44 protein-coding genes and 1 pseudogene are annotated in these 49,548 nt (G+C 30.5%); 42 read left to right on the top strand and 3 right to left on the bottom strand.

All coding sequences use genetic code 11. From position 1 onward, the window contains the following. Positions 1 to 295: 295 nt before the first annotated feature. The 32 genes from KM800_RS10845 (at position 296) to KM800_RS10695 (ending at position 33,604) form a co-directional block, all read left to right on the top strand. Positions 296 to 520, top strand: coding sequence for a hypothetical protein (locus KM800_RS10845; protein WP_217813084.1), 225 nt, complete (start codon positions 296 to 298; stop codon positions 518 to 520). A 544-nt stretch (positions 521 to 1,064) separates the two neighbouring features. Further along, positions 1,065 to 1,394 carry a hypothetical protein gene (locus KM800_RS10840; protein ID WP_217813083.1) on the top strand — a complete coding sequence of 110 codons (330 nt, stop codon included), beginning with the start codon at positions 1,065 to 1,067 and terminating at the stop codon, positions 1,392 to 1,394. A gap of 182 nt (positions 1,395 to 1,576) precedes the next feature. After that, a complete protein-coding gene (locus tag KM800_RS10835; protein ID WP_217813082.1) occupies positions 1,577 to 1,933 on the top strand; it encodes a DUF1643 domain-containing protein in 357 nt (118 codons plus the stop codon). 665 nt (positions 1,934 to 2,598) lie between these two features. Then, positions 2,599 to 2,721 (top strand): hypothetical protein, encoded by a 123-nt coding sequence (locus tag KM800_RS15525; RefSeq protein WP_254906539.1) that lies wholly within the window; start codon positions 2,599 to 2,601, stop codon positions 2,719 to 2,721. Positions 2,722 to 2,728: 7 nt separating this feature from the next. Next, positions 2,729 to 4,534: a cation diffusion facilitator family transporter gene (locus tag KM800_RS10830; RefSeq protein WP_217813081.1), complete on the top strand. Its 1,806-nt coding sequence runs from the start codon at positions 2,729 to 2,731 to the stop codon at positions 4,532 to 4,534. Between the two features lie 2 nt (positions 4,535 to 4,536). After that, positions 4,537 to 4,902, top strand: a complete 366-nt coding sequence (locus KM800_RS10825; RefSeq protein WP_217813080.1) for a hypothetical protein — start codon at positions 4,537 to 4,539, stop codon at positions 4,900 to 4,902. Between the two features lie 2 nt (positions 4,903 to 4,904). Further along, on the top strand, positions 4,905 to 6,200 hold the full coding sequence (locus tag KM800_RS10820) for a hypothetical protein (RefSeq protein WP_217813079.1): 1,296 nt from the start codon (positions 4,905 to 4,907) through the stop codon (positions 6,198 to 6,200). Then, positions 6,200 to 7,300 (top strand): AAA family ATPase, encoded by a 1,101-nt coding sequence (locus tag KM800_RS10815; RefSeq protein ID WP_254906538.1) that lies wholly within the window; start codon positions 6,200 to 6,202, stop codon positions 7,298 to 7,300. Before KM800_RS10820 ends, KM800_RS10815 begins: the two co-directional genes overlap by 1 nt. A 350-nt stretch (positions 7,301 to 7,650) precedes the next feature. Next, positions 7,651 to 8,841, top strand: a complete 1,191-nt coding sequence (locus KM800_RS10810; protein WP_217813077.1) for an IS3 family transposase — start codon at positions 7,651 to 7,653, stop codon at positions 8,839 to 8,841. Positions 8,842 to 9,863: 1,022 nt separating this feature from the next. Further along, entirely contained in the window at positions 9,864 to 10,148 is a 285-nt protein-coding gene (locus KM800_RS10805; RefSeq protein ID WP_217813076.1) for a DUF4351 domain-containing protein, read from the top strand. Positions 10,149 to 10,309: 161 nt separating this feature from the next. After that, positions 10,310 to 10,633, top strand: coding sequence for a nucleotidyltransferase domain-containing protein (locus KM800_RS10800; protein WP_217813075.1), 324 nt, complete (start codon positions 10,310 to 10,312; stop codon positions 10,631 to 10,633). Next, positions 10,614 to 10,811 (top strand): HI0074 family nucleotidyltransferase substrate-binding subunit, encoded by a 198-nt coding sequence (locus tag KM800_RS10795; RefSeq protein ID WP_254906537.1) that lies wholly within the window; start codon positions 10,614 to 10,616, stop codon positions 10,809 to 10,811. Before KM800_RS10800 ends, KM800_RS10795 begins: the two co-directional genes overlap by 20 nt. Before the next feature lie 14 nt (positions 10,812 to 10,825). Beyond that, positions 10,826 to 11,611, top strand: a complete 786-nt coding sequence (locus KM800_RS10790) for a sulfite exporter TauE/SafE family protein (RefSeq protein ID WP_217813074.1) — start codon at positions 10,826 to 10,828, stop codon at positions 11,609 to 11,611. 235 nt (positions 11,612 to 11,846) lie between these two features. Continuing rightward, positions 11,847 to 13,841 carry a methyl-accepting chemotaxis protein gene (locus tag KM800_RS10785; protein WP_217813073.1) on the top strand — a complete coding sequence of 665 codons (1,995 nt, stop codon included), beginning with the start codon at positions 11,847 to 11,849 and terminating at the stop codon, positions 13,839 to 13,841. Positions 13,842 to 13,966: 125 nt separating this feature from the next. After that, a complete protein-coding gene (locus KM800_RS10780; protein ID WP_217813072.1) occupies positions 13,967 to 14,500 on the top strand; it encodes a flavoprotein in 534 nt (177 codons plus the stop codon). A gap of 211 nt (positions 14,501 to 14,711) precedes the next feature. Beyond that, positions 14,712 to 15,119, top strand: coding sequence for a type VII toxin-antitoxin system MntA family adenylyltransferase antitoxin (gene mntA / locus KM800_RS10775; RefSeq protein WP_217813071.1), 408 nt, complete (start codon positions 14,712 to 14,714; stop codon positions 15,117 to 15,119). Further along, entirely contained in the window at positions 15,112 to 15,513 is a 402-nt protein-coding gene (gene hepT / locus KM800_RS10770; protein ID WP_217813070.1) for a type VII toxin-antitoxin system HepT family RNase toxin, read from the top strand. Before mntA ends, hepT begins: the two co-directional genes overlap by 8 nt. 51 nt (positions 15,514 to 15,564) lie before the next feature. Beyond that, positions 15,565 to 15,954 (top strand): secondary thiamine-phosphate synthase enzyme YjbQ, encoded by a 390-nt coding sequence (locus KM800_RS10765; RefSeq protein WP_217813069.1) that lies wholly within the window; start codon positions 15,565 to 15,567, stop codon positions 15,952 to 15,954. 23 nt (positions 15,955 to 15,977) lie between these two features. Beyond that, positions 15,978 to 16,157 (top strand): YjfB family protein, encoded by a 180-nt coding sequence (locus tag KM800_RS10760; protein ID WP_217813068.1) that lies wholly within the window; start codon positions 15,978 to 15,980, stop codon positions 16,155 to 16,157. Between the two features lie 36 nt (positions 16,158 to 16,193). Continuing rightward, positions 16,194 to 17,033 carry a hypothetical protein gene (locus tag KM800_RS10755; RefSeq protein WP_217813067.1) on the top strand — a complete coding sequence of 280 codons (840 nt, stop codon included), beginning with the start codon at positions 16,194 to 16,196 and terminating at the stop codon, positions 17,031 to 17,033. A 66-nt stretch (positions 17,034 to 17,099) separates the two neighbouring features. Next, positions 17,100 to 17,369, top strand: a complete 270-nt coding sequence (locus tag KM800_RS10750; RefSeq protein WP_254906536.1) for a late competence development ComFB family protein — start codon at positions 17,100 to 17,102, stop codon at positions 17,367 to 17,369. A gap of 96 nt (positions 17,370 to 17,465) precedes the next feature. Then, positions 17,466 to 18,797 (top strand): TrkH family potassium uptake protein, encoded by a 1,332-nt coding sequence (locus KM800_RS10745; RefSeq protein ID WP_217813066.1) that lies wholly within the window; start codon positions 17,466 to 17,468, stop codon positions 18,795 to 18,797. Between the two features lie 25 nt (positions 18,798 to 18,822). Further along, the gene (locus tag KM800_RS10740) at positions 18,823 to 19,482 is read left to right on the top strand and encodes a potassium channel family protein (RefSeq protein WP_217813065.1); all 660 of its coding nucleotides are present in this window, start codon (positions 18,823 to 18,825) and stop codon (positions 19,480 to 19,482) included. A gap of 93 nt (positions 19,483 to 19,575) precedes the next feature. Beyond that, positions 19,576 to 21,033 (top strand): hypothetical protein, encoded by a 1,458-nt coding sequence (locus KM800_RS10735; RefSeq protein WP_217813064.1) that lies wholly within the window; start codon positions 19,576 to 19,578, stop codon positions 21,031 to 21,033. Continuing rightward, positions 21,023 to 21,874 (top strand): GGDEF domain-containing protein, encoded by an 852-nt coding sequence (locus KM800_RS10730; RefSeq protein ID WP_217813063.1) that lies wholly within the window; start codon positions 21,023 to 21,025, stop codon positions 21,872 to 21,874. The genes KM800_RS10735 and KM800_RS10730 overlap by 11 nt, the downstream gene beginning before the upstream one ends. After that, complete coding sequence (locus tag KM800_RS10725; RefSeq protein ID WP_217813062.1) at positions 21,867 to 22,772, top strand: DUF2334 domain-containing protein; 906 nt, start codon at positions 21,867 to 21,869, stop codon at positions 22,770 to 22,772. The genes KM800_RS10730 and KM800_RS10725 overlap by 8 nt, the downstream gene beginning before the upstream one ends. Positions 22,773 to 22,784: 12 nt before the next feature. After that, a complete protein-coding gene (locus tag KM800_RS10720; RefSeq protein ID WP_217813061.1) occupies positions 22,785 to 24,035 on the top strand; it encodes a glycosyltransferase in 1,251 nt (416 codons plus the stop codon). An 11-nt stretch (positions 24,036 to 24,046) separates the two neighbouring features. Further along, entirely contained in the window at positions 24,047 to 26,095 is a 2,049-nt protein-coding gene (locus tag KM800_RS10715) for a cellulose biosynthesis cyclic di-GMP-binding regulatory protein BcsB (RefSeq protein WP_217813060.1), read from the top strand. A 110-nt stretch (positions 26,096 to 26,205) separates the two neighbouring features. After that, positions 26,206 to 27,429, top strand: a complete 1,224-nt coding sequence (locus tag KM800_RS10710) for an exonuclease SbcCD subunit D (protein ID WP_217813059.1) — start codon at positions 26,206 to 26,208, stop codon at positions 27,427 to 27,429. Further along, entirely contained in the window at positions 27,416 to 30,907 is a 3,492-nt protein-coding gene (locus KM800_RS10705; RefSeq protein ID WP_217813058.1) for an AAA family ATPase, read from the top strand. Before KM800_RS10710 ends, KM800_RS10705 begins: the two co-directional genes overlap by 14 nt. Before the next feature lie 29 nt (positions 30,908 to 30,936). Then, positions 30,937 to 32,232 (top strand): homoserine dehydrogenase, encoded by a 1,296-nt coding sequence (locus KM800_RS10700; RefSeq protein ID WP_217813057.1) that lies wholly within the window; start codon positions 30,937 to 30,939, stop codon positions 32,230 to 32,232. A gap of 322 nt (positions 32,233 to 32,554) precedes the next feature. Next, the gene (locus KM800_RS10695) at positions 32,555 to 33,604 is read left to right on the top strand and encodes a 3D domain-containing protein (protein WP_217813056.1); all 1,050 of its coding nucleotides are present in this window, start codon (positions 32,555 to 32,557) and stop codon (positions 33,602 to 33,604) included. 137 nt (positions 33,605 to 33,741) lie between these two features. Here the strand turns inward: KM800_RS10695 and KM800_RS10690 are convergent, their stop codons facing one another. Together KM800_RS10690 and KM800_RS10685 are read right to left on the bottom strand one after the other, a co-directional pair. Next, positions 33,742 to 35,763 (bottom strand): PAS domain S-box protein, encoded by a 2,022-nt coding sequence (locus KM800_RS10690; RefSeq protein WP_419195469.1) that lies wholly within the window; start codon positions 35,761 to 35,763, stop codon positions 33,742 to 33,744. Continuing rightward, on the bottom strand, positions 35,756 to 37,450 hold the full coding sequence (locus KM800_RS10685) for a GGDEF domain-containing phosphodiesterase (protein ID WP_217813054.1): 1,695 nt from the start codon (positions 37,448 to 37,450) through the stop codon (positions 35,756 to 35,758). Before KM800_RS10685 ends, KM800_RS10690 begins: the two co-directional genes overlap by 8 nt. Positions 37,451 to 37,608: 158 nt before the next feature. Here KM800_RS10685 and KM800_RS10680 point away from each other — a divergent pair, with 158 nt between their 5' ends. The 10 genes from KM800_RS10680 to KM800_RS10635 all read left to right on the top strand — a co-directional run bounded on the left by KM800_RS10680 (position 37,609) and on the right by KM800_RS10635 (position 47,219). Beyond that, positions 37,609 to 38,358 carry a prepilin peptidase gene (locus KM800_RS10680; RefSeq protein WP_217813053.1) on the top strand — a complete coding sequence of 250 codons (750 nt, stop codon included), beginning with the start codon at positions 37,609 to 37,611 and terminating at the stop codon, positions 38,356 to 38,358. 67 nt (positions 38,359 to 38,425) lie between these two features. After that, on the top strand, positions 38,426 to 38,941 hold the full coding sequence (locus tag KM800_RS10675; RefSeq protein ID WP_217813052.1) for a prepilin-type N-terminal cleavage/methylation domain-containing protein: 516 nt from the start codon (positions 38,426 to 38,428) through the stop codon (positions 38,939 to 38,941). A gap of 62 nt (positions 38,942 to 39,003) precedes the next feature. After that, positions 39,004 to 40,686 carry a GspE/PulE family protein gene (locus KM800_RS10670; RefSeq protein WP_217813051.1) on the top strand — a complete coding sequence of 561 codons (1,683 nt, stop codon included), beginning with the start codon at positions 39,004 to 39,006 and terminating at the stop codon, positions 40,684 to 40,686. A gap of 13 nt (positions 40,687 to 40,699) precedes the next feature. Then, positions 40,700 to 41,887: a type II secretion system F family protein gene (locus tag KM800_RS10665; protein WP_217813050.1), complete on the top strand. Its 1,188-nt coding sequence runs from the start codon at positions 40,700 to 40,702 to the stop codon at positions 41,885 to 41,887. A gap of 18 nt (positions 41,888 to 41,905) precedes the next feature. Beyond that, positions 41,906 to 43,360, top strand: a complete 1,455-nt coding sequence (locus KM800_RS10660) for a hypothetical protein (RefSeq protein ID WP_217813049.1) — start codon at positions 41,906 to 41,908, stop codon at positions 43,358 to 43,360. Beyond that, entirely contained in the window at positions 43,347 to 44,075 is a 729-nt protein-coding gene (locus KM800_RS10655; protein WP_217813048.1) for a hypothetical protein, read from the top strand. The genes KM800_RS10660 and KM800_RS10655 overlap by 14 nt, the downstream gene beginning before the upstream one ends. A gap of 24 nt (positions 44,076 to 44,099) precedes the next feature. Beyond that, positions 44,100 to 45,965: a prepilin-type N-terminal cleavage/methylation domain-containing protein gene (locus tag KM800_RS10650; protein WP_254906535.1), complete on the top strand. Its 1,866-nt coding sequence runs from the start codon at positions 44,100 to 44,102 to the stop codon at positions 45,963 to 45,965. Positions 45,966 to 45,981: 16 nt separating this feature from the next. Beyond that, on the top strand, positions 45,982 to 46,365 hold the full coding sequence (locus tag KM800_RS10645) for a type II secretion system protein (protein WP_058952990.1): 384 nt from the start codon (positions 45,982 to 45,984) through the stop codon (positions 46,363 to 46,365). Between the two features lie 8 nt (positions 46,366 to 46,373). Beyond that, entirely contained in the window at positions 46,374 to 46,859 is a 486-nt protein-coding gene (locus KM800_RS10640) for a PulJ/GspJ family protein (RefSeq protein ID WP_058952991.1), read from the top strand. Positions 46,860 to 46,877: 18 nt separating this feature from the next. After that, positions 46,878 to 47,219 carry a hypothetical protein gene (locus KM800_RS10635; protein WP_217813047.1) on the top strand — a complete coding sequence of 114 codons (342 nt, stop codon included), beginning with the start codon at positions 46,878 to 46,880 and terminating at the stop codon, positions 47,217 to 47,219. A 69-nt stretch (positions 47,220 to 47,288) separates the two neighbouring features. Here the strand turns inward: KM800_RS10635 and KM800_RS10630 are convergent. Then, positions 47,289 to 49,337: pseudogene (locus KM800_RS10630) on the bottom strand (thioredoxin domain-containing protein). Positions 49,338 to 49,548: the final 211 nt, after the last annotated feature.

The following is a 49,548-nucleotide window of genomic DNA, read 5'->3' as shown; positions in this document are numbered from 1 at the left end:
AAAATAGCTACTAAAAGAAATAACAAATCACAAGATCTGACAGAAAAAAGTTTAAACACCTGGGAAGAAATTAGCATAGATAAAAATAATAGGTAATTGCGAATGATTATTAACGCAGTTACCTTTTTTATTGTCCAAAAGAAACTCACCCTGTTCACAACAATCCCCAGCAGACTCTTACAATATGGGTCATCAAGGTAAAAACTGGAACAAAATCAATGATTTAAGTAAAGTTGCTAATTATATTTTGTGGAAGTCATTTTCCATAAAATAATAAACAAGGAAGTTATAAAGTATGAGCGAAATAGAACAATTAAAACAGGAGTTTCAGTGGGTAAAATATAGAATTCATGTTCTAGACATTATTGAGAAAAAGCTTTTACTAATGAGAAGTATGGCAGGAAAAGCTAAAACATCCAAACTCAGTGAAATAGAAATACAGGATCTGAATTATAAGATTAACAATTTGGCAGGACAGGCTAGAGCCTTAGATGAGGAAATTAAGAGTGATTATAAATAATAGATAATTAAATTTTATTTTGAATCTTTAATCTTCTAACTTTATCCACTATACCCCAGCAGTTTCTGGATAGAATAGATGCAATTTCTTTATTGGTATTGCCAATCTGTTTTGACTTTATGATAAGTTATATGTTGAGATGTTTTTGGTAAAGGGCATATTTATTATCCTATTTTTAAATATATAATTATTATCTGTAAAATATAGTGATTTTATATATAAATTAGGTTCTAATGCTAAAGTGTAGATTTAATCTTCCGATAATTGATTAAAATAGTAATTAATTTATTATTTGTAATATATATTTGATAAAATTTAAAAAATTGGATTAGGGGAAATTTTCATGAAAATACTTTTAGAACACTTAAACATAGTATTTTAGTAGTTGTTATAGTAAGTATTATAGTAAGTATAAAAATCTCATGCTTTTGTTGACGGCTGGGTAATAGGAAATTTAATCGCCGCTATACTTAGTTCTCTACTGGTGTATAATTTATCCAATAAATATAGGGTTATTATATATTTTATAGTTGTATATGCAATATTGAGGGTATTTGAAGTAATCATATATCAGATAAATGTATTGTTGTTTCATCATTTAAAAAGAAAGGATTATAAGATTAAATCCGTAACCCGTATGGTTACGGCACTTCTCAATAATTACGTTGAAATTATGTTTTGGTATACTATTATGGTTATTGCTTTAGTTATTCTTAATAATGGAAGTGCCTATAAAGTGAAATGGTCAAGTTATATAATGTCAAATATTTTATGTATAACTACACTTGATGGCAGCTCTATAAAGGATGCTGTACATACATCCTATACATATCTTTCGGATATTATATTTTTGAAAATCATGTCTCCGGAGTAATCATGATCATTATGTCGCTGGCAAGATTTATAGGAATACTTCCGGGAGTAGGTGAAATTGATGCTGATTGATATATTTTAATACATAATGAGAATTTAGATTTTAGAATTATATAATTGTGAAATGTTAAAAAATACAAGAGTGCCTGGGAAAAGTAGCTATATTGGAGGGTCGCAATAATAATGAAAGTATATCCAGAGTTTATAATTGATAAGCCATTCTGTGAAAAGGAGTATTGCTGCAAAAATATCTCTTTAAGATATTTACTAGAAGTAAAAATGTGCAATAATCAAGATGATGTTTTGTGTATAATGATGAATCCAAGTATTGCAGATTCACATCAATCAGATGATACAATAAATAGTATTTTAAGGCTATTAAAAGATAAATACATATTTGGAAAGTTAAAAGTGGTAAATTTATATCCTATTTTTAAGAGTCAATCAAATGAATTATCATCAATTATAAATGAATTGAAAATTACTTTGGGCGAGGATAAATATAATAGTATAATGAAGACAAATTTCTATAAGATCTAAGAGCAAATTGTTAAAACAGATAATATAATACTAGGATGGGGTGACCCACCAAAAGGAATTAGTGAAAAAGAGTATATTGGTAGGGCAACTAAAATAATAGAATTTTTGTCATATCTAGTTGAAAAAAAGATTTTTACTTTTGATACAGATACATGGAATAGTAACTTAACTAATAAGGGGCAGCCGCGACATCCAGGACGAAATAATTTAATAGGGTTAGCAAAATGCAGTATAGGAAAAGAATCAAATAAAATATATTTTATTTGAAAAAGCTATTTTTATATCTATATACTTGTTTGAGGATACTGACCTGTACTCGAATTGATGAACACATATGAGTTAGATATAATAATCATATGGAGGAGATAAAAAATGTTAGGTAATTTTGTTCAAGACAACCGAAGGTAATCTATAAATTTATAAAAAGCCAGCGTGACATACACTCGGTTACAAAGATGTGCAAATTATTCAATGTGCCACGCAGTGGATATTATTTATGGAACAGGCCATCCAAAAGCAGGATAAAAATCGAAAATAAACAGATACAGGAGATAGCACAGGTCGTTATTATCGGAATCATGGAATCTGCGGGCTTGACAAGCTCCTTTGTGGCTTAGAAGTCAAGGAGATTGGATTAAAATATAGATTTATAGGTGGATAATTATGTGCTTAAATTAATAGAAATAAGGTTTTATAGAAATATTATATGGGACAGGCATGTGTCCTATTGTTTGAGCATAATAAAACATAATTATGCAGAAATGAAAAAACTTGTGCTGAAAGGATAGATATATTATGGAAAAGGAAAATGCTTTTCTTGATGAAAACCAATGGCTTAGTGAGGATGTAGCAAACTCTTTTGACTTCGATGAGTTGGAAGAGAAACTCCAAAGTCAATTAGAAGAAGAACTTGCTGATTTGGAATTTTTGGAAAATGAAAAAGAAAAAATAGGAAATCCGGACAATCTTGGAAATGTCATTATGGATGTTGTTTGGGAGCAGTTTATGAATCAAATTGCTGTCACCGCTGGGGAGGATTTTATTAAAGAGAATAATTGCCTCAAACTTGATTTACGAAATGAAGTTCATATTCAAACAACAGAAAATTTTGAACATGGGAAGATTGCAACACACAATACTAAGATTGATTATCAAGAGCGATATAATGAAATGAGAGCTGATTTTCAAACAGATCCAAATATGGAAATCAAAATGAGTAAAAATATGCACTTTGATGAGAAAACAAAGACATATGAGCGTTTTGATAAAAATAAACAAGAGTGGGTTGGTAAAACTAGGTATAACGAAGATACTAAAGTATGGGAAGATTGGGATATTAGAAGTGGCTCGTGGAAGAAAAAGTTAGCGTCTGATGCGAGAGAAAATTTTGACACGAGAACTAAAGATCAAAAGGGTTCAAAAACTGTTGCGAAAGATCATACTATCTCTGCCGCAGAGCAAATAAGAGATATGGATGCAGCAGCACATATGGATAGAAAGTCACGTCAGAATTTTGCAAAAAGTGATGCTAATCTAAATGATTTGGATGCAGCAGCCAATCAGTCCAAAAGTGACCTTACTATGGAGGAATGGTTGGGTAATCCACGTGATGATGGGCAGACGCAGTCAGAATATTTTGGACTTGATGAGGAAGCTCTGCGTAAAAAATACGAAGAGGCTCATGAAGAATATGAAAAGCAGAAAAAAGAAGCTGAGAAGAAATCCATTGAGGCAGGAAAACAGTCCCAAAAGGAAGAAGCGTTTCGTATTGGAGGAAAAGCACTCAGAGCGGTGCTTATGCAGTTACTTGCTGATTTGGTTAAGAAAATTATCGCTAAGTTAGTTAAGTGGTTTAAGTCCGCTAAAAAGGGCCTAGATACCCTTCTAGATAGCTTAAAAGAAGCTATTCATTCATTCATCAGTAAAATGAAAACACACATGATTAATACAGGAAATATTGTGTTTAGTACTGTTGCAACAGCGATTATAGGTCCTATTTTTGGAACCATAAAAAAAGTATGGATGTTGTTAAAGCAAGGTTGGAAATCGCTTAAAGATGCTGTCAATTATATAAAGAGCCCGGAGAACAAAGGTAAACCTATTGGTCGTCTCCTTCTCGAAACAGGTAAAATAATTATTGCAGGATTAACTGGAGCTGGAGCATTAGTGATTGGCGAAGTTATCGAAAAAGGGCTGATGACAATTCCTATATTTGCTGTTGAAATACCTTTAATTGGTAGCCTTGCAAATATTCTAGGCATTTTTTTGGGTGCTGTAGTTGCAGGAATTATAGGTGCTATTATAATAAATCTTATTGAAAAAAGAATTGAAAAGAGTCAAAAATCAGAAAATGTCGAGGCTCAAGTCAATAAGGGTAATGAGGTTTTAAACCTTCAACATCAAATTCGTATTGTAAGCGAAGTAAAGCTTAAACACGATAAAGCAAATGCAGCGAATACGATAAAAGAACGTCATGTAGCAGCGACTGACATGATGAGTGAATCGTTAGAAAATATTGCAGCAAACTGTAAGGAAGATGAGTCTATCCAGACGACACTTGATGATATTGATAGGTTATTAGATGAATTGGAGGATGAGTGATTATGAAAAAAGCATTAGGAATAATTGGAACTGGTTTGATAGCCGGAGCCGTTGTTTATGTACTTTTGAATAAAACAAAGAAACCAAAGGATGATGCTATCGCAGCACCTAAGGAAGATTCTGCTGATATTTCATCGGGTAACAGCGTCTCAATAATAAATCCCAATTATGTTTATGGCGGCAGTGATGAATTTGGCAATGTTAAGTCTTCAACTATAAGTACTATGTTTACTAGACATGAAGAAGTTTCTAAAATTATGAAAGATGCTGGTGAAATTATTTGTAAGAGAAGTAAAATTTATAAAAATAAGAATCGTGATTTGGAGCAAATCTCCGATGAATTATACGAATTACTAGGTGAGGAATAAAGATGAGCGAATTAGTGATAAAAACCTATGATTTTGAGGTCGCAAAGAAAGGCTTAAAAGAATTTTCAGAACAAACAACAACGGATTTGGATTTGAAAAAAGTAGATACATCTAAAGACGTTAGTGAGTGGTTTGGTGAATGGTTAAAAGGTGGTGGCATTGGTACTGACCATAAAGTAACTGGAGCTGAATTAAATGAATTAACTAGTCAAGTTCAAAAACATTTGATAGACATTAATACCATGCACAGAAGATTTATCCAAGAATTTGGGCAGGTATATAGTGCGTTAGAAGCATTAGATAAAGATTATATTCAAGCTATTTTGATATCTATAAAAGCTACTGAGGAAACCGGTAAGCGTATTGAAGCTACACAAGAACAGATAAAAAAGATTGTCGATGACCAAAAGAAAACGCTTGAGCTTCTAAAAAAATTCAAGCAGAAATTGGACAACTATGCCCATCTTGGTGACATCGATAAGATGTGGAATGATTGCCAGAAATGGCATAAGGAGATAACAACGTTATCAAATTCGATTAATAACGCAACATCCACTGGTAATGCAAATGCAAAGAAAATTGATGGGTTAAAAGCGGCATTAAAAACTACAGATGACAAGATTGCAGATTTTGGAAAGTGTCTAAATAAGCAGATTGCCCAGATTGAATCCGTACTTATGTTTACTTGTGAACTAGAAAAAATAATCCATTTATATGACATAGATGAAATGTGGGAGTCTTTATCTAATGACCATAGTTCATTGATGAACATCTGTAATGATTTAAATTCTATTAGGGGTGTTGCAACCAGGCAACAATCTGATATTGAAATTCTTTTGAAGTTTATGTACACTTTGTCTGGTTACGAGCATTTGCAGGATATGGATGAAATTTGGAGCAAGACAGAGGTTCATTCGGATAGATTGGATAGTTTGGCTCAACAAAGTGATAATACGATTGAACTTGTTCGTGCCAATCAAAGTCATATTGATGAGTTGTCGAAGTACAAAGAAGAACTTTGTGACATTGTACATTTGCAGGATATGGATGAACTCTGGGATTCAAATGAGGTACATTCTAATCAAGTATCCAAATTAGAAAAACAGAGCGAAGAAACAAACAATCTTATTCAGAATAATAAGAAACTCATTGATGTGGCCATTGCAGATGTGGTAGAAAAAAACGATACAGCGGTTCAGATGTTGACTAAAAAAATCAAGTATGCTTATTTACTTGCGGGCGGTACGCTTGGTCTTGCTTTAATTGAATTGGTTATTATACTTTTGAAGGTGATATGATGTATAAATATAAGAGTGCGTTAATAAATAGTGCTTCAAAATTAGATGCCATTACGGATTCATGTGGCGAGATTACAAAACTTGCAGCCTCAATTATCGAGGATGATAGCAAGACGGCTACGGTATATCTCCTAAAAAAAATATCTGAAGTGGTTGGTAATCAAAATTATAAGATTGAAATAAAACGTATAGCACAGTTGCTGAATTCAAATTTAATTGAATATTATGGTTATACAGCATTACAAAATGTCTGCAAACCAGATACAGAAACACCAGAGGATACAAGAACATTAGAAGAATTACTGGATGAGCTGAATGCTCTTGTTGGTTTAGAAACTGTCAAAGCAAAGGTCAATGACTTGATTGCTTACCAAAAGGTTCAGAAGTTACGTAGAGAGAATAATCTGCACTCTTCAAAGAACACTTTACATCTGGCTTTCACTGGGAACCCCGGCACAGGAAAGACTACCGTTGCACGTATTGTTGGCTATATATATAAGCAGATAGGATTGCTTTCCAAAGGTCATTTTGTTGAGGTTTCAAGAACAGACTTAATAGCTGGCTATCAAGGGCAAACCGCGCTTAAAGTAAAGAGTGTAATTGAAAAAGCCAAGGGCGGTGTTCTGTTTATTGATGAGGCTTATAGTATTACGGAAAATGACCATAGTGATTCATACGGTCGAGAATGTCTTACTGAATTAACAAAAGCGTTGGAAGATTATCGTGATGATCTGGTTGTCATTGTAGCTGGATACACAGAACCAATGGAAAAATTTTTCAAATCTAATCCGGGGTTGAAATCTCGATTCAACACTTTTATTGAGTTTCCTGATTATGCGGTAGAGGAATTGGAAAAAATACTTATCTCGCTGTGTGATAATAATGATTATGTTCTTGATGAGAATTTACTTATTGTCATTCGTGGTTTTTTGGAAGAAAGCATTTCTAAAAAGGATGAGAACTTTGCCAACGGCCGATTAGTAAGAAATCTTTATGATGATTTGGTGATGAATCATGCAAGGAGAGTTGTCAATATCAAAAATCCAACGAAGGATGATTTGTCTACAATAATCAGTAATGATTTTAAGGCTCTGCAATAAGCATGGATATGTTTCAACGAACGCAAGAAGTAGAAGTGGATATGTTCTCACAAACAGGAGTTCAGAAAAGTTCAGATATGACGTACTTCCTATCCTCTCGCGTCATGTTGAGAGTGTTGTATTGATGTCAATATTTAAGATATTATAACTTCAATTCGTAATATAAAAAATCAGAATATATGGATCTAAGTCAATAAAGTGTACACGAAACTTGAAAGGATAGCAGAAATAGCAAGTAATATTAGCTATATTTTGTAAAATATAATATGAGGAGACTTTCTGACCCCATAATAGTCTTCGACATAACCTAACGAAGATGATAAAATTAGTATTATTCGGAGGTTATAGATATGGGTAGAAAGAAATACACTTTAGAAGAAAAAATTAAAATGGTAGAAGAATTAAACAAAGGGTTAACAAATGCACAAGTATGCAAGAAATATGGAGTTTCATCATCTACACTTAGTACATTCAAAAGGCAAATTGCTGTTATAAATGCAACAGAACCAGAAAACTATAAACCTACAGTTAAAGAAAAAGTATTAGAAGATGAAAATAGGAAACTTAAAGAGCTTTTAGGGAAAAAAGAATTAGAACTTGACATGCTGCATGCTGCAGGATTTATTAAAAAAAAAGAGGTACCTAAAGTAGCTGATAAAATAGAATTAGTAAAAAAGTATATAAGGAAAGGATTAAAATTAGCTAGAGCCTGTAGATTACTTCAAATAGCTAGAAGTTCCTGTTATCCAAATGAAAAAGTTAAACATTGTAAGAATAAGCCTACGGCTAAGGTCGGTAGACCTATACCTGGATACTCCTACAGTATAAATAATTGCATAATAGATGATTCAGTTATTGAGACGCTTTTACATGAGACTTGTGAGAAATACCCATTCTATGGATATAAGAAGATTACTAAAATTCTTAGAAAAAAACATGGATTAAGAATTAATGCAAAAAAAGTGTATAGATTAGTAAAGAAACTAGGACTACTTCTGCCATATGTTAAACACTTAAAACAAGGTCATTTGGCTGTAGCAAGAAAAGTAACCTCGATGAATCAATTATGGCAAATAGATATAAAATATGTTAAAGCATTGAATGGACAATTTATAATGCTAACAGATATAATAGATGTCTATACTAGAAAATTAGTAGGCAGAGAAATAACAAAAACAGCCACTACTAATGATGCCTTAACAGCTGTAGAACGAGCATTAAAAGAAAATAATGTTACCAAAAACTTAATTTTGAGAAGTGACAATGGACCACAATTCACTTTTGTTAAATTTGAACATTTCTGCAAGATTAATAATATATACCATGAGCTTATACCAACCAACTCTCCTAATTATAATGCTCATATAGAATCCTTTCACGCCTTACTTGAAAAGGAATGTATAGCTTGGAATGAAATTAAAAATTTCACACATGGCTATATAATAATTGATGATTACATAAAATTTTATAATGAAGAAAGAATTCATGGTAGCTTATCATACATGAGCCCAAATGAATTTATAAGAAAATCTATGATTTAATTAAAATTCGTTAGAATGTGCCGATAATATGGGGAGCAATCCGGAGACGCATGCGGGAGTGCGACAAAAAGTGGCTTTTTCTTGTAATAATATTAGTGCAGAGGTATCTGCTGTCTTAGTAGTAAAGGTATTCCCGTCCGAAACTGCGTCAGAAGTAATTCTGTGGTGGGTTGCATGAGGAAAAGCTTAATTGATGGTCTAGTATCCGAGATTGTCAAGGGCAAGGGAAAGAATGGTACGGTCTATGATTAAGCGTCGTTAACGGCAGCAATAAATAGGATACGTTTAGATAGTGTATTACAGATAGGAAAATGCAACTTCTGGCGTGCATATGTAACTACCCACATATCTGTCGGAGTATTGATTAGACTTAACCCATTCGCAACTAATGGAAGCTAAACTTGATAAGAACTATAGAGTCCGTGGAAATGGTAGGTCAAACGTAAGGAAGATACAATTCTTTAGATGGTAAAAGAACGTTAGAAAAAGCGAATGCTACCACGGTGCAAACAAACAGGAATAAGAAATAACTGGGTAGATAATGTCAAAAGGCATATTGCATCATTCACATATTGTAAAAATTATTGGACCTTCGTATAGGACAAAAGATGTTTATGAATTAATTCAGCAAGAAAGAACCCATGATTAATTAAAATTTACTATCAAATATTTATGCATTTTCATGTTGGAACTTTTCAACATTTTGAACTTGACATTTACACTGTGTAGACACCCCTTTTCTTTTATTTTATATCGTTCGAATTTTTGTGTCTACATTTTTATACTAGCACCACTATACCATTCTATAGAACCAACTAGTCAATATGAAACTTTTCAAATTCGTCAGTATCACAATTATATATCTTTATTATAACATCTTCAAATCTAGATAATTCACCCACAGTAAACTCATTTTTTAATTCAAATTTAATACTATATAAAAATATATTTTGCTATGGAGTATAATAGAATATTCTGATAAAATTAAATTAGAAAAATCTAGTCAAGGGGAGGTGGATATCATGGTATCCAATTTAGGTAAAAGTATAGACAACATAATAAGGGAAGGCAGAAAGACAGGAATGGAAGAAGGCAGAAATGAAGGCATAAAAGCAGGTAGAGAAGAGGGCAGAAAAGAAGGTAAATCAGAATTGATCATTAAAATGCTTGCTAAGAAATTTATCAAACTGCCTGATAGTTATGTTAACAGGATAACTGATTTATCAGATGAAACTTTGGATAAAATTGCTGTGGGCATATTAGATATGGAAAAAGTAGAAGAACTGGAGAGATATTTTAAAGATTGAATTTAGAGATAGTTATAATATTTGAAATAAGTATAATCAAAAATAGAAAATAAGACTGGATTTGTGTAAAAACTAAAGCCAGTCTTATTTATTATATTTAACTATTTTTTTGTGGAAAGAGATAATTGTATGGATTATAATAATGTCAATGGGGTGATTTTTTGAAACTTGAAGAAAAATTGGGCATAAAAAAGGAATTATTGATACAAATTCAAAAAACATTTTCAAAATTTAAAAACGTAGACTGTGCAGTTGTTTTTGGTTCCAGGGAAAGAGGGGATTACAAATATAACTCTGATATAGATATTGCTATTTTAGGAGATGATATTACATCTAGAGATTTCAATTCTATTTGTGATGGATTAAATCAACTGAATACAGCTTTTACTTTTGATGTATTAAATATGAAGAATATATCCAAAAAAGGTTTGAAAGATAATATTGAGAGGGAAGGAATTGTAATTTATGATGCTGGAGAGAGTTAAAAATAGATACATAGATTTTAAAAAAACTTTTTTTAGATTGAAGGATGCAAGTGAAATAAAAGATAATAGTGATATTTTAGTGGATGCAGTTATTCAAAGATTCGAATTTACTTTTGAACTTAGCTGGAAACTCATGAAATCATATCTGAAATGTTATGATGCGGCTATTATAGCATAAAAGGAGATGTGTTAATGCAAATTTTGTGGAGTCATATATTTATTCTTTTTCCAGCTGGTATTTTGGCAGGAATCGTTGGTTCAATTGCTGGACTGGCATCACTTGTTTCCTATCCGGCATTGTTAGCTGTGGGTATTCCTCCTGTCCTAGCCAATATTACCAATACTGCTGCCTTAGTATTTAGTGGTATTGGATCAACAATATCATCAAAACGTGAGTTGAGTGGTCATAAGAAAGATCTTCTCAGGTTACTGCCACTTACAGTCGGAGGTAGTATTTTCGGTGGTTTACTTTTGTTGATAGCTCCGGTGTCGGCTTTTGAACATGTTGTTCCATTTTTTATTTTAGGATCGGCTATTTTAATATTACGTCCTGAATTACTTCATTTTAATAGAAACAAACAACAGTCTGTTTCTAGCATTACTTACAAGAGAATATTAAAAGTTAGTTTGTATGTGGCAATATTTCTTGTTGGAGCATATACGGGATATTTCGGTGCAGCTGGCGGTGTTATTATGCTTGCACTGCTTGCGGCAACAAGTGATATAAAATTTACAGAGTATAATGCATTAAAAAATGTTTCACTTGGCGCATGCAATCTGGCGGCAACTATATTATTTGTATTTCGTTCACACATTTATTGGTTGGCAGCAGCACCATTAGCTGTCGGATTCTTTATTGGAGGATTTATCGGACCATACATTGTACGATACATTCCTGCTAAGTTACTGCGTATATTAATTGCCTGTGGAGCAATTGGATTAGCTCTCTATCTGTTTATTGAGACGTATTTAGGATGAATAATAAAATTTCATCTACAAGAAATACTGTATATTTAATGAAGCTAACTAATCAGTTTAAGTAAATATTGTATAAGTTAGAATAACTTGAAGAATATCTTGCATATGGTTTTTACTATATAAAGCATAGATTTAATTCCCCGATATTTATAATGTAGAATATTTTGTAATAATATATAAAATGAATTACTATACAGCATATTCTATAAATCTGACATACAAAAGGTGGAAGTCTATGAAAACTATTAAAGGCAAGATAATATTGATAATTTTAATCACGTGCATATTAAGTTTATTGGTATCTTCAGGTGTTAGTTACTTTATATTTTACAATTCCATAATGACGGAATCCAAAAATAAAATTTTGGCGCAATCCGACAAGTATGCAGAGAGTATTAATGGCTGGATTGATGGACAGGCAAAAATATTAAATGAAATTGGAGATGGAATACAACAAATAGGAATCTCGAATGACAAGAAAATTTTAAATTATCTACAACAAAAAACAAAATCTAATCCATATTCCCTGGCTGTATATATGGGATTTAGGAATAAAAAATATTTAGATGGCTCTGGCTGGGTACCTGATAATAAATTCGATTGCACTCAAAGAATATGGTATAAAAGTGCTATTGAAAAAAGAGGTTTAACTTATTCAGAGCCTTATGTAGATGCTCTAACAAAGAAAATGGTAGTATCCATATCAAAACCTATAATAGAAAATAACCAGATAATTGGAGTTGTAAGTTCTGACATTAAACTAGATACAATTATAAATACTGTGGATAAAGCAAAACCCATAAATAATAGCTATGCTTTTTTGCTGGATAGTAAAAATAATTTTATGGTTCATCCAAATAAAAATTTTAAACCTACAGCAGAAACAACTAAAAATATTTATAAAGTAATGAATGGACATTTTTCTCCGGTACTTAAGGGAAACATAATATTATTAGAGGATTATGATTCTAGAAAAAAGTATTTTGTAACTTCTAAAATTAATACTTGCAGTTGGAGAGTGGGGTTATCGGTATCTAAGGATGAATTGGAGAAACCACTGAAAAAATTGGTTATGTGGCTCACACTTATAATAAGTGCTTCATTATTATTTGCAATGATGGTTTCAATGTATTTTGGAAAAAAGATAGGAGATCCAATACTGTTTTTAACAAAAGGAGTAAATAAAACTTCAAATTTTGATTTGACTGAAGATCATAGTTTTGACTATTTATTAAATAGAAAAGATGAGATAGGTCAGCTTGCAAATTCTTTTAGTGTAATGAGGATGGAATTAACTGGATTAATTAAAGATATATTGAAAAATTCTCAGAGTATGAGTAAAGAAAGTGAAAATTTTTTTGATGCTATTAAGAATATATCATCAGAAACTGAAGATATAAATTGTGCTGTAAATGGTATAGCGGATACTGTACAGGAATCGGGAGCTGTATCAGAAGAAATCAGCGCATCTATAGAGGAAGTGGATGCCAGCATAAATGAACTTTCAGGCAAGGCAGATGAAGGAAACAGAAATGCTGATAAATTTAAACAAAGGGCCGATAATATGAGAATTACGGGTAAATCTGCAGTGGAAAATGTCCAAAAATTATATCAGGAGAAAGAAAAAAATATATTGAAAGCAATTGAAGATGGAAAAGTTGTGGAAGATATAATAATGATGGCAGATACTGTTGCAAGTATAGCGGAACAGACAAATTTACTTGCTCTCAATGCTGCAATAGAAGCTGCAAGGGCAGGAGAACAGGGAAAAGGATTTGCAGTTGTGGCTGAAGAAGTTAGAAAACTTGCAGAACAATCTTCACAGGCAGTTTCAAGTATCCAGGATACTATCGTAAAAGTTCAAAAGGCATTTGGCTCACTTTCAAATACTGCTAGCCAAATATTGAGATTTGTAGATGAAGATATAAATACTCAATTTGTTAATTTTCAAAATATTGGTGATTATTATTATAATGACTCAGATTACACGAGTAAAATGTCTAGTCAGATAGCAGTATTTTCAGAGCAACTTAATTCTACTGTAAATCAATTGAGTGAAGCAGTTCAGTCTATGGCGGAAAATATCCAAAGCTCATCTGGAAATGCGGAAATCATAAAGAACAATATTAATGAAAATACAAAGTCAATGGAAAAGGTTGTGCTGACAGCGCAAAATCAAATGGAAATGGCACAAAAACTTGGTAAGATGGTAAAAAAATTTAAAATTTAAATATGTTGAATATAAAGAGCGTATATGCGTTCTTTTTTGATTTTTTGGCAATATGTATGATATTTGATGCTATAATTTAATTATAGTATAAACATTATAAAACTTAAGATAAAGGATGTGTAAATATGCTTGATGGTAAAAAGATAGTAGTTGGTATTACTGGATGCAGTGCGGCTATAAAAACTTTGGATGTGATTTCCAGATTAAAAAAACTTCATGCAGATGTATATGTTGCCATGACAAAAAATTCAACTAATTTTATAACACCGCTGATGGTACAGAGAAGCGTTGATCACCCGATTGAAATTGAAGCCTTCGACTTGCCAAAATCATGGGAAAAAGGTCACAAATCTCTTTCAAAAGACACGGATTTGCTTTTGATTGCACCTGCTTCTGCAAATATTTTGGGAAAAGCAGCTAATGGAATTGCAGACAATTTGTTGTCAACAATTATTATGTCAACACGTACTCCCAAAGTCATGGCTACACATATTAATAACAAGATGTACAATAGCCCAAGTGTGCAGCGTAATGTAAAGACTTTAATAGGTGATGGCTTTACTTTTGTAGACAATGGGAACAAGGAATATCCTTCAATATTTCCATCTGTTGACCAGATAGTGGATACAGTAGTTAGGGTTTTAGATGCCCAAGCTTAGAGTATGGTTTTCATAATTTATAAAGCTGAAAAAGCTGGTGTAATACGATGAATGTATTACACCAGCTTTTTTATAATTAGTTTTGAATAAAAGTCAAGAGCTTATAAAAATTTTAGTATGGTTTATATGTGAATAGTCTGATAAAATAAAGGTAATAAATACATATTATGATGTCATTCAATGATCATAGATTTAAGGAGATGTTGATTAGTTGAATATAGATAAAGATAATGTAGATAAAATAGTAGACTTTTTAAAATATGAAGTTGAACCATATTTGATTTATATTTTTGGATCAAGTGTAAATGGAATTTTTAGAGAAGACAGTGATATAGATATAGCTTTTATGAGTGATAATGAATTTTCATCTTATGAGATATTTATGTTGGCTCAAAGACTTGCAGATATATTGAAAAGAGATGTGGACTTAATTAACTTAAACAAAGCGTCTACTGTATTTAAAGTCCAAATAATAGCTAATGGAAACTGTATATATTGCAGTGATGATAATAAAAAGGCATATTTTGAGATGTATGCTTATAAGGAATATGCTCGTTTAAACGAGGAGAGACAAATAATATTAGACAATATAAAAAAAAGGGGACAAATATATGAATGATGTTGTTCTAAATAAGATATCTGTTATTGAAAGATGTATAAAGAGAATCAAAGAGGAATACTGTAACAATCCTGAAAATCTAAAAAATTATACTAAACAGGATTCAATAGTTTTGAATATTCAAAGAGCATGTGAAGCTTCCATAGATTTAGCAATGCATATAGTTTCAGAAAGAAAACTTGGAATTCCACAAAATAGTAGGGATGCATTTGAAATATTATTTAATAATAAAATAATAGATAAAAAACTTGTGCAAGAATTGAAATCTATGGTTGGATTTAGAAATATAGCTGTTCATGATTATCAAACAGTGAATTTGGATATAGTAAAAGCTGTAATTGAAAATCATATAGATGATTTAAAAAGGTTTTCTAATTTAATGCTTAAAATATAGATATTATAAATTTAGAGTTATACTTAAGTCTAAAAGTTTGGAGGTACTGATTTGAAATACGAAGTAAAAACTAAAAAGGAACAGGAATTTATAAATATAACATCTCTTGTAAAAGAAAAAGTAAAAAAAAGTGGTGTTAAAGATGGAATTGCAATAGTTTTTGTTCCACATACTACAGCAGGAGTAACCATAAATGAAAATGCTGATCCGGATGTAGTAAGGGATATACTCTATGCGTTAAATAAAAAATTTCCAGTGAATGATGCATATCTACATGCAGAGGGAAATTCTCATGCCCATATAAAAGCTTCATTGATGGGTTCATCCTGTAATGTTATTATAGAAAATGGAGAACTTGTACTTGGAATATGGCAGGGTATCTATTTTTGTGAATTTGATGGTCCAAGGGATAGAAAAGTTTGTATAAAAGTTATTGGATAATCAGGATAAAAGGAGGAATTTAGATGGATATAGCATCATTATCAATTGCTATGAACCAATCAAAGGTTCAGCAGAGTGCAGGTATAGCACTAATGAAAATGGCTATGAACAACACCAGCGAAAATGCTGGACAGATCACAGAAATGTTGGAAAATGTTTCTTCAAACCCAAATTTGGGAAATAATTTGGATATAAAGGCATAACTTTAAAGTTTTACACATATAGAGGAGATGAATTGATTGATAAATATTGTTTCAAGTGTAATTACCAAACATAATATAATGAATACACACAGAAAAAACGATAGTGTATTGGATAAATTAAATAAAAATTTAGTTGAAAATGGCAAATTTACTGCAGATGACTTTAAAGTAGATCAATTGAGGACTCAACTTAGAAACAGTCAGATAGCAGAGCAGCATATACAGGAAGGTATGTCTCTTCTTCAGGAAAAGAGAAAAGCCGTGACTTCACTTCAGGAAATGTCAAATCAGCTTAAACAATTGTCCATACAATATAGAAAAGATAATTGTACAAGTCAAGACAAGCAATCTATAGAAAAACAGGCAAAAGAAATAATTGAGAACATGAACAGTATAATGAACAATACTTTTGGAGATAAAAGTGCTTTTTCGGGGAGAACAGTTTCAGCAGAAACAAGTGATGGATCTAATATTATTGTAGATATGAACCTTAGTCTAAGTCTAGATAAATCCGGTGACAAAAAATCTAAAGATAATAATAAAAATTATACAGATGATATACATATAGAAGGAAATTTAAGTATAGATGATATACTTGAAAATACTAATGCAATAGAAAATAATTTGATAAAACCATTGGATAAATATTTAAATGAAATACATAAACAAATGACAGGATTATTCAATGATGTATTGTATCAGGACATGGTTTTGGATATGGCAACTAAAGGGTTGAGCTCTCTGGGAGAGTTAGATGTGTATCAAGCAAGGACTATTATGGAAAATTCTGATATTATAGTTAAAAATGCAGGCAATGCACTGTATTGTCAGAGTGGAAATTTAGATAAAAATACAGTTGGTAAGTTGATCAGATAGCTATTGGATATGAATTACAAGTAACTACTATCTAGGAAAATATACAAATATATTTGAGAAGGTGAAATGTTGGTAAAAAATTATATGGAAGATATTGTAGATGCATTGATGCCAGGCATTCTGGAAAAATATGATGGTATTTGTAAATGCCCTAAATGCTTGGATGATATAAAGGCAATAGTTTTAAATAATCTTCCACCAAAATATATATCTACTGAAAGAGGAATGTTATATACTAAATTAAATGAACTTTCAAGGCAGTTTAATACAAATATAGTAAAAGAAATTGTTCTTGCTATAAATATAGTGTCTAAAAATCCATCTCATTCCCATTAAAGTTTATCAAGGTATAAAAACTTCTATAAGGAGATATGCTAATAATAAAATTAAGATATAGCAACTCATATAAAAAATGAAAAAGGATGCTATTGCATGACACTCAATAAAAAATTATTTAAGATAAATGAACTTCAGATTTTAATACTTGGATTTTTATTCATAATCTTTATAGGTGCGATTTTGCTTTCTCTTCCAGTATCTTCACAAAAGCATACATATACAAGTTTTTTGGATTCAGTATTTATGGCTACCTCTGCAACTTGTGTAACAGGGCTTTCAATTGTGGATACAGGAAATTACTGGACCTATTTTGGAAAGTCTGTAATTTTAGCTTTAATTCAAGTTGGAGGACTGGGATTTATGTCATTTTCAACTTTTCTGGCACTGCTTTCAGGAAGAAGGATAACCCTTAGAGAGAGGCTGCTGATTCAGAAGTCTTTGAATTCTTTTAATATACAGGGGCTTATAAAGCTGTCAAAGTATATATTGATATTTACATTTTCGGTAGAAGCTATAGGGGCAGGTATTCTCTCTATACATTTCATACCGCAATTTGGAATTTGCAGAGGGCTGTTTTATTCTATTTTTCATTCGGTTTCGGCTTTCTGCAATGCTGGAATAGAACTGGTTCCATATCATAATAATACGGATATTGTACTGACTATAAGTGCCTTGATTATTACTGGAAGTTTGGGATTCTATGTATGGAAGGAGATATATGGTTTAAGAAGGGTTAGGGACATAAAGAAAATATCCCTTCACTCAAAAGTATGTATAACTATGACCATAATACTTTTGGTATCTGGAACCATACTATTTTTACTGTTTGAATTTAAAAATCCATATACTATGGAAAAGATGAATTTAGGACATAAATTCCTGTATTCATTTTTTGCATCAACTTCATCTAGAACTGCTGGATTCAATTCCATATCTTTCCATGATATGACGAGAAGCAGTAAGTCTCTTATTGTAATTCTTATGTTTATAGGTGGAGCCCCAGGCTCTACTGCAGGTGGAATAAAAATAACCACTACTGCTATAATTGTAATGACAGTAGTATCTGTAATAAAGGGAAGACAGAATACTGAAATTTATCACAGGACTATAAAAAAAGATCTTGTCTATAAATCTATTGTAATATTGGTAATTGATATATTACTGGTACTAGTTTCTTTTATGATATTAGGTGTGACTGAATCCAGAGAATCTTCCGAAATTATATTCTTTGAATGTGTATCGGCATTTGGAACTGTGGGATTGAGTTCGGGACTTACAGCACAACTTAGTACTGTGGGAAAGATAATAATAATTGTAGTCATGTTTTTTGGAAGATTAGGTGGACTTACAATAATATTGTCCATGACAAACAGAAAAATTCCAAAGTCCATAAAATATCCTGATGATAGAATGCTGATCGGATAAAACTTTTAATTTGGAGGTAAACCTTATGGTGAAGAAACAGTATCTGGTTATAGGTCTCGGAAGATTTGGAAAGTCAATAGCCAGGACTTTGTATGAGCTTGGGAATGATGTACTGGCAGTTGATTCCAATGATGAAAATGTACAGAGTATAAGCAATTATGTGACACAGGCAGTTCAAACAGATGCTACTGAAGAAGAAAATTTAAATGCACTTGGAGTAAACAATTTCGATGTAGCCATAATAGGAATAGGTGACGATATTCAAAGCAGTGTTGTAGTTACACTTCTATTGAAGGAAATGGGAATAAAGCATGTACTGGCTAAGGCAAATACAGAACTCCATGCAAAGATATTATACAAGATAGGTGCTGACAAAGTGGTTTTTCCAGAGAAGGATACTGCTATTAGAGTTGCCCATAATCTGGTATCAAATGGCATATTGGATTTTATACAGCTGTCTTCCGAGTATACAGCTACTGAAATACTGTGTATGAAAGAATGGATAGGAAAAACTCTAAGTCAACTTGATATAAGAACTATATATGGGATAAATATTATAGCTATAAAGAGAAAAAATGATATAAATGTTTCACCCCCATCAGATTTCAAACTCCTTGAAGGAGATATAATTGTAGCTATCGGAAAACAGAGCCAAATTGAAAAGCTGGAAAAAAGTATGAGTTAATTAATAATTTAATGAAAAACAGCACAACCTACCAACAATTAATAATTTAATTGTTGGTTTTTTATATGTCCAAATATTAAAGGTGATTTCATTATGAAAACTTATTTGAAAAAGAAGATGAATTATGGATTACTTGCTGCTGTGATGGTTCTATTTATATGTGCTATCACTCTGTTTGTAAGACCAATAGTTGGAATGGCGGACAATGGAGATTTCTTTCGCATAATGAGTCAGAGTGACCTCTATTATATGTCAAGTAGCAATAAAAATAGATTTTTAGGATATTTTACTAAAGATTATGGAATTTATAGATACAATAATGATAACGCTAAAATTATAGTTTCCACACAACTTATATTTACAAAAGTAGCAGTTTTTATAGCAAAACTTTTAACTGAAGGCTATATATTTGATATAAGGATATTGGCATTTTTATATACAATAGTGTATGCAGCTGCGGCCTATTTAATTGTAAATGTAATGACCGTTAATTTAAAGTCACATAAATACAAATTGTTGATTACAGCTCTGTTTGTGTTCATATTTTGTGATACAGGTTATATTGCATATTTTAATTCCTTCTTTGCCGAAGCTGTAAATCTAAGTTTTTTTCTACTTAGTCTTGGAATACTTCTATATATTTATAAATTCAAAAAATATACAATCATAAATTTAATTTTATTTTCAATAACCTCAATTATTTTTATAGGTTCCAAACAACAGCTTGCACCAATAGGGATATTTGCAGCATTGATTTTAATCAGGATTTTTATAAAACACAATAAGAAGATATTTCGCTATACTGCAATGGTATTATCTTTAATTATACTGGCATCTTCATTTTATTTATATAGATCAATATCTGGAGATTTTGACTATATAAATAGATACCATGCAATGACAAGAGGGGTATTGCTGAATGAGGTAAATCCTGACAATATAATGAAGCAGTTCAATATAAACAGGCAGTATTCAATGCTTCAGGGAACTATATATTTTGATGAATTGCCTATTATAGATCCTGGTGGTGAAAAATTAAAAAAGGAATTTTACAGTAAATATTCTTTCTTTAATGTACTGACGTTCTATTTGAAAAATCCATCAGCAATGAAAAAGATGATAAATCTGGCTGTAATTAACGGTTACTCCATAAGGCCCAGGGTTATAGGAAACTATGAAAAAAATGAAGGAAAACCTTTTGGACGGCAATCCCACTTTTTTTCAATGTGGAGCAGTATAAAGGAAAACTATATACCGCACAGTCTGTTCTTGACTGTAGTTGTTTTTGGAATATATTTTGTATTTGCAGCAAAAAGATATATTGCAACAAGAAAAAATGGCGATATACATAGTCAGCTCTTTGAAGAAGCTTTTTTGTATGTATTTCTCGTTGGAGTATCACAGATATTTATTTCTATAATAGGTGCTGGAGATGCAGATCTTGCAAAACATGTATTTATGTTCAATGTAACTTTTGATTTGATGTTTTTATATTCTGTCTGTTTGATTATTAAAAAATTTACTGTGAAAGGAGATAAAAATGAAAATTGAAGATTATAGAAAAAATATAGACATATTCATGACACTGCTTATAGCATATTTTTTTATTTTATCCATGTCATTTCAATACATTCAGGTTCAGGGACAGTTTGAAAATTATATAATGCTTTCAGTAGTTATGATAGTGGCAGTTATAAGCTATTATACAGGAGTTACATTTTCACTTGTAGTGGTTTTGACGGCAGAATTTATATACTGCAGTTATAAATTCTATATGTATATTGTGAATGCTGTTTCGATAGATCCTTCAGTATACTACTGGGTTGCAGCTATACCTGTTACTGCTCTGCTGATATCTTTCTTATCAAAATATATAGTGGATTTGCAAGTTCAGTCAGCTAAAGTTGATGAAGAAAGTAAATCTCTTGTCATGATAGATCCTCTTACGGGAATAAGAAATTCATCGGCTCTTTTTAATGAATTGCCCATATATATGAGCATGAGCAGAAGATATAATATACCAGTTGCACTTATGGTAGTCAAGTTCAGGTACAACAACAAATTAAAGAGCATTGTGGGTGATAAGTTCTTTAAAAATATAATTGCAGATTGTTCAAATATACTGGAAAATTCACTGAGAATTGAAGATAGAAAATATATTTTAAAAGATAATGACACCTTTGTATTTATACTTATATCAGATGAAAGTGGATGTGAAGTTGTAAAGAAAAGATTTAAGGAAAATATTGAGTCTGTAAATATAGATAAACATGATATATTCAATAATCTGAAATTGGAAATACAGGTTGGATATTGTATTTACAATGAGGATATTGAAGATGCCATGACTTTCCTGTCCACGGCGGAAATGGAAATAGATTATGATGTTTAAGGCATTAAAAAAAACAGTACTAACATCCATGATTTTGTTTTTTACAGTTATTACTTTCCAATGTATTGGAAATTTTGTGCTTGCCGGGGAAATATACAGATTTAACAGCAAAAATTCGGGCAGCGGAAATGTCTATATGTTAATCGATAAGGTATATCCATTTGTAGATTTGAATGATTTTGTAGAAAAGGTGGATTTCTTGCATGACAATGGTATTTCATTCATCTGCAGTGTAATGCCTGTATATGACAACAAGGACTTAGATGCCATGAAACGATTTTGCCAGGTACTCAGATATGCTCAAAGTAAAGGTGGAAGAATTATAATGCATTCTTCTGTAATCCAAGGTGAGGATGTATCCGGAAAGGATTTAAAGGTAAAGATGGATTCTGCTGAAAAGATATATGTTGACTATGGGGTATATCCTATGGCACTTGATGTATCCCAGGAACTTTTCACACGAAAAGATTATAGGGAACTTGTAAATTCAAGCAAGTATATATTTGTAGAAAAAGATGTGGAAAAGGGTTCAAGCGATACTGCATTTAGGATCAATGTAGATTTACCACTAAATGATTTCAAAGTTTCTGTAAATAATATGATCCAATCTGGAGGTCATTTTAGAGATGTTGATTATTTGAATATGGATATTGATATGGGAGGACTAAAGTTGACAAACCTGGGTTCCTACATATTTTTAAATGGAAAATCTGTAAGTGAAGTTAATGTTCCACTTAAATCAAAAGAAATATCAGGGACAGTTAAACCTCATGAAAAAGTTGTTGATATAACTGGAGCAAATAGAAAGATGATAGTAATAACTTCTGGAGTATGTCTTGTTTTTATAGTGATAGTCATTATAAGTAGAAGGATAGATGTTAGAAAATTTTTTAAATAGAGAGGTAGGCCTATGAATATATTTGATTATTTACTTTTATATTCTCTTGGAATCATATGGATAACAATATTTATAAATGTAGTACTGGTTATTGGAGGGTATATTTACTACTTGAAAGTATTGAAAGTCAAAATGAAAGAAGATTTGGTGGATTTTCCCTTTGTATCTATCATGGTTCCTGCGCACAATGAAGAAAAGGTGATAGGCAGAACTGTAAAATCACTTCTTCAATTGGAGTATCCTGAAGATAAATATGAAATCATAATTATAAATGATAATTCCAGCGATAGTTCTTCAGAAATACTGGATGAATTAAAGAGAGATAATCCAGATAGAAATCTTATTGTTATAAATACTGATAGTACTACAGGTGGAAAGGGAAAATCCAATGCACTAAATATAGGATTTGAAAAGAGCAAAGGTGATTTTTTAGTTATTTATGATGCAGACAATACTCCTGAAAAAAAGGCTGTTAAATATTTGCTGGAAACTATTTTGTCGGATGATAGACTAGGTGCTGTTATAGGTAAATTCAGATGCAGAAATAGAAAAAAGAACCTTCTTACAAAGTTTATAAACATTGAAACACTTACTTTTCAATGGATGGCACAGGCAGGAAGATGGCAGTTTATGAAATTGTGTACTATTCCAGGTACTAATTTTGTTATAAGGAGAAGTTTGATTGAAAAAATGGGAGGATGGGATCCCAATGCTGTGACTGAAGATACGGAAATAAGTTTTAGGCTTTACAGAATGGGTTATAGAATAAAATTCATGCCCCTGTCTGTAACCTGGGAACAAGAACCCCAGACACTGCGAGTGTGGTTCAAGCAGCGAAGCAGATGGGCAAAGGGAAATGTATATGTACTTGTGAAAAATTTCAAGTTTTTGTTTTCCAGAAGAAGTGGCGTCAGCAGATTTGATATATTGTACTATACTCTGATATATTTTTTCTTCCTATCTGCAGTACTATTGTCGGATTTTCTATTTGTAATTGGACTAACACAGACTGTCCAATTTCATATAGGAGGCTACAGTATTATACTGTGGATTATGGCATATAGCGTGTTTTCACTTTCCATCATGGTAGCTATTTCTACTGAAACAGGAGAACTTAATTTAAAAAATTTTTTAGTAGTACTGCTCATGTATTTTACATACTGCAAACTGTGGGGAGTAGTGGCCGCATTTGGGTTTTACAGTTATTTGAAGGATGTTATTTTTAAGAGAGAAACAAAGTGGTATAAAACTGAAAGGTTTTAAGGAGGAAGGAAATGAAAAAGTGTAACTGTTTTAAATATATAATATATATGATGATATTTTTTATGATTTCTACAGTATTGAATGTAAGCGTCAAAGCTGCACCCACAGATAATTTGCAATATAAAAATTTTACTTTTGGGAATGATGTTAATCTTAAAGGAGTTTTTTCATCCCATTCAATGTATTTTGATGCAAACAAGTATTTACAAATTAAATCTTTAAATGCAGATATATATTTTAATATAAGCCAACTGGTTAGCAGTGTTAAATATGCAACTATTACATTTTCTTTAAATGGAAGTAATTTTTATTCAGCTCCATTATCATACAAGACCGGACAAGATACGCAAAATCTGAAAATATCCATACCTTTAAGGCTGATTAAAAGTGGAAGCAATCAACTTAAAGTTGAAACATATTGCAGGATATCAGATAAACCATGTATAGATGATGTAAATAATGCAAACTGGATTACTATTTATGGTAATTCAAGTCTGTCCATGGGATTTACTTATAAGTCCGTTACAAATAACATATCCGAATTTCCATACCCTTATAATACAGTAATAGCAGTGCCTGACAACTATACTGAAAGAGAACTGTCAGCAGCATTTATGCTTCAATCCTATTTTGGAAATCAGAGCAAAGATGAAGATTACAATGGTGTAGTCATGAAATATTCTAAAGTGCCTAAAGACGAAAATGCTATATATATAGGTGGAATTAAAAGTTTCCCTTCAAATGTAAAACAGTTGTATTCACGATTGGAAAATCAAAATTATAGCGACAATGCAGTAATAAGAAAAAGTGGAAAAATTATAGCTATAGCAAGTGAAAATGGGGATATGCTTGAAAAATCCGTGAAACTGTTGATGAATAAAAATCTCTTGAGTCAGTTGAACTCAGATACTTTTATCATGGAAAAAAGTATTGATGAAGAGAGAAAGCCTTTTGAGCAGAGCAGCAGATTGACTTTTGAAAATTTGGGATTGGATACTATTCAATTAAAGGGACCTTTTAGGCAGAGTGCATCAGTGCAGTATGCTCTTCCTAAAAATAGAGTGCTTTCGGAAGGCTCAAAAATAAAATTATTTATGAGGTATTCTCAAAATCTGGATTTTAATCGTTCTCTTCTAACTGTATATTTAAATGGAATACCTGTAGGAAGTAAAAAACTCTACAAAGATAAGTGCAATGGAGATGAAGTCGAGTTATCCGTACCTCACGATATAAAAAAGTCGAATTATCTAGACATAAATATTGCCTTTGATCTTGAAATGCCGGGGTCTTTCTGCCAGTTTAGACAGGAAGAGATGCCATGGGCAGTTGTAACAGGAGATTCAAACATATATATTCCAAACAACAAAGTGGATTTTTACAGTTTTGATACCTATCCTCAGCCATTTATATCAGATGGAAAATTTAATGATACAGTTATAGTTGTACCAGATACTTTATCAGAAAATGACATTGAAGTAATAAGCAGAATGTTTTCATATATGGGAAAGGATATGAACTATAATAGTGGAAATTTAAGCGTAGTAAAATCAGTAAATTTTTCAAAAAAGTATTATAGTAAAAATCTTATTATATATGGTACTCCTGGCAACAATACTGTAGTAAAAGATCTGAATTCAAAGTTGTGGTTTAAATACAATAGCAGTTATAGTTCGTTTCAAGGAAATGAAAAACAGTATCTATTGGAACCATATGCTTCAAATATAGCTTCATTTCAATTTGATGTATCACCATATAATAGAGAAAGAGCTATTTTAATGCTTACATCTCCCAAACAGGATATTCTTTCAAAGTCAATCGGGTTCTTGTATTCTTCAAAACAGGTATTGAAGTTGACGGGAGATTCAATTCTTGTAGATAACTTGGGAAACTTGAAAACATTCAAATTCAAAAAAGAGGTCTCCAGACCTATATTTGATAAATTTAATAGTGCAGATACAAGTACAAAGACATTTATAGGTATTATGGCATTGATGTTTATATTTATTGTAATTGCCATAGTTCTTTACTTCTTTAAAAATAGAAAAACTCATATAAAGTGAAAATCGCCTTCAAAATCCCCAACTTTTTGGTGTATAATTTAGATAAAATAGGCAGCTGTTACTTATAAAAAAATTTACAAGTAACAGCTGCCTGGATAAGGAGGTGGAACATGAAAATTTTACATACTTCTGACTGGCATCTTGGAAAGAACCTGGAAGGTTACAGCAGGATGGATGAACAGGAAGCTTTTCTTAAAGATTTCATAGAGATAGTCGAGGAAAACCACATAGATTTGATAATTGTAGCAGGAGATATTTATGACAGCTATAATCCACCGGCAAGGGCAGAAAAGATGTTTTATGAAACACTTAAGAAGCTGTCATCCGGCGGAAAGAGGATGACTTTGGTCATAGCAGGGAACCATGATAATCCAGATAGACTTGTAGCGGCAGGCCCTCTTGCTAAAGAACACGGTATTATTATGATAGGTACTCCCCAAACTATAGTATATCCCGGGAAATATGGTGATCATACAGTAGTTGATTCTGGAAACGGATATGTTGAAATAGAAATAAATGGAGAGAGAGCTGTAATCCTCGCACTGCCATACCCAAGTGAAAAGAGATTAAATGAAGTATTATACAATGAAATGGATGCTGATACTAAAAAGATTCAATCATATAATGACAGAATAAAATCAATTTTTCACAATCTAAGTAAAAATTATAGAGATGATACCATAAATCTAGTTGTTTCCCACCTATTTACAATGGGGAGTCAGGAAGGTGGCTCCGAGAGGAATGTTCAGCTTGGAGGAAGCTTTATAGTAGATGGAAGTTGTTTCCCTGAAAAAGCTCAATATGTTGCACTGGGGCATATTCACAAACCTCAAATAGTACCTGGAACCAATGGTATAGTAAGATACTCCGGATCTCCGCTTCAGTACAATAAAAAGGAAATTAATTTTAAAAAGAAATGTTTTATAGTAGATGTAAAACCCTGTGCACAATGCAGTGTGGAGGAAGTAGAATTTAAAATATACAAGCCTATAGAAATATGGAAGTGCAAAAGTGTAGAAGAGGCTATAGAAAAATGTAAAACCAATAAAGATAGAAATTGTTTTGTATATATGGAAATCATGACAGACACATATATAGGAGAAGAAGCAATAAAATTAATGAAGACAAATAAAAAGGATATAATTGAGATTGTACCAAAGATAATGGGAGAAAATGTGGACACAATAGATATAAGTAGTTTTTCTGAAAAATCATTTGAAGAAATATTCAGAGAATTTTATTTTAAAGAAAGAAAAGTTGAACCTAACCAGGAAGTGGTGGACACATTGCTATCCATTATGAATGGAGGTGAAGAAGAAAATGAGACCAATTAAACTTAAAATAAAAGGATTGAACAGTTTTATAGAAACTCAGGAAATAGATTTTAATAAATTGATGTACAGAGGTCTATTCGGCATATTTGGTCCTACTGGAAGTGGTAAGTCTACAATACTTGATGGTATTACTCTTGCATTATATGGTGAGGTTGCAAGGAAAAGTTCCAATTTTATTAATACGAATTGCAGCAGCTTATATGTTGGATTTGAGTTTCAGATATCCTCTAAGGAAATAAATACCTATAGAGTGGATAGAGAATACAGGAGAGATAAAGATGGAAGAATCAGAACAAAATCTGCTAGGATTTTGGATATAACTTGTGGTGAAAAAATATTAGAAGAGGGCGTAAAAAGTGTAAACAAAAAGTGTGAAGAAATAATAGGTCTTCAGCTTGATGATTTTACCAGAACAGTGGTTTTACCCCAGGGAAAATTCAGTGAATTTTTAACATTGAGTGGAAAAGAAAGAAGAGATATGCTTGAGAGATTGTTTAATCTTCAGAAGTATGGTAATGATCTTTCTTCCAAATTATCCAGAGAAGTAGGACTTCAAAAACAGAAGTTCAATGTACTTCAAGGCGAACTAAAAGGCTATGATAATATTAATGTAGATATTTTTAAAAATAAAACCAAAGAGTTCTCAATAATTAAAGAACAGTGCAGTGAATACGAGAAACAACTTTCAGAAATTGAAGTGAAATTTAACGAAGGAAAACAATTGATGGATCTTCAAAATGATTTAAAAAACAAGCTCGTTGAACAGGATTCACTTGAAAAAAATAAATCCAAAATAGAAAGTTATAAAAATAAGATTTTATTGTGTGAAAGTGCGCTAAAAGCAAAACCCTATGTTGATAATTATGAAAGTACAGTCCAAAAGATTAAAAGTGTGAAAAATGAAATATTGCATTTGGAAGATGAGATGAAAAAGATTGAAGAAAATAGAGCTTTAGTATATAAATTTTTAACTGAAGCCAAGGATGATAATGACAATAAATTGCCTGAGATGAGATTGCAGCATCAAAAAATTGTAGATGCTATACGGGAAAGGGATATTTTAAATAGAGTTATATGTGAAAATAATTCAATAAAAGAAAGCATTATAAAATTAAGTGGTAATATTGATACTTTTAAAGATGAAATAGAAAATAATAGCAAGTACATTGAATCTATATATAATGGTATAAGTATTAGAGAAAAAAAATGTGATGAGCTTGAAATTTCAGAACAATACAAGCAAAAAGTCAATGATGCAATAGTGCTTTTAAATAATTATGAAAATTTAATAAAGCAAAGAGATGTTTTATGTGGTAAGATAAAAAACACAGGAGATATTATTGGAAGTAATGAGGAGAAAAGTAAGACATTATTTGACGATTTAAATGAAAAAAAACATTTGCTTCAGAAAAAAAATAATATGCTGGATGAACTGTTGAAAAACTATCCAGGAGATCAAAATATGCTTCTTGAACTTCAAAAAAAAATATCTTCTACAGATGATAAATGGACTCAATATAATAGCTGTACTTCCAATATTAAGAACAGCAGCAATATTATAGAAGAGTTTAAAGAGCAATTGAACCAATGTAATAAAAAAATTCACGTATTGGAAAAAGAAATAAAGGAAAAAAATGATAAAATCGAGAACATCCATATTGAAAATCTTGCACAGACCTTGAGAAGCAAATTGATACATGGTGAGCCATGTCCTGTATGTGGTTCAGTTCATCATATTGAGCAAAATATAAGGATAGTTGCTCCTGATAATTTAAAGCAGCTGAAATTGGATTTAGATGAAAAACAGAAAGAGCATGACCTTTTGATTGCAAAGATTATAAGAATAAAGACACATATTGATGGAGAAGTAAAAAATATAGAAAAAAACAAGGATGAATTGGAACAATTATGCGAAGATTTTAAGTCGGTTTCTGTAGATAAATTAAAACAGCAATTCAAACTAATGAAAGATAATATTGAAAAATTTAATTCAGGGAAAAATAGTCTGGAAAGCGAAATTAAAATATTAATCGAGGATAAAAACAAATTGGAAATAGGATACGAAAAAATGTTTGCTGTTCAGGAACAGAACAAAAGGCAATTTGTTAATTTGAAAGCAGAACTTGAAAAATTGGAAAATGAATATAAGACTATGCATGATACATTGGAAAACATGAAAAATGAGCTCAAAGTTCATGACTTTAAACAGAAAATCATGGAAATATCTGATAGGGAAAAGAAAAAAATTTCTATAGAAAATCAGTTAAAGGATTTAAGATTGGATTTGAAAAAAAATCAAGATCATAGAGAGATTCTAAAAGAAAAGTTTACAGATTTAAAAGAAAAATCAAATGAAAATAAAGTCAGATTTGTTGAGAATGAAAAGATAATACAGGAGAAAAAAACCAGTATAAAAGATAAGCTTGAAAACAATGAGAACTTAGAACAGCTTGAAAGTATCAAGGAGAATATATTACGCAAGACAGAGGAGATAAAAGATAAATACAGTAAAGCCGAAAATCAAAAAAATAACATAGATGCCACATATAACAAATTTAATTCCAATTTAATGGCATCACAAAAAAATTTGCTAAATTTAAAAGAGAGAAGTACTCAGGACAGAATAAGTCTTGAAAATATATTGAAAGAACAAAATATAAGTAGTATAGATGAAGTTAAAAATAATATTGTAGATGTAGTGGAAATCAAAAAACTAAAAAGTCAAATAGAAGAGTATGATAGATTGTCAACTAAGTTGACAGGTGCTGTGGAAGATCTTAATAAAAAAATAGGCAGTAAAAAGATTACACAGGAACAATGGGATGAAATAAAAAAATTAAGGAATGAAAAAAATAAAATATTTGAAGAGCTCAAAAATACTAGGATAAAATTAGAATCCGAGATAAAATATATAAGTAGCAAATTAAATGAGTTAAATGTACTTTTGAAATCAAAACAAAAACTTAATCATAAATTAAGTATTTTGGATGATCTGGATAAATTATTCAAAGGTAAAAAATTTGTAGAATTTGTAGCTGCAAATCAGTTGAAATACATATCCATTGAGGCTAGTAAAAGATTGAGACACATAACTTGTGGAAATTATGGATTGGAAGTTGATGAAGAGGGAAAATTCCTAATTATAGATTACAAAAATGGGGGGAAAAAGAGAGATGCTTCGACTCTGTCAGGTGGTGAAGTATTTGTAGCATCATTGGCACTTGCACTTGCTTTATCCTCTCAAATTCAATTAAAAGGCACGGCACCTCTTGAATTATTCTTTTTAGATGAAGGATTTGGAACTCTTGATGATAATTTACTTGAAATAGTCATGGATTCATTAGAAAAAATTCATAACAAAAGGTTGTCAATAGGAATAATAAGTCATTTGGAATCAATTAAAGATAGAGTTCCGGTAAAGCTTGTAGTTACTCCGGCAGAATCTGGAATTGGAGGAAGCAGGGTTAAAATAGAATAGAATATAAAAACAGGGAGTGAAATATTTTTATGAAAAAGGTTAGAATAGCACTGTTGGGACTTGGAAATGTAGGAATTGGGGTTTGTATAATTTTGTATTCCAATAGAAAAGAGATAATGAAAAGATCAGGATATGAAGTTGAAATAGCAAAAATTCTTGTAAGAGATAAAAATAAAGATAGGGATGTATATATACCTGATGGTGTACTTACAACAGATTTTAATGATATATTGGAAGATGATTCAATTAAAGTTGTAGTGGAAGTTATGGGAGGAATACAACCTTCAAAAGACTATATTCTAAAATGTATGGACAAGAAAAAGCATATAGTCACTGCAAATAAAATGCTTCTGGCAACTAATGGAGATGAACTATTTCAAAAAGCGGAAAGCAATGGAGTAATGTTGCAATATGAAGCAAGTGTTGCAGGAGGAATTCCAATAATAAATGGAATAGAGGAAAGCTTGACTGCTAATAAAATAAAAGAGCTATATGGTATAGTAAATGGTACTACAAATTATATTCTAACTAAAATGCAGCTTGATAGAATGGGATTTGATACTGCACTTAAGCAAGCACAGGAAAAAGGATATGCTGAAGCAGATCCAACATCGGATATTGAAGGATTTGATGCACAGTATAAGCTCGCAATACTTTCATCATTGGCTTTTGGAACAAAAATAAACATAGATAATGTGTATAGGGAAGGTATTACTGAAATTTCATCCATAGATATAAAATATGCCAAAAAATTCAATATGGTAGTTAAGATGCTTGCTATTGCAAAAGATCATTTTGGAAGGCTTGAACTTAGAGTCCATCCTACAATGATTCCCAATAATCATCCTCTTGCAAATGTATATGATTCTTTTAATGCAATATTTATAAAGGGAAATGCAGTTGGAGATCTTATGTTTTATGGAAGAGGTGCAGGAAGTTTGCCTACTGGAAGTGCAGTAGTAAGTGATATTATTGCCATATTGAGAAAAAATGTAGATTCACAAAGTTTATCTGCAGTTCAAAATAATCTATGGGATAGAAAAATAGATGATATAGGAAAGAGCGCAGGAAAGTTTTATATTAGAATTACTGTAGAAGATCAATCTGGAGCACTTGGAAAAATAACTACGATTTTTGGAAAATACAGCATAAGCATTCGTTCGGTTATACAGAAGGGAGAAAAAAATTCCAAAGGAGGAGTTAATATAGTTTTAATTACACATAATACTTGCAAGGAAAAAGTAGATTGTGCTGTTAAGGAAATTAATAATTTGAAATCCGTAATTGCAATTAATAATATTATAAGAATAGAAGATTTTAAGTAAAAAACCTCTATTTTATAAAAAAACTAAAAAAATTTTTTGAAAAATTTTTTTGAAATATATGGTTATTGATTTATTCAATAGGTTCTCCCCCTCAACACGTTGATATTAAAAAACTTGCTTTGTATAGAAAATTTATTTTTTGAGGCCGAAATTTTCATTGAAAATCACGATAATTACTTTTAATTAATATTTGTTATCACGATTTTAGGGTATATCGGCTTGAAATTTTTCATAATCTAGTGTTATAATAAAAAACATGTTGACAAAACATAATGTTTTTAACCAAAGTTTTATTTAACAAAAGGTTGGGGAGGAGAACAATTTGAGTAAAAAAATGTTATCTTCGATTATAACATCAGTTATAATTAGTGTCATGATAAGTGGTAATGTTTTTGCTGCATCAGATACTTTGAAACAAACTCAAGATAATAAAGCAAAATTCCAGGTAGAAGTTCAAAATTTAAATACGCAAATTGGTAGCGTTATAAATAAAATTGATGAAAATAAGAAGCAGATGAATGATATTGCTGAAAATATGAAAAGTACTCAAGATAAATTAAATCGTATACAAAAGGAAACAGAGGAGAGCAGACAGTTATTTAACAAGAGAGCAAGGGCCATGTATATGTCAGGTACAGATGGATATATAAATGTGCTATTTGGCTCTAGTGATATAGGTGATTTTCTGTCTAGAGTAGATACAATATCTAAAATAATGAAATTTGATAATGGTATTATGAGTAAGTTGAAGAATGACCAGCAGGTCATATCAAATCAAAAACAGAAATTAGTAGCTGAAAATAATAGACTACAGACTTTAAGGCTGAACAGTCAGAATACTCTTGCAAAATTAAATTCAGATGTAAAAGAGCAAAAACAGCTTCTCGCTAATGCTTCTGCCAAGGAAAAGGAATTGATTGCAGCAGATATGAGAGCTAAAGAGGCAGCCAAAGCTAGGGCAGATGCAATTGCACAAGCTTCAGCCCAGAAAACAGTTGCAAGCAGGGTAATGGTAGCTAGCAATTCTAGTAGTTCTAGTAGTTCTAGAAGTTCAGAAAATAGTATTTCTGTATCACGTGGAACGTCAACATCAACACCGTCTGTAGAGGCAAGCACAATTACAGTACAAGCCACTGCTTATACTGGAGGTGGATATACCGCTTCAGGTAGACAGGCAGCTGAAGGTGTTATAGCAGTAGATCCTACAGTTATACCAATGGGATCCAGGGTATATGTAGATGGTTATGGATATGCCATTGCTGCAGATACAGGAGGAGCTATTCAAGGAAACATAATAGATCTGTATTTCTCTTCACAGTCAGCCTGTGAAAACTGGGGCAGAAGAACCGTAACAGTTCATATACTTAAATAATATAAATGAGTTATAAAATATCTTTTCTTAAAAAATATTTTTTATTGAAAAGTCATAATATTATTATGTATCTAAAAGACGATAAATTCAAATGAATTTATCGTCTTTTTTTAATATTAACATATTTATAATATACTTTATCGTAGAAATTTTTCTGTTATAGTTCTTATTGTACGTATTGAAAATGGTTTTGCAATGTAATCATCCATTCCACTTTCAATGCATATTTCCCTGTCACCTGACATGCTGTATGCAGTCATTGCAACTATGGGTATGTGACTTTTGTTATGAATTTCATTTTTCCTTATTATCTTTGTAGTATCCAGACCATTTAATTCAGGCATCTGCACATCCATCAGTATTAGATCTACATTATTGGTTTCCAAAAGCTCTAAGGCCTGTTTTCCGTTATATGCACATATATAGTTATATCCTAGTTTTTTTAACATATCACAAGTTATTTTCATATTAATATCATTGTCTTCTACTATTAAAATTGTCTTGTCCGATTTGCTTAATGAAAAAGTAATATTAGTATTTAAATTATTAGAGGAGTTATAAGCCGATTCGCTAAAATCAAGTAAAAATTGTGAGGTGAAGTAAAAAGTGCTTCCTTTATCTTCGGTACTTTCAAACCATATGTCACCATTCATAATTTTTACAAGTTCCTTTGAAATTGAAAGCCCCAGTCCGGTACCTGCATAGTATTTATTGTAAGATATATCCTGTTGAGTAAATTTTTTGAAAATATTTTTTTGAAATTTATTTTTAATTCCAATACCGGTATCTTTTATACAAAATTTAAGAATTATTTTTTCATTTAGTTGAGACTGTAATTTTACTTTCAACATTATACTGCCTTTGTCAGTAAATTTAATAGCATTATTAAATAAATTTATGAGTACCTGTTTTAGTTTAAGTTCATCCCCAGCTATTTTATGAGGTATAAGAGGATCTATGAAATAAGTAAATTCCAATTGCTTGTTAGTACAGGCAAAAGAAATCTCTTTTATAAGCCTATCCATCATATTTTTAAAATCAAATACCTTTATGGAAACATCAATATTTCCTGATTCTATTTTTGATATATCTAAAATATTATTTATTATATTCAATAGATGTTTTGATGAATTCTTTAATATCTTAATATAGGGCTGTTCATCCTTACTTAAATTCATTAGATTCAGGAGCTCTACTGCACCTATAATTCCATTTAACGGAGTTCTTATTTCATGACTCATGTTTGCTAAAAACTGGCTTTTGGCAGCATTTGCATTTTCAGCTTCAGTTTTGGCTTTGCCAAGTTCTATATAGTTGGTTCTCAGTTCTTCTTCGGTAGCTGTGAGTTCTTCATATATAGAGGTAAGTTCTTCGTACTTATCTCTTAGTTCTCGTTCGCGAGATACCTTACCAGTAATATTTCTAGCTATTGTGTATGCACCTATAACATCTTTATTACTATTATAAATTGGTGAAACACTTATGGATATAAATAATTTTTTACCATCTTTATTTACACGTAAAGTTTCGTAGTGATTTATCTTTATATTATTTTTTACTTTATCTAGTATTAAAAAAATGTCTTCCTTGCTTTCTTCGGGTAAAAGTATGGATATACTTTTACCTATAATTTCATCTTTGTTATATCCATATATAAGTTCAGCTCCTCTATTCCAACTTGTAATTATTCCATCTAAAGTTTTACTTATAATAGCATCATCTGAATTTTCAAGAATTGAAGCCAATAGTTGCATTTCCTCTTCTTTTTCTATTGTATCGGTAATATCTTTTATTATATTTAAAATTAGTATTTCTGAATTATGATTTACTCTAACACAGCTTATTTCAGCAGGAAAACTTGAGCCATCTTTTTTATAGTGAACTGTTTGAAATTCTATTCTTTTATTCTCTGTATTTTTAATATGTTTATCCATATCCGTGGAATTATTATGTATGTTTCTTAACTTACATATATTTATGGATAAAAACTCATCTTTTGAATATCCATAGTATTCCAAAGATTTTTTATTCACATATACAATTTTTCCATATAGGTTTAATAGTATTATTATATCTTGTGAATTCTCAAGTGAACTTTTGTATACTTTAAAGTTGTCATCATTTATATCATCATTTGTTGAAATATCCAATTTAAGCACCTCCGAGGGTATTTCCTTTTATCAATAATTTTTCTACTTCGCCTATAGGCAGTGGTTTACTGAAATAATATCCCTGTATTATAGTACATCCAATTTCTGAAAGTAAGTCTAGTTGTTTTTTTGTTTCCACACCTTCAGCAATTACTTCATAGTTTAGTAACTTTGATAAATTAATTATGCAACTTACTACGGCTTTATTTTTTTTGCTGTAAATATTATCTATGAATGATTTATCTATCTTTATTGTGTTTATAGGAAGATTAGTTAAGTAATTCAATGAAGAATAGCCAGTTCCGAAGTCATCTATTGAAACTCTAATTCCATTTTTTAAAAGTATATCTATCGTTTCAAGTTTTGTTGCAGACAGGTTTATCAATGTACCTTCTGTTATTTCAGCTTCAAGTATAGAAGGTGAAATATTATATTTTTTATATGTATTGGTAAACTTGTATATAAAATCTGGTTTCCTAAGCTGGATAGGTGAAACATTAATTGCCATCTTTTTTATATTGATTCCTTTAATATTCATATCATGTATCACTTTACAAACACAATTTAAAGTCCAGTCACCTATTTCTACTATGAGTCCAGTTTTTTCAGCTATAGGTATAAATTCAGCTGGAGAAACACAACCTAGTTTTTGATTTTCCCATCTCAATAGGGATTCAAATCCTAGTATTTCATTGTTTTTAGAATTAACCTGGGGTTGATATAACATATGAAATTCATTGTCCTTAATAGCAGATTTAAGTTCTTGTTCTATAGTGAGTCTTCTATTATATAAATCAAATATTTGTTTTTCGAAAAAAGTAAAATTGTTTTTACCATTTATTTTTGATTCATATAAAGCAAGATCGGAATATTTGTACAATTCATTTATATCATTACTGTCTTTAGGAAATATAGAGATTCCCATACTTATAGTTATGTATATTTGTTCATATTTAACTTCAAATGGCTTTTTTAAGTAGTTGAGTATAGTATCACATAAGTTTATTAGTTCTTTATAGGAATTGAATTTATCTACAATTATCATAAATTCATCTCCAGCCATACGGTATATTTTTCCACAATCTTTTATAGCCGAGCTCATGAGTTGAGAAAATATTATAAGAAGCAAGTCTCCATAGTCATGTCCAAATGTATCATTGACTAATTTAAGTTCATCAATATCTAAAAATATCAAGGCACCTTTTTTAGAATTTTGCAGCATTATTCTAAGATTGTTTGTAAATAAAAATCTATTTGGAATGCCTGTTAGAGAATCATAATATGCTAAATATTTAATTTGTTCTTCCAATAATTTTTTCTCAGTAATATCCATTAAACATCCAGATAGGAATTTTTTCCCCTCTTTAGATGTCTTTGTAGTTTTTCCTGTAATAAGAAAGTATTTGATTTTGCCATCTTTAGTTAAAATCCTGAAATCACTTCGATATGTAGTAGTATTTCCATTTATGAAAAAAGTCAAATCATTTTTGGCACTTATTCTATCATCACTTACAACAATTTTTTCTATAAAGTCCAATAGATTTATGAAGGAATCTGAGTTATAACCTGTTATATCAACTAAATTGTTTGAAAAAAATATTTTGGGATTTTCTGTGCACCACTCCCAAAGTACTATGTTTGCCCCTTTTAAAGCTCTAATATATGGTTGTTCATTATATGTATAGTTTGTTTGCATATTTCACCTCCTTAAAATATATACAAAAATTTAATTTACAAAATATAAACCCGATTACACCATTATAGTATAAATTAAAACTTAATTCTAGAGTATAAGAGTATTGTATTTAAAAAAAATTAATGATAAAATAAGAAAGAAATTATGGAGAATTTAACATGTATATTTATTTTGGTATAATCGTATTTGTTTTTGGAATTGTGATAGGAAGTTTTTTAAATGTATGTATATATAGAATACCTCAACAACAATCTATAGCATATCCACCTTCACATTGTACTAGTTGCAGCAGTAAACTCAAGTGGTATGATTTAGTTCCTATATTAAGTTATATTATTCTCAAAGGAAAGTGTAGATACTGTAAACATAATATATCAATAAGATATCCAATTTTAGAGTTTATAACAGGTATACTGTATTTTCTTGTATATATAAAGTTTGGTATAAGCATAGCTCTTATAAAATATACAGTATTTATAAGTATTATGATTGTTATAGGGATGATAGACTTTGATACTACTGACGTTTATTTTAAAACTATAGTGGTGGGAATAGCTACTTCAATAATATTTTTATTAATAAGCCATTATAGCGGAGAATTTATAATAGATTATATTTATGGTGGAATAGTTGGCGCAGGAATTTTATCATTTATAATCGTTATAACAAAAGGCGGTATGGGCTGGGGAGATATGGAAATATGTCTTGTATGCGGGTTGTTTTTGGGACTTAAACTTACGCTTGTGATGCTCTTTTTTTCATTTATTATAGGAGCAGCTATAGGAATAATTCTTATTTTGTCAGGTGTGAAATCAAGAAAGGACTATATACCTTTTGGACCATTTGTTGTAATGGCATCTGTTATTACAGTGTTTGTTGGACAAAATATTTTAAATTGGTATTTATAGAGATAATAGAAATGTATTTTGAGTGCTTATTTAAACTTCAATATTATTTTTAGAAGGGAATGATTTTATGGAAATTACACAAAATTTTAGAAATGTAACAAAGAAGAAAAAAGGATTTACTCTTATAGAACTTATGATAGTATTGGCCATTATAGCTATACTTGCCATAGTTCTAATACCGAAGGCAACCATATTCAAGAATCAATCCAAAAATGCAGGAGTAACTACAAATGTGAATACCGTGAGGGGATATCTAGAAACGAAAGTTAATAACAATGAAGGAAGTACAAGTTATTTGAATTCTGGAAATTTACAAACTTCAATCAGATCCTCTTTTGGATTAGGTGAAGATGATAAACCTTCTTCAACTTCAAATGAAGAAAAATTAGTAAACCCTTTTGATAAAGATGGTCAGGCTATTCAAGTTAATGATAAAAGTACAAGCTCAATAGATAGTGCAACAGCTGGTACAAATGGCGCAGATAATAAGGGACAAGTCGTTGTAGATGTGTATAGTAATGGATATGCAGTATATGGTATAGATAATGATGGTTCAGCTACCAAATTACTTAAAGTGAAATAAATCAGTTAAAGAACATGAGAACATGGGATTCTCATGTTCTTTATGAATATAGGGGTGATTTTTTGGCAAAAGTAAGAAAACGTCTTGGAGAGATACTGATAGATGCTGGTATAATAACATCAGAAGTTTTAGATAAGGCTCTTAAAATACAGAAGCTCACAGAAGAAAAACTTGGACAGGTACTGGTAAGCAAAGGATTTACTACTGATGAACAGATAGTAAATGCAGTAAAACAGCAGATGGGCATACCGCTTATAGATTTGGATAATATAAACGTACGTCAGGATATAATAGATATATTGCCATCTAGTATTGCCAGAAAGTATGAGTCAATTCCTATAGACATAATAAATGGCTCATTACTTGTGACTATGAGTGATCCTTTAAATTATTTTGCTGCGGAAGATATAAAAATAGCTACAGGATACAATGTAAAACCTGCAATATCCTTTAGAGAAAGTATACTCCAAAATATTGAAAAGTATTATGGAAGAAGCAGGGCTCAGGAGGCAGCCAGGACTTATAGAAAGAGTAATTCGGCTTTAAGGAAGGATAGAATACCATCTGCACAACCTGTAGATGATACATCTGCACCTATTATAAAGTTTATAAATACTGTGATTGAAAATGCAGTTATGTACAAAGCATCTGATATACATATAGAGCCAAATGATAGAGAGATGCGGGTAAGATTTAGGGTAGATGGTGTACTTAGAGAAATTATGAGAACCGATATAGAAATGCTGGCTCCTGTAATAAGTAGAATAAAGATAATGTCAAACTTGAATATAGCTGAAACTCGAGTCCCTCAGGATGGTAAAATTGGTTATAGAGTTAAAAATAAGGGCATAGATATTAGAGTTTCCATAGTTCCAACTATACTTGGAGAAAAAATTGTAATGAGAATTTTAGATAAAAGTGTTTTTTCAATTGATCTTGGTAAAATCGGTCTTGAAGAAGATGAATTGGTAAAATTGAATAGAATGATTGATAATCCCTATGGTATAATACTCGTATCAGGACCCACAGGAAGTGGAAAAACAACTACCTTGTATTCTATCCTTAATATATTGAATGATGTATCGAAGAATATAATAACAATAGAAGATCCTGTAGAATATAATCTCGATGGTATAAATCAAATGCAGGTTAATACAAAGATTGGATTTGATTTTGCAAATGGCCTGAGAAATATATTAAGACAGGATCCTGATATAATACTTGTAGGAGAAATAAGGGACAATGAAACAGCAGAAATATCGATAAGATCTGCGCTTACAGGACATATTGTATTGTCTACCATACATACCAATAATGCTGTGGGAACTATTGGAAGATTATTGGATATGGGTATAAAGCCATTTTTGATATCTTCAACTTTAACAGGTGTGGTTGCTCAGAGACTTATAAGGAAAATATGTCCGAATTGTGGAGAAGAATATATGTGTGACGAAAGTGAAATGAGATTACTTGGACTTTCAAATCCTGTAAAGCTAAGAAAGGGCAAGGGATGTAGTCTATGTAATGATACTGGATATAAAGGTAGGACAGGTATATTTGAAATACTTGAAATAGATAAGGATATGAGGAATATTATAGATTCCAATTATAATGATAGCAAAATTGAAAAAATAGCAGAGGAAAAAGGAATGGATACTCTAAGAAAATCTTGTATAAATAAAGTGTTGAAGGGTATAACTACAGTTGATGAAATGCTGAGGGCTACTTATGGTGATAGAGTTTGAGGTATGAGAAAACATGAAAAATTTCGTATATAAGGCATGGAATGATAAATTTGAAGTAATAAAATCTGAAATTGAAGAAAATGATGTTGATTCTGCAATTGACAGTTTAAAAAATAAAGGATTAAAAATTATATATATAAAGGAAAAAATAAAAATATCTAATTTTTTCAGAAGAAAATTAAGCGATAATATTTTAGCCCAATTTTGTGGACAAATTGCCATGATTTTAAGTTCTGGAATAAGTCTTTTAAATGGAATCGAAATAATTCAACAGCAGACTAAAGACAAGAATATGAGTAAAATACTTGAAGATATATCAAAAAGTATAAAAAAAGGAAATAATTTAAATGAATCAATGAAGTCTTGCGAACAATTTCCAAGATTACTTACGGATATGGTGGCAATTGGTGAGATAAGCGGAAATATAGATACTATACTGTATAGTATGGAGGAATTTTATAAAAAGGAAGCAAGTATAAAAAATAAAATTAAAAATGCGTTTTTATATCCTATAATAATTTTTTTAGTAGCAATAGGAATGTTGATTTTCTTTAATATTATTGTGTTTCCTGAAATAAAGGACATGCTTTCGGACATGCAGCTTCCTCTAATAACGGTTTTCATGTTAAAAGTTATAAATTTTTTCAATAGTCAATATGCATATATAATTGGTTTTATAGTTGTTATGGTACTTTTTATAAAATATATGACTACTGTTCCAAAGTCAGCTTTTTTGCTAGGTAAGTTCATGCTTAAAATCCCGGTATTTGGAGATATAAAAATGGATATAATAACTGCCAGATTTACGAGAAGCATGGGAATATTTTTAAAATCAGCAGTTCCCATTACAACCATAATGGATAATGTAAAACTCATTGTAGACAATGAATTTGTATCTAAAAAAATAGAAAATGCACGTAACCATATAGTTGGCGGTTCGAAACTTGCAGATTCTATTAAGGCTGAACAAATATTCAAACCTATTGTAACTGAAATGATAAAAGTAGGTGAGGAAACAGGCCAACTTGACGAAATGATGTTTAAATTAGCAGGTATATATGATGAAAGAGTTGAAATGGGTGTGGCAAGAATTATGGCTCTAGTTGAACCAGTATTGACTATTGTAATAGGTGTAATAGTTGGCACAGTCATACTGGGTATGGCACTTCCTGTAATGCAGATGACACAGGGAATGAAATAAAATATCAGAGGTAATTATATGACTTCAAAAATTGTATTTAGTTTTAAGGAAAATTATGCAGATGTAGCTGTTGTTTCAAAATTTTTAGGAAAAGTAAATATAAAAAAGGTATTTAGAATAGAAGATCAACCATATGCAAGTGAATATAACTTAAATGAAATAAAGAATATAAGAGAAAAATATAGAACTAATAGTAATAAAGTATACTTAGTACTTAATTGGGATAATTTAATTACTAGAATTGTAGACACTCCAATAATGAGTAAAAGTGAACTTAAGAGTTTTGTGAAAAATAATATAGAAGAGTATTTTGCAGTAAATATGGATGAATACTATTATAATTATGAGGTTATATCTATAGACAAACAGCAAGATGAAAATAAGAAAATGTCAATTATGCTTGCTGTTGTACAAAAAGATAAATTGAAACAAATATCTCAGTTTATTAAATATTGTGGTTTGCAGCCTATGTCTATAGGGATATATCCTGACTATATAGCAAATTTGTTTATTGACAAGCTTGACAACAGTAAAATTATATTAGATGTGAACAGTGGAAGAAGTACTTTGACGATATTAGACGAAGATAGAATATTTCTTTATTCAAATATTTCAAATCAAGATTATAGCAAAGATGAAGAAAATTTTGATGATATACTGGAGAATTTAGATTATTTTCTTAATTTTTATTCTACAAGACATTTTGGAGATAAAATTGATAAAATATATGTTTTAGGTGAATTTTATAATAATCATAAATTGTATAAACATATTAAAGAACATACCAATACAGAAATAATATCAGGATTAGAAGATAAAAAGTCCAAAATTATAAAACACAGTACTGTAGATGGAAAATTATATCCAGATATATTAGGATGTTTTATTGATGTAAAAAATATATATAATAAATACATAGATTTTTTAGATGACTTAAATTCGGAATCAAATAAAAAGCAATATCAAAATAAGATTATTATAATTGAGTTCCTTATACTTTTCTTAATAACTATTATTATACCTGTTTCAACTTTATTTTATGTAAAATTTAGTATGCCAAAATATGATACTTCAGATATGAATGCTCAAATATCCTCATTGTCCTGGGTGCAATCTGAAATAGACAAACTTGATGATGAAAAAGCTGAATATGACAATAAGATTGAAAATATAAAAAAAATAGAAAATGATGAGTTTAATTATGTTAAAATATTCGATACCATTAGAAGGGGAATTCCAAATAATGTTTCCGTGAAATATGTAAGTGTTGATAAAAGTGATGTATATGTGGTATTTGGAGTAAAAAACAATACGCTTGATGCAGCAAGAATAGTTGTTGCTTTGAACAAGATGCATATATTCAAACCGGTGGAGCTTCCTAATGTATATCTTAACAATACTGTAGAAGAAGTCATACTGAATTTAAAAATATCGGATTCATATAAAGGTGTGAATACTAATGAAAAAAAATAAAAGAGATCTGATGATATTGATGGTAATAATTTTTATAGGAATTAATTATGCTGTCTACACATATTTTATAAAAAATCAACTTCATAATCTAAATTCTGCAGAAAATAAATATTTAGCAACACAAAAAGATTTGGATACTCTTGAGAATAAGCAAGCATCCATTAATGTAAAAGCAGAGGAAATAAAGATACTTAAGCAGAAAACAGCTGTTCTTGATACCATGGCGCCTAAAAATGTCAATACTCCACAACTTATATATGATTTTTACATGGGTTGTAAAAAGTTTGACATAACAGGCAGAAGCATTTCCTTTCAATTGTTAGACAGCCAATCCGGGAATAGTTTTCACACTCTTACAATTAATTTAAAGATATCGGGAAATAGAGAAAAAATTGAAAGCTTTATAAAAAATCTTGATGGTATTACAGATAGAAAAATAAATGTAAAAAGCATAACTATGTATTTACCTGATTATGAAAACACTTCGAAATACGATGACAGTTCGACGGGTAATGACAGTATTGATACACGGAATAATACAGATTCTGAAAATATAAGTTCTGCTGAAGATTCTAAAACTTCAAATGTTATTGGAGGAGAGATTGTATTCTATGAGTATATACAGGGTAATGGCAATAGTAAATATCCTGACAACTATGTATTTTATGATAGTCAAAAAGAAGGATTAAATAGCATTTCTGATATGTTTAAGTAATTTAAGGAATGGGAGAGGATTTAATTGTCTGCCACAAAAAAGGGATTTACATTAATAGAAATTATGATAGTTATATCTATTATAGGATTACTTTCTATAGTTTTAGTGCCAAAAGTTGGCTCTATAAAATTACAGTCAAAAAATAAAAATGTATCTACTAATGTACTTTTAGTAAGAAGTTATCTTGATAACAGAGCAGGTAAAGATGCAGGTTTATATTCAGATTATTTAGACGGTCAAAATACTAAATCACAAGCCTTGGAAAGAGTGTTGGAAAACATATATAATGATATGACTTCAACTTTTTCAGAAAGTGATGCATTGATAAATCCTTTTAGCGGGAGCAAGACTATAAATAAAACTGAAACTGCAGCAAAAAACTCTTCATCTTTAAAGTCATCTATTCTTCTCTACTATTCTTCGGATAACATACCAAAAGATAGTGAGCTAGATGACAGTTCATTGCTTCCAAAGGGAGATAATATTAGAGGCACTACTGTAATTGTGGTCTATGGAGGAGATTTAGCAATTAAAGAAAATGAAAAATATGTAACCAATGGTGGTTATGTACTCTACGGAATTGATGATAGCGGAAATATAATTAATCACTATTTAATAAGGTTTCCTGCATTACCAACTTCATCAAGTTCAGGATCGGATGGTAATGATGAAGATGATAATAATGAAGATGATAATGGAAATACTGAAACTATTGCAGATCTTTTTCAATCAAATTGTCTAAATATACTTGGAGACAGTATAACTAATGATATTGATATAGGAAATAATGGAAGTGGAAATATGAATATAAATGGTTCTGCGTATTTTCAGGGGAAGAAAATTAATTTTGTACAAAATACTGATGTTTCAGGAAATCTTACACTAGTGGGAACTGGAGATGGAAGTAATGTGAATATTGGAGTTGGCAATAACAATACTTTAAAAGTCAATGGCATTACAAATATTCAGGCAAAAGATGTGAATATTAAAAGCAATCTTGATACGTACAATAGCATCTATATTCTTGCTGATCATGATGTTACATTTTACAATACAGGTATTAATGCAAATTTAAATGGAGGAAATGCCTATATAAAAAGTGGAAATGATATTAATTTTTCTACTAATTTGAGTTCAAGTGTACCAGTTAACATGATTGCAGGAAACAATTTGAAGTTTGATTGGTATGCCACAAATATAACTAGTACTACATACCTTAAAGGTAAAAACCAGGTATATATTCCCCAAAATGCAACCTTGGGTAATACCTATATAGAGGCAAATACTTTTAATTATGGAGATGCAGATATAGAGACGAGCAAGTTAAATACTTATGTACAAAACTTTTCTCATGGAAATGGAGGATTTTTGAAACCTGAACCGGAGATGCAATCAGATTCAACTCCAGAACCTGAGTTTGTAAATGATATTGCTACAAGCAAATATCAAATAAAGACTATAAAAAGTGATATTTCTTATAATAGCAGTGTTAATCCATATGATAATAATGATCCTAATCTTGCAGTATCCGTACTTAAAAATCCGGATGAAAATACCTTAAAGGAAGTTCTTACTTCCCAAAATATAGATGCTAATAAATATAAACTTGTGATTATAGATGGAGATATTAATATAAGTAAAAGAAGTATTAATGATTATAGCAATCAAGATATTACTTTAAACAACTTTATAATTTATTGTACTGGGAAAATAAATTTTCCTACTGACAGCAATTTTAGCAATGTAACATTTAATAATTCTTCAATTATTACAAGGAGTATGGATACTAAACTTCAATCTAAGTTTAGTATCAACCAATTAGATACTAATCAATACAATCACAATATAAAAAAGAAAGTTAATCAATATATAAATCAATTTCTGAATTGATTAAAAGGTGAATATTATGAATGATAAAATTAGAAAAAGAGGATTTACCTATATAGAGATTATGGTGGCGTTAGGTGTATTTATGGTACTCTCCATATTTATTATTAGACTTAATATTACATCAAACAGAAATATGAATATGCAGATAGAGAGGCAGAATATGATAATGGAAGCACAGAAGTGTATAGAAGAGATAAAGAGTGATCCAATAAAATATAATAATAATAATTACAAGAGTAAAGATGGTTATTATGTAAGCCAATTCGCAAAAAGGACATCTACAAGTAAGAATATAAGCATTTTTGAAATTACAGTAAAGGTTAAAAGCGTAAACCATAGTGGAGATCCAGTTTTATTAAGTACTCAGTTCCTTTTTCAATCTAATGAAACGGAAGATTAGGTGATGTTATGAAAAAAAGAGGATTTACTTTAATTGAATTGATGATATCTCTTACCATATTTGCCACACTATCTGTATTCCTTTATAAAGTTTTTTTCTATCAGATAAGGGAATCCTTCGATTTCAACAATAAAATAGAAGTACAATACAATTTAAACAAGGCTGTTAATATGATTTCAGATCAGTTAAGAAATAATAGTCCAAATATAGTTGTTGATTCATCTAAAAACAAAATAAAAAATAACGAAAAAATTATAATAGATTTAAATTCCAAGGAATCACCTTCCGATATTACAGGTAACAATAGGGACTTAACTTCGTTGAAAGTATATTATAATCCTTCAAAGAAGATTTTATGGGATGATAATGGTAACAAATGCAGTAATATAGATTCAATTAATATACAATGTGAATCAAATAATAATGAGGTTATTGAAATTTCCATATATTCATCTGTAGTTAAAACCGTTGCTGCTGTTAATATCAAACGATAAAATGATGGAGGATGTTACATGAAAAAGAAAGGTTCCGCACTTATTGTTGTTATTATCGTAATGATGTTGATTTTTTCAATGTCGGCATATATGTTGGATGCAAGTGTTAAAAATAATAAGACATTCTCAGGTACATATAACAGAGCTATGGCTTATTACAGTGCAGAAAGTGGGATTTACAATAACATATATCAAAAAATTAAAGACGATGCCAAGTTAGATAATGATATTAATGTAAGAGCTGAAGGTACTTATGGTGATCAAAGGTGTATTATAATAGCACATGTTTCTATAATATACAATAGTCAAACTGATGAATATAATTATTTTATAATTTCAAGGAAGATTTACAGGGTTTAGTATTTTTTAAAATTGAAACGTGACTATTAATATAACTAATATAATGAAAAGAGTCTTAAATGACTCTTTTCAATTAAAAAGTTTTTTTAACTGTAAAGTATCTGTAATCGGACTTCTGCATGAGAAATTTTCACATATATACACAGTAGGTTTTTCATCAATGCTTTGGTAGTTTTCAATAAATGAACATATATTTTTTAAATACTTATCTGAATCTGAATATAAAATAGAAACAGTAAATGGACTAAATTTTTTATTTATTATATTGAGTACTTCTTGTGTTTCAATACTGTTATTTCCAGATACAACGACAATTTGTCTTGTAGAAGTTTCTGAAAACAATAGTGCCATCATTGAAAAACAATATGCTGTTGGATAACTTTCTATTTCTTTTGAAAAGCTCTTAAGTAATTTTTGTGCTCTATCGTCTAGTCCATAGTTACCCGTTAAATGTGATAGTCTCATTAAATTTAGTGCACATACTGAATTACCTGATGGAAGTGCTCCGTCATATATTTCCTTAGGCCTTGAGATAAGCTTTTCACCGTCATTTCCATATAAAAAGAATCCTCCATGTTTTTCATCCCAAAACAGTTTGAATGAGTCTTCAGTCAAATCCACCGCTCTCTTTAAATATTTTGAACTGTATGTTGTTTCGTATAATTCTATTAATCCCCAGGTCAAAAATGCATAATCATCTATATATCCGGGAAAGGAAGATTCACCATCACGATATCTTGCAAGAAGACGGCCGTCTTTTCCAATAAGATTTTTATAAATAAAGTCAAGAGCCTTTTCAGCTGACTCAGTGTATTTTCTATTTTTTAATATTCTACCTGCCATTGCCATTGCAGTTATCATCAGACCGTTCCATGAAGTTAAAATTTTATCATCCTTATGAGGATGTACTCTTTTATTTCTGTAATTGAATAATTTTTTAATATAGTTTTTTATAATTTCTCTATCTTCAGTAGAAATATCAGTTCCAATTAAATTAGGTATATTTTTACCATCAAAATTACCATTGGAAGTTATATTAAAATAGCAACAGAATTTATTTCCATCTTCTTCTCCAAGTATATCTTTTATTTCATCTTTGGACCAAATGTAAAATTTACCTTCAATGCCTTCAGAATCCGCATCTTCAGCAGAATAAAAGCCACCATTGCTTGAAGTCATGTTTCTTAAAATATAAGTTAGTATTTGCTCCGCAATTTCAGAATATATTTTTTTACCTGAGACCTGAAAGGTTTCCAAATATGCAATTGCAATCAATGCATTGTCATATAACATTTTTTCAAAGTGAGGTACAAGCCATTTCTCATCTGTGGAGTAACGGCTGAAACCATAACCTATATGATCGTATATACCTCCACGATACATGGATTTAAGTGTTTTTTCTACAATCTTTAAAGCGTAGTCATCTTTAGTGTTTTTCCAGTATCTCAACAAAAAGAGAAGATTTTGTGGCGTTGGAAATTTTGGTGAGATTCCAAAACCTCCATAGTGTGGGTCAAAGTTTTCCTCTAGCTTTATAAAAGTTCTATCTAATATATCATCAGAAAATTCAATACTGGAATTTCTATTTGAAGAATCTATTGTATTTAATATGCTTTGACTTGTTTTTAATATTTCATTTCTATTGTTTTTCCAGGAATTGTTTATATATTCTAGAATTTCAATTAATCCAATTCCATGAAGATTTTTATTTTTAGGAAAGTACGTACCTGCAAAAAATGGCTCTTGGTCTGGAGTTATAAAAATTGTAAGAGGCCATCCACCGCTTCCTGTAAGGGATTGACATACACTCATGTAAATACTGTCAATATCAGGTCTTTCCTCTCTATCTACCTTTATGGAAATAAAGTCATCATTTAATATTTTAGCTACTTCTATATCTTCAAAGCTTTCATGTTCCATTACATGGCACCAGTGGCAAGTAGATTTAGTGACCTACTAAGAATACCCAATAGATAAAAAGACAGGTTTATCTTCGGATTTTGCTTTTGCAAATGCTTCATTACACCAAGGAAACCAGTTGACTGGATTGTAGGCGTGTTGAAGTAAATATGGTGATTTTTCATTTATTAATCTATTGGGTGTGTTAGTTAGGCTCATAAGACCACCTCCTTTTAAATATTTATAAATATAGCCTTGAGCATAACTCTAAGACACTCATTTCTCTAGCCCGATAAGGGCTATTTTTTTCTATCACTAAAATTTATATCATAGGATTTCCCCAACTTTTGTCGAATTTTTAAAATACAACATAATAAAAACACTAAAAGGAGGAAATCTCTATGTATCAACGTCAAGAAATCTTTAATAT

The organism is Clostridium tyrobutyricum (assembly GCF_019144085.1).
Lineage (GTDB): Bacteria > Bacillota > Clostridia > Clostridiales > Clostridiaceae > Clostridium_B > Clostridium_B tyrobutyricum_A.
Note: the sequence above shows the minus strand (reverse complement) of the source record. Positions and strands in the feature narration are given on the sequence as shown.

Excerpts from the sequence above, each read along its gene's own strand:
- KM800_RS10845 (WP_217813084.1), top strand. The coding sequence starts at position 296 with ATGAGCGAAATAGAACAATTAAAACAGGAGTTTCAGTGGGTAAAATAT.
- KM800_RS10835 (WP_217813082.1), top strand. The coding sequence starts at position 1,577 with ATGAAAGTATATCCAGAGTTTATAATTGATAAGCCATTCTGTGAAAAG.
- KM800_RS10830 (WP_217813081.1), top strand. The coding sequence starts at position 2,729 with ATGGAAAAGGAAAATGCTTTTCTTGATGAAAACCAATGGCTTAGTGAG.
- KM800_RS10825 (WP_217813080.1), top strand. The coding sequence starts at position 4,537 with ATGAAAAAAGCATTAGGAATAATTGGAACTGGTTTGATAGCCGGAGCC.
- KM800_RS10820 (WP_217813079.1), top strand. The coding sequence starts at position 4,905 with ATGAGCGAATTAGTGATAAAAACCTATGATTTTGAGGTCGCAAAGAAA.
- KM800_RS10815 (WP_254906538.1), top strand. The coding sequence starts at position 6,200 with ATGTATAAATATAAGAGTGCGTTAATAAATAGTGCTTCAAAATTAGAT.
- KM800_RS10810 (WP_217813077.1), top strand. The coding sequence starts at position 7,651 with ATGGGTAGAAAGAAATACACTTTAGAAGAAAAAATTAAAATGGTAGAA.
- KM800_RS10805 (WP_217813076.1), top strand. The coding sequence starts at position 9,864 with ATGGTATCCAATTTAGGTAAAAGTATAGACAACATAATAAGGGAAGGC.
- KM800_RS10795 (WP_254906537.1), top strand. The coding sequence starts at position 10,614 with ATGATGCTGGAGAGAGTTAAAAATAGATACATAGATTTTAAAAAAACT.
- KM800_RS10790 (WP_217813074.1), top strand. The coding sequence starts at position 10,826 with ATGCAAATTTTGTGGAGTCATATATTTATTCTTTTTCCAGCTGGTATT.
- KM800_RS10785 (WP_217813073.1), top strand. The coding sequence starts at position 11,847 with ATGAAAACTATTAAAGGCAAGATAATATTGATAATTTTAATCACGTGC.
- KM800_RS10780 (WP_217813072.1), top strand. The coding sequence starts at position 13,967 with ATGCTTGATGGTAAAAAGATAGTAGTTGGTATTACTGGATGCAGTGCG.
- hepT (WP_217813070.1), top strand. The coding sequence starts at position 15,112 with ATGAATGATGTTGTTCTAAATAAGATATCTGTTATTGAAAGATGTATA.
- KM800_RS10760 (WP_217813068.1), top strand. The coding sequence starts at position 15,978 with ATGGATATAGCATCATTATCAATTGCTATGAACCAATCAAAGGTTCAG.
- KM800_RS10750 (WP_254906536.1), top strand. The coding sequence starts at position 17,100 with ATGTTGGTAAAAAATTATATGGAAGATATTGTAGATGCATTGATGCCA.
- KM800_RS10745 (WP_217813066.1), top strand. The coding sequence starts at position 17,466 with ATGACACTCAATAAAAAATTATTTAAGATAAATGAACTTCAGATTTTA.
- KM800_RS10740 (WP_217813065.1), top strand. The coding sequence starts at position 18,823 with ATGGTGAAGAAACAGTATCTGGTTATAGGTCTCGGAAGATTTGGAAAG.
- KM800_RS10735 (WP_217813064.1), top strand. The coding sequence starts at position 19,576 with ATGAAAACTTATTTGAAAAAGAAGATGAATTATGGATTACTTGCTGCT.
- KM800_RS10730 (WP_217813063.1), top strand. The coding sequence starts at position 21,023 with ATGAAAATTGAAGATTATAGAAAAAATATAGACATATTCATGACACTG.
- KM800_RS10725 (WP_217813062.1), top strand. The coding sequence starts at position 21,867 with ATGTTTAAGGCATTAAAAAAAACAGTACTAACATCCATGATTTTGTTT.
- KM800_RS10720 (WP_217813061.1), top strand. The coding sequence starts at position 22,785 with ATGAATATATTTGATTATTTACTTTTATATTCTCTTGGAATCATATGG.
- KM800_RS10715 (WP_217813060.1), top strand. The coding sequence starts at position 24,047 with ATGAAAAAGTGTAACTGTTTTAAATATATAATATATATGATGATATTT.
- KM800_RS10710 (WP_217813059.1), top strand. The coding sequence starts at position 26,206 with ATGAAAATTTTACATACTTCTGACTGGCATCTTGGAAAGAACCTGGAA.
- KM800_RS10705 (WP_217813058.1), top strand. The coding sequence starts at position 27,416 with ATGAGACCAATTAAACTTAAAATAAAAGGATTGAACAGTTTTATAGAA.
- KM800_RS10700 (WP_217813057.1), top strand. The coding sequence starts at position 30,937 with ATGAAAAAGGTTAGAATAGCACTGTTGGGACTTGGAAATGTAGGAATT.
- KM800_RS10685 (WP_217813054.1), bottom strand. The coding sequence starts at position 37,450 with ATGCAAACAAACTATACATATAATGAACAACCATATATTAGAGCTTTA.
- KM800_RS10680 (WP_217813053.1), top strand. The coding sequence starts at position 37,609 with ATGTATATTTATTTTGGTATAATCGTATTTGTTTTTGGAATTGTGATA.
- KM800_RS10675 (WP_217813052.1), top strand. The coding sequence starts at position 38,426 with ATGGAAATTACACAAAATTTTAGAAATGTAACAAAGAAGAAAAAAGGA.
- KM800_RS10665 (WP_217813050.1), top strand. The coding sequence starts at position 40,700 with ATGAAAAATTTCGTATATAAGGCATGGAATGATAAATTTGAAGTAATA.
- KM800_RS10660 (WP_217813049.1), top strand. The coding sequence starts at position 41,906 with ATGACTTCAAAAATTGTATTTAGTTTTAAGGAAAATTATGCAGATGTA.
- KM800_RS10655 (WP_217813048.1), top strand. The coding sequence starts at position 43,347 with ATGAAAAAAAATAAAAGAGATCTGATGATATTGATGGTAATAATTTTT.
- KM800_RS10645 (WP_058952990.1), top strand. The coding sequence starts at position 45,982 with ATGAATGATAAAATTAGAAAAAGAGGATTTACCTATATAGAGATTATG.
- KM800_RS10640 (WP_058952991.1), top strand. The coding sequence starts at position 46,374 with ATGAAAAAAAGAGGATTTACTTTAATTGAATTGATGATATCTCTTACC.
- KM800_RS10635 (WP_217813047.1), top strand. The coding sequence starts at position 46,878 with ATGAAAAAGAAAGGTTCCGCACTTATTGTTGTTATTATCGTAATGATG.